Annotated in this window: 49 protein-coding genes and 1 tRNA gene (1 of these 50 only partly in view); 17 read left to right on the forward strand and 33 right to left on the reverse strand. The window is 66.3% G+C overall.

Going from position 1 to position 56,076, the window contains the following annotated elements:
- Positions 1 to 85 (reverse strand) — tRNA-Leu (locus ACK4HJ_RS14910).
- Positions 86 to 125: 40 nt separating this feature from the next.
- Between ACK4HJ_RS14910 and cysM the strand changes: the two genes are divergently transcribed.
- The 3 genes from cysM (at position 126) to ACK4HJ_RS14925 (ending at position 1,930) form a co-directional block, all read left to right on the forward strand.
- Positions 126 to 1,028: a cysteine synthase CysM gene (cysM, locus tag ACK4HJ_RS14915; RefSeq protein WP_409833002.1), complete on the forward strand. Its 903-nt coding sequence runs from the start codon at positions 126 to 128 to the stop codon at positions 1,026 to 1,028.
- A 96-nt stretch (positions 1,029 to 1,124) separates the two neighbouring features.
- Positions 1,125 to 1,697, forward strand: coding sequence for an NUDIX hydrolase (locus ACK4HJ_RS14920; RefSeq protein ID WP_409833004.1), 573 nt, complete (start codon positions 1,125 to 1,127; stop codon positions 1,695 to 1,697).
- Between the two features lie 5 nt (positions 1,698 to 1,702).
- On the forward strand, positions 1,703 to 1,930 hold the full coding sequence (locus ACK4HJ_RS14925; protein ID WP_409833007.1) for a sulfurtransferase TusA family protein: 228 nt from the start codon (positions 1,703 to 1,705) through the stop codon (positions 1,928 to 1,930).
- A gap of 170 nt (positions 1,931 to 2,100) precedes the next feature.
- Here the strand turns inward: ACK4HJ_RS14925 and galU are convergent, their stop codons facing one another.
- Both galU and ACK4HJ_RS14935 read right to left on the reverse strand, forming a co-directional pair.
- Positions 2,101 to 2,988 carry a UTP--glucose-1-phosphate uridylyltransferase GalU gene (gene galU, locus ACK4HJ_RS14930; protein ID WP_409833010.1) on the reverse strand — a complete coding sequence of 296 codons (888 nt, stop codon included), beginning with the start codon at positions 2,986 to 2,988 and terminating at the stop codon, positions 2,101 to 2,103.
- Between the two features lie 80 nt (positions 2,989 to 3,068).
- Entirely contained in the window at positions 3,069 to 6,149 is a 3,081-nt protein-coding gene (locus tag ACK4HJ_RS14935) for a valine--tRNA ligase (RefSeq protein ID WP_409833013.1), read from the reverse strand.
- Positions 6,150 to 6,512: 363 nt separating this feature from the next.
- On the opposite strand from ACK4HJ_RS14935, the gene ACK4HJ_RS14940 reads away from it, so the two are divergent.
- Entirely contained in the window at positions 6,513 to 8,378 is a 1,866-nt protein-coding gene (locus ACK4HJ_RS14940) for a M48 family metallopeptidase (RefSeq protein ID WP_409833015.1), read from the forward strand.
- Between the two features lie 109 nt (positions 8,379 to 8,487).
- Here the strand turns inward: ACK4HJ_RS14940 and ACK4HJ_RS14945 are convergent, their stop codons facing one another.
- Both ACK4HJ_RS14945 and ACK4HJ_RS14950 read right to left on the reverse strand, forming a co-directional pair.
- The gene (locus tag ACK4HJ_RS14945) at positions 8,488 to 9,939 is read right to left on the reverse strand and encodes a hypothetical protein (protein ID WP_409833018.1); all 1,452 of its coding nucleotides are present in this window, start codon (positions 9,937 to 9,939) and stop codon (positions 8,488 to 8,490) included.
- 91 nt (positions 9,940 to 10,030) lie between these two features.
- Complete coding sequence (locus ACK4HJ_RS14950) at positions 10,031 to 10,657, reverse strand: VOC family protein (RefSeq protein ID WP_409833021.1); 627 nt, start codon at positions 10,655 to 10,657, stop codon at positions 10,031 to 10,033.
- A gap of 356 nt (positions 10,658 to 11,013) precedes the next feature.
- Between ACK4HJ_RS14950 and ACK4HJ_RS14955 the strand changes: the two genes are divergently transcribed.
- On the forward strand, positions 11,014 to 12,627 hold the full coding sequence (locus ACK4HJ_RS14955) for an ATP-binding cassette domain-containing protein (RefSeq protein ID WP_409833023.1): 1,614 nt from the start codon (positions 11,014 to 11,016) through the stop codon (positions 12,625 to 12,627).
- A gap of 126 nt (positions 12,628 to 12,753) precedes the next feature.
- On the opposite strand, the gene ACK4HJ_RS14960 is transcribed toward ACK4HJ_RS14955, so the two are convergent.
- The 7 genes from ACK4HJ_RS14960 to hemC all read right to left on the reverse strand — a co-directional run bounded on the left by ACK4HJ_RS14960 (position 12,754) and on the right by hemC (position 19,395).
- Positions 12,754 to 13,332 carry a YceI family protein gene (locus ACK4HJ_RS14960; RefSeq protein ID WP_409833026.1) on the reverse strand — a complete coding sequence of 193 codons (579 nt, stop codon included), beginning with the start codon at positions 13,330 to 13,332 and terminating at the stop codon, positions 12,754 to 12,756.
- A gap of 102 nt (positions 13,333 to 13,434) precedes the next feature.
- A complete protein-coding gene (locus tag ACK4HJ_RS14965) occupies positions 13,435 to 14,010 on the reverse strand; it encodes a YceI family protein (RefSeq protein WP_409833029.1) in 576 nt (191 codons plus the stop codon).
- A gap of 85 nt (positions 14,011 to 14,095) precedes the next feature.
- The gene (locus ACK4HJ_RS14970; RefSeq protein ID WP_409833031.1) at positions 14,096 to 14,668 is read right to left on the reverse strand and encodes a cytochrome b; all 573 of its coding nucleotides are present in this window, start codon (positions 14,666 to 14,668) and stop codon (positions 14,096 to 14,098) included.
- A 288-nt stretch (positions 14,669 to 14,956) separates the two neighbouring features.
- Positions 14,957 to 16,234, reverse strand: a complete 1,278-nt coding sequence (locus ACK4HJ_RS14975; protein WP_409833034.1) for a heme biosynthesis HemY N-terminal domain-containing protein — start codon at positions 16,232 to 16,234, stop codon at positions 14,957 to 14,959.
- Positions 16,235 to 16,501: 267 nt separating this feature from the next.
- Complete coding sequence (locus tag ACK4HJ_RS14980) at positions 16,502 to 17,635, reverse strand: uroporphyrinogen-III C-methyltransferase (RefSeq protein ID WP_409833036.1); 1,134 nt, start codon at positions 17,633 to 17,635, stop codon at positions 16,502 to 16,504.
- Positions 17,632 to 18,438, reverse strand: a complete 807-nt coding sequence (locus tag ACK4HJ_RS14985; protein WP_409833038.1) for a uroporphyrinogen-III synthase — start codon at positions 18,436 to 18,438, stop codon at positions 17,632 to 17,634. The genes ACK4HJ_RS14980 and ACK4HJ_RS14985 overlap by 4 nt, the downstream gene beginning before the upstream one ends.
- Positions 18,439 to 18,447: 9 nt before the next feature.
- Positions 18,448 to 19,395, reverse strand: coding sequence for a hydroxymethylbilane synthase (hemC, locus tag ACK4HJ_RS14990; protein ID WP_409833041.1), 948 nt, complete (start codon positions 19,393 to 19,395; stop codon positions 18,448 to 18,450).
- 138 nt (positions 19,396 to 19,533) lie between these two features.
- Here hemC and ppc point away from each other — a divergent pair, with 138 nt between their 5' ends.
- A complete protein-coding gene (gene ppc, locus ACK4HJ_RS14995) occupies positions 19,534 to 22,323 on the forward strand; it encodes a phosphoenolpyruvate carboxylase (protein WP_409833043.1) in 2,790 nt (929 codons plus the stop codon).
- 188 nt (positions 22,324 to 22,511) lie between these two features.
- Here the strand turns inward: ppc and ACK4HJ_RS15000 are convergent, their stop codons facing one another.
- Both ACK4HJ_RS15000 and ACK4HJ_RS15005 read right to left on the reverse strand, forming a co-directional pair.
- Positions 22,512 to 22,805 carry a DUF4148 domain-containing protein gene (locus tag ACK4HJ_RS15000; protein WP_409833046.1) on the reverse strand — a complete coding sequence of 98 codons (294 nt, stop codon included), beginning with the start codon at positions 22,803 to 22,805 and terminating at the stop codon, positions 22,512 to 22,514.
- Between the two features lie 236 nt (positions 22,806 to 23,041).
- Positions 23,042 to 24,319 (reverse strand): AI-2E family transporter, encoded by a 1,278-nt coding sequence (locus ACK4HJ_RS15005; protein ID WP_409833048.1) that lies wholly within the window; start codon positions 24,317 to 24,319, stop codon positions 23,042 to 23,044.
- Between the two features lie 138 nt (positions 24,320 to 24,457).
- Between ACK4HJ_RS15005 and ACK4HJ_RS15010 the strand changes: the two genes are divergently transcribed.
- Both ACK4HJ_RS15010 and ACK4HJ_RS15015 read left to right on the forward strand, forming a co-directional pair.
- Positions 24,458 to 25,402 carry a hypothetical protein gene (locus ACK4HJ_RS15010; protein WP_409833050.1) on the forward strand — a complete coding sequence of 315 codons (945 nt, stop codon included), beginning with the start codon at positions 24,458 to 24,460 and terminating at the stop codon, positions 25,400 to 25,402.
- Positions 25,396 to 25,971, forward strand: coding sequence for a FlgO family outer membrane protein (locus tag ACK4HJ_RS15015; protein ID WP_409833052.1), 576 nt, complete (start codon positions 25,396 to 25,398; stop codon positions 25,969 to 25,971). The genes ACK4HJ_RS15010 and ACK4HJ_RS15015 overlap by 7 nt, the downstream gene beginning before the upstream one ends.
- Before the next feature lie 157 nt (positions 25,972 to 26,128).
- Here ACK4HJ_RS15015 and flhC read toward each other — a convergent pair whose 3' ends face one another.
- The 5 genes from flhC to ACK4HJ_RS15040 form a co-directional block, all read right to left on the reverse strand.
- On the reverse strand, positions 26,129 to 26,686 hold the full coding sequence (gene flhC / locus ACK4HJ_RS15020) for a flagellar transcriptional regulator FlhC (protein ID WP_409833054.1): 558 nt from the start codon (positions 26,684 to 26,686) through the stop codon (positions 26,129 to 26,131).
- 65 nt (positions 26,687 to 26,751) lie between these two features.
- The gene (gene flhD, locus ACK4HJ_RS15025; protein WP_409833056.1) at positions 26,752 to 27,078 is read right to left on the reverse strand and encodes a flagellar transcriptional regulator FlhD; all 327 of its coding nucleotides are present in this window, start codon (positions 27,076 to 27,078) and stop codon (positions 26,752 to 26,754) included.
- A 486-nt stretch (positions 27,079 to 27,564) separates the two neighbouring features.
- Positions 27,565 to 28,461, reverse strand: a complete 897-nt coding sequence (locus ACK4HJ_RS15030; protein WP_409833057.1) for a sulfurtransferase — start codon at positions 28,459 to 28,461, stop codon at positions 27,565 to 27,567.
- A gap of 114 nt (positions 28,462 to 28,575) precedes the next feature.
- A complete protein-coding gene (locus ACK4HJ_RS15035; RefSeq protein WP_409833059.1) occupies positions 28,576 to 29,487 on the reverse strand; it encodes a DMT family transporter in 912 nt (303 codons plus the stop codon).
- Positions 29,488 to 29,627: 140 nt separating this feature from the next.
- Positions 29,628 to 30,782 (reverse strand): aromatic ring-hydroxylating oxygenase subunit alpha, encoded by a 1,155-nt coding sequence (locus ACK4HJ_RS15040; protein ID WP_409833061.1) that lies wholly within the window; start codon positions 30,780 to 30,782, stop codon positions 29,628 to 29,630.
- A gap of 246 nt (positions 30,783 to 31,028) precedes the next feature.
- Here ACK4HJ_RS15040 and xseB point away from each other — a divergent pair, with 246 nt between their 5' ends.
- From xseB to ACK4HJ_RS15060, 4 genes are all read left to right on the forward strand, one after another.
- On the forward strand, positions 31,029 to 31,271 hold the full coding sequence (gene xseB, locus ACK4HJ_RS15045) for an exodeoxyribonuclease VII small subunit (RefSeq protein ID WP_409833063.1): 243 nt from the start codon (positions 31,029 to 31,031) through the stop codon (positions 31,269 to 31,271).
- Positions 31,268 to 32,218, forward strand: a complete 951-nt coding sequence (locus ACK4HJ_RS15050; RefSeq protein WP_409833065.1) for a polyprenyl synthetase family protein — start codon at positions 31,268 to 31,270, stop codon at positions 32,216 to 32,218. Before xseB ends, ACK4HJ_RS15050 begins: the two co-directional genes overlap by 4 nt.
- 135 nt (positions 32,219 to 32,353) lie before the next feature.
- On the forward strand, positions 32,354 to 34,261 hold the full coding sequence (gene dxs / locus ACK4HJ_RS15055) for a 1-deoxy-D-xylulose-5-phosphate synthase (RefSeq protein ID WP_409833067.1): 1,908 nt from the start codon (positions 32,354 to 32,356) through the stop codon (positions 34,259 to 34,261).
- Between the two features lie 318 nt (positions 34,262 to 34,579).
- Entirely contained in the window at positions 34,580 to 35,662 is a 1,083-nt protein-coding gene (locus ACK4HJ_RS15060) for a TRAP transporter substrate-binding protein (RefSeq protein ID WP_409833069.1), read from the forward strand.
- 520 nt (positions 35,663 to 36,182) lie between these two features.
- Here the strand turns inward: ACK4HJ_RS15060 and ACK4HJ_RS15065 are convergent.
- The 3 genes from ACK4HJ_RS15065 to ACK4HJ_RS15075 all read right to left on the reverse strand — a co-directional run bounded on the left by ACK4HJ_RS15065 (position 36,183) and on the right by ACK4HJ_RS15075 (position 39,993).
- Positions 36,183 to 37,970, reverse strand: a complete 1,788-nt coding sequence (locus ACK4HJ_RS15065; RefSeq protein ID WP_409833071.1) for a TRAP transporter large permease subunit — start codon at positions 37,968 to 37,970, stop codon at positions 36,183 to 36,185.
- 3 nt (positions 37,971 to 37,973) lie between these two features.
- Positions 37,974 to 38,594, reverse strand: coding sequence for a TRAP transporter small permease subunit (locus ACK4HJ_RS15070; protein WP_409833073.1), 621 nt, complete (start codon positions 38,592 to 38,594; stop codon positions 37,974 to 37,976).
- 274 nt (positions 38,595 to 38,868) lie between these two features.
- Positions 38,869 to 39,993, reverse strand: a complete 1,125-nt coding sequence (locus tag ACK4HJ_RS15075; RefSeq protein WP_409833075.1) for a substrate-binding domain-containing protein — start codon at positions 39,991 to 39,993, stop codon at positions 38,869 to 38,871.
- Positions 39,994 to 40,083: 90 nt separating this feature from the next.
- Here ACK4HJ_RS15075 and ACK4HJ_RS15080 point away from each other — a divergent pair, with 90 nt between their 5' ends.
- The 3 genes from ACK4HJ_RS15080 to ACK4HJ_RS15090 are packed head-to-tail and all read left to right on the forward strand — an operon-like array spanning position 40,084 to position 42,388.
- A complete protein-coding gene (locus ACK4HJ_RS15080) occupies positions 40,084 to 40,821 on the forward strand; it encodes an ABC transporter permease (RefSeq protein ID WP_409833077.1) in 738 nt (245 codons plus the stop codon).
- On the forward strand, positions 40,818 to 41,552 hold the full coding sequence (locus tag ACK4HJ_RS15085) for a phosphate ABC transporter ATP-binding protein (protein ID WP_409833079.1): 735 nt from the start codon (positions 40,818 to 40,820) through the stop codon (positions 41,550 to 41,552). Before ACK4HJ_RS15080 ends, ACK4HJ_RS15085 begins: the two co-directional genes overlap by 4 nt.
- A 5-nt stretch (positions 41,553 to 41,557) precedes the next feature.
- Positions 41,558 to 42,388 (forward strand): extracellular solute-binding protein, encoded by an 831-nt coding sequence (locus ACK4HJ_RS15090; RefSeq protein ID WP_409833203.1) that lies wholly within the window; start codon positions 41,558 to 41,560, stop codon positions 42,386 to 42,388.
- Positions 42,389 to 42,557: 169 nt separating this feature from the next.
- Here the strand turns inward: ACK4HJ_RS15090 and ACK4HJ_RS15095 are convergent, their stop codons facing one another.
- From ACK4HJ_RS15095 to ACK4HJ_RS15135, 9 genes are all read right to left on the reverse strand, one after another.
- A complete protein-coding gene (locus ACK4HJ_RS15095; RefSeq protein ID WP_409833081.1) occupies positions 42,558 to 44,255 on the reverse strand; it encodes an ABC1 kinase family protein in 1,698 nt (565 codons plus the stop codon).
- Between the two features lie 67 nt (positions 44,256 to 44,322).
- The gene (locus tag ACK4HJ_RS15100; RefSeq protein ID WP_409833083.1) at positions 44,323 to 46,017 is read right to left on the reverse strand and encodes an EAL domain-containing protein; all 1,695 of its coding nucleotides are present in this window, start codon (positions 46,015 to 46,017) and stop codon (positions 44,323 to 44,325) included.
- 68 nt (positions 46,018 to 46,085) lie between these two features.
- A complete protein-coding gene (locus ACK4HJ_RS15105; protein ID WP_409833085.1) occupies positions 46,086 to 48,059 on the reverse strand; it encodes a diguanylate cyclase in 1,974 nt (657 codons plus the stop codon).
- A 92-nt stretch (positions 48,060 to 48,151) separates the two neighbouring features.
- Positions 48,152 to 49,240, reverse strand: coding sequence for a molybdenum ABC transporter ATP-binding protein (gene modC / locus ACK4HJ_RS15110; RefSeq protein ID WP_409833087.1), 1,089 nt, complete (start codon positions 49,238 to 49,240; stop codon positions 48,152 to 48,154).
- A gap of 3 nt (positions 49,241 to 49,243) precedes the next feature.
- A complete protein-coding gene (gene modB / locus ACK4HJ_RS15115) occupies positions 49,244 to 49,927 on the reverse strand; it encodes a molybdate ABC transporter permease subunit (protein WP_409833089.1) in 684 nt (227 codons plus the stop codon).
- A gap of 102 nt (positions 49,928 to 50,029) precedes the next feature.
- Positions 50,030 to 50,764 (reverse strand): molybdate ABC transporter substrate-binding protein, encoded by a 735-nt coding sequence (gene modA / locus ACK4HJ_RS15120; RefSeq protein ID WP_409833091.1) that lies wholly within the window; start codon positions 50,762 to 50,764, stop codon positions 50,030 to 50,032.
- Between the two features lie 123 nt (positions 50,765 to 50,887).
- Positions 50,888 to 51,139: a DUF2798 domain-containing protein gene (locus tag ACK4HJ_RS15125; RefSeq protein ID WP_409833092.1), complete on the reverse strand. Its 252-nt coding sequence runs from the start codon at positions 51,137 to 51,139 to the stop codon at positions 50,888 to 50,890.
- On the reverse strand, positions 51,136 to 51,735 hold the full coding sequence (locus ACK4HJ_RS15130; protein WP_409833094.1) for a flavodoxin family protein: 600 nt from the start codon (positions 51,733 to 51,735) through the stop codon (positions 51,136 to 51,138). Before ACK4HJ_RS15130 ends, ACK4HJ_RS15125 begins: the two co-directional genes overlap by 4 nt.
- Positions 51,736 to 51,782: 47 nt before the next feature.
- A complete protein-coding gene (locus tag ACK4HJ_RS15135) occupies positions 51,783 to 52,295 on the reverse strand; it encodes a DUF2938 domain-containing protein (protein WP_409833096.1) in 513 nt (170 codons plus the stop codon).
- 94 nt (positions 52,296 to 52,389) lie between these two features.
- Here ACK4HJ_RS15135 and ACK4HJ_RS15140 point away from each other — a divergent pair, with 94 nt between their 5' ends.
- Both ACK4HJ_RS15140 and ACK4HJ_RS15145 read left to right on the forward strand, forming a co-directional pair.
- A complete protein-coding gene (locus ACK4HJ_RS15140) occupies positions 52,390 to 52,833 on the forward strand; it encodes a helix-turn-helix domain-containing protein (protein ID WP_409833098.1) in 444 nt (147 codons plus the stop codon).
- 39 nt (positions 52,834 to 52,872) lie between these two features.
- A complete protein-coding gene (locus ACK4HJ_RS15145; protein ID WP_409833100.1) occupies positions 52,873 to 53,676 on the forward strand; it encodes a TOBE domain-containing protein in 804 nt (267 codons plus the stop codon).
- A gap of 192 nt (positions 53,677 to 53,868) precedes the next feature.
- Here the strand turns inward: ACK4HJ_RS15145 and ACK4HJ_RS15150 are convergent, their stop codons facing one another.
- Together ACK4HJ_RS15150 and ACK4HJ_RS15155 are read right to left on the reverse strand one after the other, a co-directional pair.
- Positions 53,869 to 55,434, reverse strand: a complete 1,566-nt coding sequence (locus ACK4HJ_RS15150; RefSeq protein ID WP_409833102.1) for an IPTL-CTERM sorting domain-containing protein — start codon at positions 55,432 to 55,434, stop codon at positions 53,869 to 53,871.
- Positions 55,435 to 55,659: 225 nt separating this feature from the next.
- A protein-coding gene (locus tag ACK4HJ_RS15155) for a helix-turn-helix domain-containing protein (RefSeq protein WP_409833104.1) crosses the window boundary here: on the reverse strand, positions 55,660 to 56,076 show its end. It continues 777 nt past the right edge of the window; the window shows 417 of its 1,194 coding nt (coding positions 778-1,194); its start codon lies off the right edge, out of view; it ends in the stop codon at positions 55,660 to 55,662.

Genomic DNA, 56,076 nt, shown 5'->3' on the forward strand with positions numbered 1-56,076 from the left:
TGGTGCCCGGGGCCGGAATCGAACCGGCACGCCTTGCGGCGGGGGATTTTGAGTCCCCTGCGTCTACCAATTTCACCACCCGGGCTGGAATTCGTGAAGCCCCAAATTATGGCACAGTAGGGCGCATGAAATATCCGACGATTGAAGATGCGGTGGGCAACACTCCGCTGGTGGCGCTGCAGCGCATCGGCGCGAAAGACAACGCGGCGCGGGGCAATGTGGTGCTGGGCAAGCTCGAGGGCAACAATCCGGCCGGGTCCGTCAAAGACCGGCCCGCGCTGTCGATGATCCGCCGCGCGGAGCAGCGGGGCGACATCCGCCCGGGTGACACGCTGATCGAGGCCACGTCGGGCAACACGGGCATTGCGCTGGCCATGGCGGCGGCCATCAAGGGCTATCGCATGGTGCTGGTGATGCCCGAGGACCTGTCGATTGAGCGTGCGCAGACCATGAAGGCTTTTGGCGCCGAACTGGTGCTCACCCCCAAGAGCGGCGGTATGGAACACGCGCGCGACCTGGCCGAGGCCATGCAAAAGCGCGGCGAGGGCAAGGTGCTGGACCAGTTCGCCAATGCAGACAACCCGCGCGTCCACTACGAGACCACGGGCCCGGAGATCTGGGAGCAGACCGGTGGGCGCATCACGCACTTTGTGAGCGCCATGGGCACCACGGGCACGATCACGGGCGTATCGCGGTTCCTCAAGGAGAAGAACCCCGCCATCCAGATCGTTGGCGCGCAGCCGCAAGAGGGCTCGCGCATTCCCGGCATTCGCAAATGGCCGCAGGAATACCTGCCCAAGATCTACGACGCCAGCACAGTGGACGAGCTGGTGTACGTGAGTCAGGACGATGCCGAAGAAATGTGCCGCCGCCTGGCGCGTGAAGAGGGCATCTTTGCCGGCATCTCTGCAGCAGGTGCCTGTTGGGTGGCGCAGCAGATTGCGGCGCGCGACAGCAATGCCACCATCGTTTTTGTGGTGTGTGACCGGGGCGACCGGTACTTGTCCACCGGCGTGTTCCCCGCGTGAGCGGGTGCGGCGAGGCGTTGTGCCAAAAATTCAAGCCAAATAGGCCTCTAGCGCTTGCTGTATAAGCGCTAGAAGCTATCAAAATAATAGTAAGTCATGCACTACGAAGTTCGCTACTGCTCGCACTGTGGCACCGGGTTGCAGCCCATCACGCTGGCCGAAGACGGCGGCGACAAGGAGCGGCTGCGCTGCCCCGCCTGCGGCTGGACGCACTGGAACAACCCGACGCCTGTGCTGGCCGCCATCGTGGAGGTGGAAGGCAAAGTGCTGCTGGCGCGCAATGCGGCGTGGCCGGGCAAGATGTTTGCGCTGATCACTGGCTTCATGGAGGCGGGCGAGTCGCCACAGGAAGGCATTGCGCGCGAGGTGAAGGAAGAAACCAACCTGGACGTGCAGGCCACCACGCTGGTGGGCGCCTACGAGTTCCTGCGCATGAACCAGATCATCATTGCCTACCACGTGGTCGCCACGGGGCAGGTGAAACTGTCGCCCGAGCTGGTGGACTACCGCCTGTACGATCTGCCCGACCTGAAATGCTGGCCTGCCGGCACGGGCTATGCGCTGGCCGATTGGCTGCGCACCCGCGGGCATGAGCCGGTGTTCTTCACGGCAGAGGAAAATGCGGAGCGGCGCCGGGGGCTGGACCAGCCTGAGCCGCCCAAGGACTGATCACCATGGACATTCACAAAGAAATCGACACCCGGGGCCTGAACTGCCCCTTGCCCATCCTCAAGGCCAAGAAGGCGCTGTCGGACATGGCCAGCGGCCAGCTGCTGAAGGTGGTGGCCACCGACAGCGGCTCGCTGCGAGACTTTCAGGCGTTTGCCAAGCAGACGGGGAATGAGCTGGTGGAGCAGCAGACGGTGGGCGAGGAGTTCATCCACATCCTGCGCCGCCGTTGATCCGGAGGAGTGAGGGGGTTGTTGCCCCTTGCCTGACCCGTGTCTGACCTGCTTCTGACACGCGTCTGACCCGCTTGTTACGCGCGGCAGGTCCATCCTCCGACGTACGTGCAGCGGTGGTACTTACCGCCGCAACGCCAGCGCGGGCGCTGGCCGGCGGATACAGTGGACTACAGGCTCAGGCCTTTGAGGTATTCACGGAAGTGGTCGCCCACCTGCGCGTGCTGCAGCGCCAGTTCCACAGTCGCTTCCAGAAAGCCTTCCTTGCTGCCACAGTCGTAGCGCTTGCCTTCGTATTCAAACGCGTAAACGGTCTCGTGCTGCATCAGGCGCGCGATGGCGTCGGTGAGCTGGATCTCGCCACCCACGCCGCGCGGCTGGTTGCGGATCTCGGCAAAGATGCGCGGCGTGAGCACGTAGCGCCCGGCCACGCCCATGCGCGAGGGGGCCTTTTCAGGCGCAGGCTTCTCCACGATTTCGTCAATGCGGATCAGGCCGTCACTCGCGCTTTCGCCCTTGACGATGCCGTAGCGGCGCGTATGCTCTTGCGGCACTTCTTGCACGGCCAGCAGTGACCGGCCCTGCTTGGCAAAGGCCGCGGTCATTTGCGCCATGACGCCGGGGCCGCCGTTTTTGCCCACCATCAGGTCGTCGGCCAGCAGTACGGCAAAGGGCTCGTTGCCCACCAGCGGCTCGGCGCACAGCACGGCGTGGCCTAGTCCCAGGCTGCGCGGCTGGCGCACAAACAGGCAGTTCATGTCGTCAGGCGCAATGCCGCGCACCAGCGCCAGCATCTCTTGCTTGCCGGCATTTTCCAACTCGTTCTCCAACTCGTAAGCGGTGTCGAAATGGTCTTCGATGGCGCGCTTGCTGCGGCCGGTGACAAACACCATGTCGCGGATGCCCGCTTCGTAGGCTTCTTCCACGGCGTACTGGATCAGGGGCTTGTCCACCACGGGCAGCATTTCCTTGGGAGATGCCTTGGTGGCGGGCAGAAAGCGGGTGCCCAGGCCGGCAACGGGGAAGACGGCTTTGCGAACAGTGGTGGCGACAGTCATGGGGCTCCTTCAGGAAGGTCAGAACACGGGGCGAGCGGCCAAAGGCCCACCCGCAAGTGCCCAAAAGTATGGCGGCAGATTCAGCCCAGCCGTGTCAGCTGATCGCGCAATCTGCCGAGGGTGGCGCCGAAATCGGCCACGCGTTTTTTCTCCTGGTCCAGCACGGCAGCCGGGGCCTTGGCCACAAAGGCCTCGTTGGACAGCTTGGCCGTAGCCTTGGCGATCTCGGCTTCTATGCGTGCGATTTCCTTGCGAAGACGTGCCTTTTCGGCCACCACGTCGATCTCCATGAACAGGCACATGCGCGCCTCGCCCACCACTGCGACGGGCGCGGCCTGCGCGGCAGCGGCCCACGCAGCCTCGTCGTCAAACACCTTCACCTCACTGAGCTTGGCCAGTGCTTGCAATACCGGTGCCACGCCGCGCATGAAGTCGGCATCGCCCACCACATACAGCGGCAAGCGGGTGGAGGGCGAGACATTCATCTCGCCCCGCAGCGCACGGCAGGTGTCCACCAAGCCTTTGACGCGGCCCATGTGGGCAATGGCGGATTCGTCGATCTTTTCGGGTTGCGCCTGCGGGTAGCGCGCGATGCTGACCGACTCGCCCTGGATGCCCGCCACGGGCGCCACCACCTGCCACAGGGCTTCGGTGATGAACGGGATGATGGGGTGGGCCAGGCGCAGGATGGCTTCCAGCGTGCGGATCAGCGTGCGGCGCGTGGCGCGTTGCTGCGCCAGACCCACTTGTGGGTCTTCATGGTTCATGCCCTGCTGGATCTGCACCTTGGCGATCTCCAGGTACCAGTCGCAGTACTCGTTCCACACGAAGTCGTAGATCGCGTTGGCCACGTTGTCCAGGCGGTACTCTTCAAAGCCCTTGGCGACCTCGGCCTCGGTCTTGTGCAGCAGCGAGCTGATCCAGCGGTCGGCCTGGCTGAACTGCATGTAGCCGTGCATGGCGCCGCCGGGCTGGCATTCTTCCTTGGTGTGCTCCTTCAGGCCGCAGTCCTGGCCTTCGCAGTTCATCAGCACGAAGCGGCTGGCGTTCCAGAGCTTGTTGCAGAAGTTCCGGTAGCCCTCGCAGCGCTTGCTGTCGAAGTTGATGCTGCGGCCCAGCGATGCGAGCGCGGCAAACGTGAAGCGCAGCGCATCGGCGCCGTAGGCCGGAATGCCTTCAGGGAATTCCTTCTGCGTGTTCTTGCGCACGGTGGGCGCGGTCTCGGGCTTGCGCAGGCCGGTGGTGCGTTTTTCCAGCAGCGGTTCGAGCGCAATGCCGTCGATCAGGTCCACCGGGTCGAGCACGTTGCCTTCGGACTTGGACATCTTCTTGCCCTGCGCGTCGCGCACCAGGCCGTGGATGTACACGTGCTTGAACGGCACGCGGCCGGTGAAGTGCGTGGTCATCATGATCATCCGGGCGACCCAGAAGAAGATGATGTCGTAGCCCGTCACCAACACGCTGCTGGGCAGGTACAGGTTGAAGTCGTCGGTGGGTGCGTCGCCCTGGTTCGGCCAGCCCATGGTGCTGAAGGGCACGAGGGCGGACGAATACCAGGTGTCGAGCACGTCCTCGTCGCGGCGCAGCGTTTTGCCCGGCGCCTTGGCCTGGGCTTCGGCTTCGGTGCGGGCGACGATCACGTTGCCGTCTTCGTCGTACCACGCCGGGATCTGGTGGCCCCACCAGAGTTGGCGGCTGATGCACCAGTCCTGGATGTTGTTCATCCACTGGTTGTAGGTGTTCACCCAGTTCTCGGGCACAAAGGTCACTTCGCCGCTGGCCACCGCATCGATGGCCTTTTGCGCAATGCTCTTGCCGGTGGCGTCGCCTTCGCCCACCTTGCTCATGGCCACGAACCACTGGTCCGTCAGCATGGGCTCGATCACCTGGCCGGTGCGGGTGCAGATGGGCACCATGAGCTTGTGCTTCTTCACCTCGACCAGCGCGCCGATGGCTTCGAGGTCCGCCACCACGGCCTTGCGAGCGACGAAGCGGTCCATGCCCCGATATTTCTCTGGCATCAACTCGCGGACGTTCTCGCCAATCCAGTTGTATAAGGAGCCGTGTTCGTCATGCGACTTGTATTTGTCATCCCCGCCCTGACTCCACAAGCTACCGTTTGGCATGTAGAACTTGGTGCCGACAGGCATTGACAGGAGCGGAGCCTTAGACATCGTGGCGTCAAGCTCCAATACCGTCACTAACGGAAGCTTGTGCCGCTGCCCCACGGCGTAGTCATTCTGGTCGTGTGCAGGCGTCACTTTCACCACGCCCGTGCCAAACTCTTTGTCCACGTAGTCGTCCGCGATGATGGGAATCTTGCGGCCAACCAGCGGCAGGATGACCTCCGCTTTTGCTTCAACGAGATGCTTGTAGCGCGCATCCTCAGGGTGCACCATCAGCGCCACGTCGCCCAGCATGGTTTCAGGCCGCGTGGTGGCCACCGTGAGGCTGCCGGAGCCGTCGGCCAGCGGGTAGGCGATGTGCCACAGCGAGCCGTCCTTTTCCTCGCTCTCGACTTCCAGGTCGGACACGGCGGACTGCAGCTTGGGGTCCCAGTTCACCAGACGCTTGCCACGGTAGATCAGGCCCTGCTCGTACAGCTTCACGAAGGTGTCGGTCACCACGGCGCTCAGCTTGTCGTCCATGGTGAAGTATTCGCGGCTCCAGTCCACGCTGTCGCCCATGCGGCGCATCTGCGTGGTGATGGTGTTGCCGGACTTTTCCTTCCACTCCCACACCTTGCTCACGAAGTTCTTGCGCGCCTCGGGCGGGGTGGGGCCCATGTCGTAGCGGCTGATGCCCTGCTCCTGCAGCTGGCGCTCCACCACGATCTGCGTGGCGATGCCGGCGTGGTCGGTGCCGGGCACCCAGACGGTGTTGAAACCGCGCATGCGGTGGTAGCGCGTGAGGCTGTCCATGATCGTCTGGTTGAACGCATGCCCCATGTGCAGCGTGCCCGTCACGTTGGGGGGGGGCAACTGGATGGAGAAGTTCTTCCCCTCTGCCGCAGCCTCGGCACTGGGGCTTGAGGTGCCACGGTGGCCTGCAACGCCGTATCCGCGCTTTTCCCATTCGGGGCCCCAGTGGGCTTCCAGCGCAGCGGGTTCAAAGGACTTGGACAGGCTTTCGAGGCCGGGTTGTGGTTGGGGCGTGCTCATGGGGTGTGGCAGTGAGGAGGTAGCCGCTGGGGCGCCTCGACGGACAAGAGAGTGAACCGCGCATTTTAAGGGAGCGCCGCTGCGCGGCCCTGGGCGCCAGCCTGGTGGCGCTGCTATCCATTTGTTACCTTGATGCGGGCTGCGCCGCTGCCAGCGTCCCGATAATCGCCGCCCATGGAGCGGGAGGGTGGGCGCACAACGCGCACCGGGCTCCATGCTTGCCTGCCGGATCAACACACAACACAACAGGGCGGCGCAGCACCACAACAGTCACCAGACGAAGCAAGCGGCCGCGCACCCGTGCCCGGCCGCGCGGGGCTGGACTGACGACAGCGGTGTCCGCGCGCTCGATACGTCCGAACCATGACGATTCAATCTGCACTCAAAGTGGGCCTGGCCAAGGTCTTTGTTTATGCACTGCTGGCGCTGTTCCTGATACCTGCCATCACCTTCGTCTTCACCGGCTACGTACAGCGGGACCAGGATGCCCGCTTTGTGGCCGGCGTCAGCCAGCGGATCGATGCCGAGCGGGCCATGCCCGCTGCCGAAAAGCAGGCACGCAAGGACTACTACCGCGCCAATCCGCCGTCCACCATCTGCACCAGCACCGACCCCGAGGCCCAGGACTACCGCGCCGCTATGTGCGAGCGCTATGGCGATGTATGGCAGTTCCACATGGCGCGCAAGGCGTCCCTATGGGCCCTGGTGGCCGGCGCGGCGCTGCTGGTGGCGGTGCTGGGGTTGGGGGCCCTGGCCTTTGTGGACCGCAAGATGCAGTACACCAGCTTTGTGACGGGCTGGCACCTGACGACCTGGGCCAGCGCGGCGGCGCTGGTGGTGCAGGGTGCGATGGCGGTGTGGCTGTCGTTCTGGGTCACGGCCTTCTTCTTTCACAAGTACTCGCCCAAGCTCATCATCATCGTGGGCCTGGCCGTCGCGGTGGGCGTGTTTGTGGCGGTGGCGGGCATCTTCAAGCGGGTGCACTCGGGCAGCCACGCGGTGGGCGAGCTGGTGTCCGAAGAAGACGCCCCTCTGCTGTGGAAGCGCATTCGCCACATGGCCCAGCGCCTCAAGACCGAGCCGCCTCAGCACATCGTGGCGGGCATCGATGCCAACTTCTTCGTGACCGAAGCACCGCTCACGGTGGGCGATAAAACCCTGACCGGCCGCACGCTGTTTGTCAGCCTGCCCCTGCTGCGCGTGCTGGACCAGGCCGAGGCCGATGCCGTGTTCGGCCACGAACTGGCCCACCTGCGCGGTGGTGACACGCAAAGCAGCGCCCGCCTGGGCCCCAAGCTGGTGCAGTTTGACCACTACCGGGATGCCATTCGCACCGGCGGGCTGTCGGCCGTGGTGTCGCCCCTGCTTGACCTGTACCGCACCATCTTCGAGATCGCCCTGGCACGCGACAGCCGCGAGCGCGAGTTCAAGGCCGACCGCATTGCCGCCAAGCTGGTCACGCCCGCCGCCATTGCCCAGTCGCTCGTCAAGATCGCGGCTTATGCGCAATACCGCTTCAAGATCGAGGACGAACTGTTTGACCGCAACGAGCGGCACGGCCCGCAGACGCTGGGCATTGCAGGCTTCGTGGCGCAGGGCTTGGCACCGTATGCTTCGTCCGACGATTTTGTGGATGCCATGAAGACCGCCAACGTGCCCCATCCGTTCGACTCGCACCCCGCCATGCCCGAACGGCTGCGCAATGTGGGCATGCCGCTGAAGGAGCAGGACTACGGCGCCATCGCGGTGCGCAAACCCGCCAGCACCTGGGTCCAGGAGATTTTGACTGCCGACGCCATCGAGCAGCGGCTGTGGAGCGACTACGAAAAGCAGTTTGCGCAAGACCACGAACGCAGCCTGGCCTACCGCTATGAGCCTGCCAACGACGAAGAACGCGCCCTGGTGCTGCAGTACTTTCCACCCGTGGTGTTCGCGCTCAAGGGCAACGACACGGTGGAAGTGAGCATCGACGGCATCCACACCTCGGCCGACGGCGTGACCGTGCGCTGGGATGCGGTGAAGGCGCTGGAGTACAAGGAAAGCAGCTTCGGCAACGCGCTCATCGTCTCGCACCCCGAGAAGAACGCCATGGGCCTCGGCGCCAAGACCACCAAGATCAGGCTGCCGGGGCTGAAGAAGGAAAAGGACTACTTCAACGCCGTGGTCGCCGATTACTGGCAGCGCCACCAGATCATGAGGGCGCAGCAGCAGGCGGAGTTGGTGGATTGAATGCTATATGTTTGATAGCTGCTAGCGCTTGATGGTAAAGCGCTAGAGGCTCATTAGGCTGAATATTTTGCATTGGCGATGCGGTGAGCCGAGTGGGCGTGGCCTGCTGCTATGGGTTGCGTGCAGATGTACCGGCTGTGCGCTCGATTTTCAGCACGGCATTGCCCGCTGCGTCCCACGCGGTGCTCGCTGCCAGCCACCGGCCGGCTCCATCCGTCAGTGCAGCAAGCGGTTCCGCATCGGCCACGGCCTGGACGGTCACACCCTGCGCACCGAAGCGTGTGTCCGGGCTGCCATCAGCGTTCAGTCCTGCCCAAACCGCACGGTAGCGCGAGCCGGGCCCGCTGGGAACGGGGTCTTCAGCGGCCGCGCCAAAGGTCACCATGGCCCCGTCGGGCTGGGTGAAGAATGATTTGAGCGAGTACTGGGCTGGCACGGCCACGCGCGCGATGCCCTTGTCGCCAAACGAGGGGTTCACCGTGCCATCGGCGCGGAACCGGGCGATGCTGAGACGGCAGATGTCCGCGCCACAGGTTCGTGCTGCAATGGCAAAGCCGCCATCCGCATGCGGCTGGAGCTGGTACTCCTTCAGCGTTTCGCCAAACGAGAACCAGCCGCCGAATGTCTGCGCCTGCGTACCGCCAGCGTGCACGGCGATGCACAAGCCAGGGTCTGCGGTGGGCGTCTCGTACACGCGGCTGCCGAGCGCGCCGGCCGTGATGATGCTTCCGGTCGGCAAGGGCAGGATGGCGTGGCCGCTGGCGGCGCAGGGCGGCGCGGTCTGCTCCACATGTTCCTGATTGAAGGCCACATCGGGTGAGCCATCAGCCGAGAGGCGGCGCACCCGGCGGCCGAAAACCTGCATCGAGACCAAGTCGCTGGAGGTGAGCAGCACCGGTTTCTGATCAGCCTGGAGCGCCATGGACAGCGGGTACATCAGCGGTACGCGAAAACCTTCTGCAATCCCTTGCGCGCCAAAGCTGCTGTCCAGCACTCCCGCCGGGGTCAGCCCTGCCACCGTGTAGTGCCATGTATCCGTGGCCCCCGATGCGGTCAGGCACTGTTCTTGGAAAGAACGGATGGTGCAGGGCTCATGCGCCATGACTACCATCAGAATTCTTCCATTGGCCTGGGGCTGGACGCTCACAGCGCTGTCCGACCCCTTCACGGTAAAACGCGCTTCACCGTTCTGACCGAAAGCTCGGTCGATGCCGCCGTCGGTGCTCAGCCGCGTGATGACGGGCTGTTGTGTGGGCAGGCCCCCAGCATTGGGTGACGGGATGGGCGCAATCACCCTGGTGTGGGCCACCAGCACCTTGCCATCAGGCTGTATGCCCAGGGTGGCTGACCAGGGCGTACCTAGCGGCAGGGTGGCTGTGCCCGATGCGCCGTAGGTCGTGTCCACCTTGAGGGGGTCGGCCCCCGCATCACCTGCGCCGCCCGCATTGCTGCCCCCTCCGCAGGCGGTAAGCGCTACCCCCGCTGTCGCCATCGCGGCTGCCAGGGCCGCAGTGCGGCTGCGTAAAAGAACAACGGTGGGGCGGGTTCCGGCTGGCGGCATGGCTCGTGCTCCTGATCTGGGTTGCAAAGATCAGGCATTGTGCAGACGCCTCCCCGCACCGAGCCAGGTTGTCCCGCCTTGATGGTGACAATCAGTTAACGGTCTTGACAAACTCCGGCCGGTCGTTCTGCTGCGGCTTGAGCGGGGCCGCCACCTTGCCTTCGGCGCGTTCCTTGCGCCACTGTTCCTTGCGGGCCGTCCATTCCTTCAGGCGTGCATGTGCAATGGTGCTGTCTTTTTCCATCTGCTCCTCGTTGGCCAGCTGCGCCGACAGTTCCAGGCGGATGCCGTTGGGGTCGAAGAAATAGATGCTCTTGAAGATGTGGTGGTCGGTCACGCCCAGCACTTCGATACCGTGGGCCTCCAGGCGCTTCTTGGTGGCTTTCAGCTCTTGCACCGTGTTCACGCGGAAGGCGATGTGGTTGACCCACAGCGGCGTGTTCGGCGATGGCTCGGCCTTCACGTCGTCGCCCAGGTCAAAAAAGGCGATGAACGAGCCGTCCTGCAGGCGAAAGAAGAAGTGGGTGTAAGGGCAGTATTCGCCCGTGCTGGGCACGTAGTCGCTCTGGATGATGTGGTACAGCGGCAGGCCCAGGATATCTTCGTAGAAGTGGCGCGTTTCCTCCGCGTCGCGCGCCTTGTAGGCGTAATGGTGCAGCTGCTGAATCTTGGCAGGTGCGGGCAGGGAGGCCAGGTCGGGCTTGAGGAAGGCGTTCATGCAGTGTCTCCTTGAGTGATTTTGTGATTCTACTATTCGTAATTGATTTACGTTAAGTTAATTTTTTGGCTGCAGTTTGCAGTACATTCCGCACTTGTACTTTTTGCCCTGAGGTATTCGTCCGATGCGCCTGTAAGCCCTCCAAGTCTTTCTCTCCTTCTGGCCCCTTTGGCGCCAGGCGGTTGTTTGTCTTGTCTGGAGTGCTTTGCATGGCGACACCATCACCTTGGGGCGATCCCGCCCATCCCCGCAGCGCTGCCGCTGCTTCGGCGGAGGCCTTCTCTTCCCCCCTTTTTGTGCCAGCCGCGTGCGGCGCGGAGCTGGTCGCGGGACGATCCGTTCTGCAGTTCTGCGACGTGACCTGGACCCTGCCCAGCGGGCGCGCGCTGTGGACGAAGCCATTGAACCTGGCTGTGGGGCCAGGGGTAACTGGCCTGGTGGGGGCCAACGGCAGCGGCAAGAGCGCTTTTTTGCAGCTTGCGCAGGGCGCGTTGCCTCCTGCGAGCGGCACGGTGCTGGGCCATCCGGTCCGGCATGCCGTGGCGCAGGAGGTGGCGGCTGCGCCGGCGACCACCGTAGCTGATATTGCTGGACTGGGTGCGGTGCTGAGGGCCATGGCGCGTTTGGACTCGGGCCTGGGTACGGCCGATGACCTGGTGCTTGCCGACGGGCGGTGGGACTTGCCATCGCGGTGGCAGCAGGCGCTGGCCTCTCTGGGGCTGGGCCACCTTCGGCCGGGCCACCCGGCGCAGCAACTCAGCGGCGGCGAGCGCGTGCGCGTGGCGCTGGCGGGTGCTTTCCTGTCAGGCTCCGAACTGCTGTTGCTGGACGAACCCACCAACCATCTGGACCGCCCCGGTCGGCGTTGGTTGATGGACGCCCTCGCACGTTGGCCCGGAGCCGTGCTTGTGGCCAGCCATGACCGCGAATTGCTGGGCAGAGCGCACAACATCGTTGCGTTGTCGGAATCGGGGCTGCAGCGCTACGGCGGGAACTGGGTCCTGTACCAGGCGCAGCGCCAGGCCGAGGAGCTTGCTGCCCACGCTGCGCTGGCCCACGTTCGCACCGAGCGCGAACGGGGCATGCGGGCGCTGCGGCGCGAGCACGATGCCCAGCAGAGCCGCGCCGCGCGTGGGCGCGAAGCGGGACGCATCACCAACCAGGCATCGGTCCTGCTGGACCGCAAGAAGAACAGTGCTCAGAACCATGCCGGCCGGGAGCATGAGCGCCAGCAACAAGAGCGCCAGCGTTTGAACGACGCAGTGCGCGAGGCAGCGCAGCGTGTTCAAGCGGTGGCGGCCACGGCGCTGGTGCTGCCCCAAAGCGCCGTGCCAGCAGGAAAGCGGGTGTTGGCGTTCGAGCGGGTCCTTGCGCCACACGCTACGCCTGGGTTTCCGGCGCTCGACGGGGTGTGGAGCGGGCCTATCCGCATTGCCATCACGGGGCCCAACGGGTGTGGAAAAACCAGTTTGTTGCGCACCATCGCAGACCCTGCGCTGGCTGCCGCTGGGCGGGTATCGCGGGGTGTGCATGCGGCCTGGCTGGACCAGCACAACGCCGACCTGCGCCCGCCGCAGTACGGTGTGCTGGACCGCCTGCAGGCGCTGGGAACACCCCTGCCCGAAGCGGTGCTGCGCACGCACCTCGCGCAGCTGGGCTTGGGCGCGGACAAGGTGCAACGGCCTGTGGGCGTGCTCAGTGGCGGCGAGCGCATCAAGGCGGCGCTGGCCTGTGCCCTGTGGTCAGGCGCGCCTGCACAAATGCTGCTGCTGGACGAGCCGACCAACCACCTGGATGTGGATGCCATTGAAGCGCTGCAGACTGCTTTGAATGCTTTCACGGGCGCACTGGTCGTGGTGTCGCACGACTACGCCTTTCTGCGCGCGCTGCGGCTGGATGTGGTGTGGGCCTGGCAGCCCCATGGCTGGGACCTGGATGCCGCGCTGGAGCCCGCACCCGGCCCGGCCTGACGCCTTTGAACGCCACATGGCACCCACAAAAAAGCCACCCGCTGCACCGCTGCAGAGGTGGCCCGTGAGCTGACCGCGCCGCTGTCGCCTTGTGGGGGTGGCGGCGCGCGTGCCTGTGACCGTCGATTACTGCTTCACGGCCTCGATCTGCACCACCAGGCGCACATTCTTGGGGAAGCCCCATTCCACGCCGTAGTTCATGCCCCACTGGGTGCGGTCGATGGTGGTTTCAAAGTCGCCGCCGCACACTTCGCGCTTGAGCATGGGGCTGTCGTAGCAGTTGAACTGCGTGGCCTTCAAGGTGACGGGGGCGGTCTTGCCCAGCAGGGTGAGCTGGCCGCTCACTTCGCTGACCTTGTCGCCGTTGAAGCTGAACTTGTCGGAGACAAACTTGATGGTGGGGTGCTTGGCCGCGTCGAAGAGGTCGGGGCTTTGCAGGTGCTTGTCGAAGGCGGGCGTGCCGGTGTTCACAGAGGTGGTGTCGATGGTGATGTCCACTTTGCCGGTCTTGGCAGCGCGGTCAAATTCCACCGAGCCCTGCTTCTTGTCGAAGCGGCCGCGGTTGGTGGATGCGCCGAAGTGGCTGATCTCGAACGTCACAAAGGTGTGCGTGGGATCGATGGCGTAGGTGGCGGCCTGGGCGGCGCCTGCAGTCATCGCGGTGGCAGCAGCCACGGCCAGCAGGGAGAACAGGGACTTGCGCATGGATGAAAACTCCTGGAACGGTTGTGGAAAGACAAGGGGAAATAAATCAACGATCCGATTCGGCGCGGCACGCGGCGCAGCCGATCAGTGGGGTGTCCCGAATCAAATCTTGGCCACGCCAGTCAGTGCAAGCTTGAACTTCACGGTCACGTCGTCGGCCACCATGGAGGTGTCGGCCCACTCGTTCTCACCGATCTTGAACGCCAGGCGCTTGATGGGCAGGGTGCCGGTGGCCGTGGTGGTGGGGCCGTTCTGGGTCAGCGTGACGGGCACCACCACGTTTTGCGGCGTGCCCTTGATGGTGAGCTTGCCCGCCACTTCAAACTTGCCGCCGCCCAGTGCCTTGATGGCGGTGGACTCGAACTGGGCCTGCGGGAACTTGGGCACATTGAACCAGGTGGGCTTGGGCAGCTCGGCATCGGTCTCGCGCGAGCCCAGGGTGGCACTGCCCGTGTCCACGGTGAACTGGATCTTGCTGGTGTCCAGCTTTGCGGGGTCAAACGTCACCTTGGCGTCGAACTTCTTGAAGTGCCCCTCCAGCGGCACGCCCATCTGCCGCGCGGTGAACTGGACCTCGCTTTGGGCGGGCACCAGCTGTTGCTGGGCCATGGCAGCCTGCGCGCCCACGGCCAGCGCGGCGCCCAGCACGAGGCGGGACAGGGAGGGGGACAGATTCATGCAAAAACTCCGTTCAAAAGACAGTGGGTGAGGCGGTACCGGTATGCGTGGATCGGCGGGCAGTGCAGCGCGGGACCTCATGAGGTCATCGCAAAGGCAGCATGCGCGCCAGCAGGCCGTCGCGGTCGATGAACTGGTGCTTGAGCGCCGCTGCCACATGCAGCACCACCAGCCCCGCCATCGCGAACGCGGTGTACTGGTGCCAGGGCTTGATGGCTTCGGCCAGCTCCTTGCTGACAGGCACAAAGTCCGGCAGCTGCCACAGGCCCAGGAAGACGATGGGGAAACCTGCGGCCGAGCTGTAGGCCCAGCCGATCAGCGGCACTGCGAAGAACAGCGCGTAGAGCAGGCCATGGGTGCCGTGGTGGGCCAGCTTTTGCCAGCCGGGCATGCCCTGGGCGATGGCGCTGGGCAGGGCGGGCGGGCGGTGCGTGAGCCGCCAAAGCAGCCGCAGTGTGGACAGGGCCAGCAGCGTGACGCCGGCCCACTTGTGCCAGTTGTAGAGCTTGAGGCGCTGGGGTGAAAACGGCAGCCCCGTCATGTAGATGCCCACGCCGAACAGGCCGATGAGTGCCAGGCCCAGCACCCAGTGCAGCAGCATGGCGGTGCGGGTGTAGCGGCGGGGCGTGGTGGGCGTCGTAGCGGCAGGGGCGGTCATCAAGAAAAACGGCGGATGAAGGATCGGGCCGGGCCCGGGTGATGCGCAGTGTAGGAACGGCTGAACGGGCCGGCCTTCAGGCAGATTGACGCTTCAATTCAAAAAAACTGAACCGATCGGGCCTGAGCCATCAAAGTTCCCCAACGTTGGGAAATTTTTTTCGAAGGTTCAGAAGCGCTGCGCGGGCCGGTGCGCCGCTCCGCTGCTGCGAGGCGGCGGGATGCGCGGGGCAACGAGCGGAAAAATGAATCACACCCGGAGCAAGCGGGAGTGCATCGGTCGGCTGTGTCAGCGTCCGAGGGCGGCCTTCTTCCAGGCGTCTGCAGCGGCGGCTTCGTCGCCACGTTGCTCGGCCAGTTCGGCCAGGTGGCGCCATGCGCTCGCGCGCAGCGAGGTGTCGGCGATCTGCTGCGCCGCCTGGGTCAGCAGTTGCTGCGCCTTGCCCCACAGCTGACGCTTGAGGCAGGCCATGCCCGCCAAGTACTGCAGGCGGGCGTCGCGTGGGTTGGCCTGCTGCGCGGCTTCGATGCGAGCTAGCCACGGAGCGTCGACCGCGTCCAGGCCGGCCTCCAGGGCGCGCACCAGGCGCAGGGCGTGGTGTTCGGCCAGGGCGTCGGGCAGGTCCACCATGCGGTCCCACACCGGCAGCAGCCAGACGCGCACCTGTGTGGCCTCGCCACCCAGGGCGGCCAGCCGCTGAGCGGCGTGGATGGCCAGCTCGGGCATGTTGCGCTCGGCAGGCTCCAGTGACTGCCAGATCTGCTGCAGCTGGGCCGTGTCGTGTGCGCTGTTGATGAGCTCAATGGCCAGGCCGCGCACGATGCTTTGGGCTGCGGCTGGCGAGAACGCGCGGTGTTTGCCCAACAGCCGCGCAGTGTCCAGCGCGTCTTGCGTCTGCCGTGCCAGCCGCGTGGCCTTGAGCTTGATGCGCAGTGCCAGCGTGCGGCGGGCAGCGCCCTGCGGCAGCGCGGCCAGGCGGTCCAGTGCGGCGTTGGCGTCGCGGTCGTCCAGCGACCAGCGGGCGGCGCGCATCTGGGCACCCTCGCGCATTTCCTGCTCGTTCACTGTTCCGCGCGCGGGCGCTTCCTGCAGCGCATCGTTCAGGTGGCTTTCGCGCGTGGCGCTGTCCTGCAGCGCGTGAGAGGCCTCGGCGGCGATCATGTGCGCCAGCGCGCGCAACTGCCGACCATGCGGCACGGCCTCGTCGGCGGCGGCCAGTGCGTGTTCTTGCGCCAGTGCAGCCACGGCGGCCTTGCGGGAGCGGATGAAACGGCCGCCCAGCATGTGCGTCAGCGCGTCCAGCAGCGAGGCGTGCATGGCGCGCTCCTTTTGCTGCACACGCCAGCGCCGCGCCTGGCGCGGCAGCTCCAGCAGGGCGGCCAGCGCCCTAAGCGCGGCATACACGGTGACAAATCCGCCCACAAGCAACAGCACCACCATGTTCAGCGACAGGTCGATGCGGTAGGGCGGCCAATACAGGGTCACGGTGCCCTGGTTGTTACCCGCAAACAGCGCAGCCGCCACGGCCACGCCAAACAATGCCAAAAGCCAGAGTGCTGCGCGCATATCGTTTCAATTGTCCAGTGCGTTGCAAGCGGGACTTGGAGACTGGCGCGGCCGAGACCAGTGCACCCGCGCAAGGGCCGCCAAGCCGCACAAGCGGCGCTTTGCTTGCGTGCGCTGGGTGCGCTCCCCTCCCGCTTCGCGAAGCGAAACGAGAGGGGGGCTGAGTGCCGCGGCTCCGGGCCTGCCTGCGCAGGCCTGGACGGCAACGAAGAGCGGTCGTCTCTGGCGAACGCGCCGAGGCTGATAGCGACTCAAGGGGTGGTTCATCTATCGGCCGGCTGCGGCTGTGGCCAGTGCAGACAGCGTTTCGTCCAGCCGCGGCAGCTCAGCCGCCTTCATGCTGGCCTGTGCGGCCTGCAGGGTGCTGGCGGCGTTCTGCGTGCGGCGCGAGGCCGGGTCGAAGTACTTGTTGAGCGCGGTGGTCGCGGCGGCCAGGTCGGCGCGGGCCGATTCGTATTGGCGCGCCAGCACGCCCAGGCGGGCGTTCAGCAGCTTGAGCTTGAGGTTTTCGCGCAGGAAGAACGTCTGCTCGGGCGCCAGCAAGATCGCCTCGGGCTGGTCGATGCGGCTTACGCGCACCAGGGTGCGGGCTTCGTCACGCACTACTTCCCAGCTGCGCTGCAAAGCGGCCTGCCACCACGCCACGTCACCTTGCGCGGTGGGGGTGGATGATGATGAAGAAGGCAATTGTGCAGTAGAGGCCGCGCCGGCCAGGCGGCGCGTGGCGGCCGCTTGGGCCACGGCGTTCAGCACCGGCAGGTCGTCCACTTGGCGCACCAGTTCATCCAGGCGGGCCAGCAGGCCGGCGGTGTCGGCCACGGCAGTGCGTGTCAGCCGGTCCAGGTCGCGACCGATAGCGCGCTGCACAGGCGCCAGCCGGGGCTGGGCTGCCCGGCTGATGCGCTGGTCCGCGCTTTTGAGAGCGCCCACCAGCGGCTCCAGGCTGCCGGTGAGCTGCGCCTGCTGCTGTGCCAGGCGAATGGACGATTCAATGTCCACCACCAGGTTTTCATCACGCGAGCGTGACAGGCTTTGCATGAGCTCTTCGAGCTGGCTGCGCTGCAGCGCCACTTCGCTCACGCGTGCTTCGGTCACCGACAGGCGCGCTGCGGTCTCGCGCACCTGCTCTTCGGCTTGGCGGGCCATGGTGCGGGCTTCGATCGCCAGGGCACCTGAATCGGCCGACTGGCGGGCCAACTGCTCTTGAATGCTGCTGAGTTTTTGCCACAGCAGGCCGCAGCCCACCAGGGCCGCCACCGACACTGCTGCCAGCACCACGGTGACCACGCCTCCGCGCGCCGTCGCACTGGAGGCGGAAGCCGCCACCGGTGCAGCCTGCGGAGTCGGCGCCGGTACCGCAGTGGCTGCAAGGAACGGGTCGTTGGGGGGCACGGAACTCATACGGCCGATTCTATCGAGGCGACCACGTCGGCCAGTGCCGGGCGGCATTCCCGCACAGTGCCAAAGCCCGCTGCGCGCGCTGCTTCGGCAATGCGCGGGTGGGTGGCCAATGCACGTGCTGAGCGCCAGTCCCACCCGGGCAGCGCCTGGGCCAGGTGGGCGACGGCCTCCGAGCTGCTCAGCAGCCAGGTGGACCCGTCACTGGCCGCCTGTTGCGCCAGCGCCACTTCGGCGGGGCCGAAGCGGGGCGCACCCCGCTCGTAGGCCACCACAAAGTCCACAGCACCGCCGGCAGCCTCGATCTGCCGTGCCAGCCAGTCCCGACCCGAGCCCGCACCGCTGTCGTGCACGCCGCCCGACCGGCCTCGCACGATCAGTACCCGGTCGCCGGGCTGGATCTGCTGGCCCACCTGCTGCCACAGCGCCTCGGAATCGAACTGCGCGACATCTGCGGCGGGCCCGTCGATGAACTGGCGCGGCACGCCGGCATGCTCCAGCGCGCGCGCCGTGCCGGGGCCTGGAGCCCATGCTCTTGTTTTGATAGCTTCTAGCGCTTTTCCATCAAGCGCTAGAGGCCATTTTTGTTCAAAAAAATAGGTTGCGGCGTTGCCGCTGACGAACATCACGGCGCGGTACTGCGGCCAGCGGCTGCGGGCCTGCTGCAGGGCCTGCTGGGCGCCCGGCGCCGTGGCGGGGCCGATGGCGATGAGGGGCAGGGCGGCAGCCTGAATGCCGTGGGCCTGCAGCTCCTGCACCCAATGCGCCGCCTCGCGGGCGGGCCGCGTGACGATGACCCGGCGCATGGTGGGCTGCTACCCCGCCGTGGTCGCGGGCTCGGCGCCGCGCGCACCGCCCGCGCGCAGGCGCTGGGCAATGGCCTCGCCCAGCGCTTCGGCCTGGGCCAGCGTGGCAACAGGCGCCTGGGCATCGGCGCGCACCAGCGGTGCCTGACCTTCCGGGTCGCCCCAGGCCGCGTCGAGCTGCAGCACGCCGCCCGTGAAGGTGCCGTGTGCTGCCAGCGGCATCGAGCAGCTGCCGCCCATGGCGCGGCTCACGGCGCGCTCGGCCGCCACCGTCAGCCAGGTGGGCTGGTGCGCCAGCGGCGCCAGTGCGTCGATGAGCTCTTGCCGGTCGCTGCGGACTTCAATGCCCAGGGCTCCCTGGCCTGCGGCGGGCAGCATGGCAGCGGGCGCGAAGGTGGCGCGGATGCGGGATTCCAGCCCCAGGCGCTTCAGGCCCGCAGCCGCCAGCACGATGGCGTCGTACTGGCCTTCGTCCAGCTTGCGCAGGCGGGTGTCCAGGTTGCCGCGCAGCGGCTCGATCTTGAGGTCGGGCCGCAGCGCCTGCAGCAGCACCTGCCGGCGCAGGCTGGACGTGCCGACCACCGCACCCTGGGGCAGAGCGTCGATGTTGGGGTAGTTGGGCGAGACAAACGCATCGCGCGGGTCTTCGCGCTCCATCACGCAAGCCAGGGCGAAGCCCTCGGGCAGCTCCATGGGCACGTCCTTGAGCGAGTGCACCGCAATGTGCGCGCGGCCTTCTTCCAATGCCACTTCCAGCTCTTTCACAAACAGGCCCTTGCCACCCACTTTGCTCAGCGACCGGTCCAGGATTTGGTCGCCCTTGGTGGTCATGCCCAGCAGTTCCACCGCGTGGCCGCGGGCCTGCAGCAGCGCCTTCACATGCTCGGCCTGCCACAGTGCAAGGCGGCTTTCGCGGGTGGCGATGACGATGGAAAGGGGGTTCTGGACAGGGCTCAAGTTCGTAACCTGTTTGTAATCATTCAGGGGCGGGCGATGCTAGCATGCGCCCGCACTGGGGCTGGTGCGCCCCGGAGGGACACAAGGGGGGGCGCGTGGCGCCGGGCCACTTTATCCATCTCCGGAGATTGACGCACCATGAAACGATCCGACAAGGACCAGCCCCTGATCGACGACATCCGCCTGCTTGGACGCATCCTGGGTGACGTGATCCGCGAACAGGAGGGCGTGGCCGCTTACGAGCTGGTGGAGCAGGTGCGCAAACTCTCCGTGGCCTTCCGCCGCGACGCCGACCAGGAAGCCGACCGCGCCCTCAAGAAGCTGCTCAAGTCCCTGTCGGGCGACCAGACGGTGAGTGTGATCCGCGCCTTTACCTACTTCAGCCACTTGGCCAACCTGGCCGAAGACCGCCACCACATCCGCCGCCGCGCCGTCCACGAGCGCGCGGGCGACACGCAAGAGGGCAGCATTGAGGTCGCCCTGTCGCGCCTGCGCTGGGCCGGCATTGCGCCCAAGACCATCTCGCAGACGCTGGCAGGCAGCTACGTGGCCCCCGTGCTCACGGCCCACCCCACCGAGGTGCAGCGCAAGAGCATCCTGGATGCCGAGCGCGACATCGCCCAACTGCTGGCCGCGCGCGACGACATCCAGGTGCGCGCCCAGCTCTACAACAGCGCCAAGGACGCGCTCACCCCTCGCGAGCTGGCTGCCAATGAAGCGCAATTGCGTGCCCGCGTGGCCCAGCTGTGGCAAACGCGCCTGTTGCGCTACAGCAAGCTCACCGTGGCCGACGAGATCGAGAACGCGCTGTCGTACTACGAAGCCACCTTCCTGCGCGAGATCCCCAAGATCTATTGCGACCTGGAAACCGAGCTGGGCCAGTACCCCGTGCACAGCTTTCTGCGCATGGGCCAGTGGATCGGCGGTGACCGCGACGGCAACCCCAACGTCACTGCGCAGACGCTGCGCTACGCCTTGGGCCGCCAGGCCGAGGTGGCCCTGCGCCACTACCTGACGGAAGTGCACTACCTGGGCGGCGAGCTGTCGCTGTCCGCCCGCCTCGTGCAGGTCTCGGCCGAGATGGAGGCCCTGGCCCAGCGCTCGCCCGACACTAGCGAACACCGTGTGGATGAGCCTTATCGCCGCGCACTCACGGGTATCTACGCCCGCCTGGCCGCATCGCTCAAAGAGCTGACGGGGGGCGAAGCCGCCCGCCACGCCGTGGCGCCGCAGAACCCCTATGCCAGCGCGGAAGAATTCCTGGCCGACCTGCGTGTGATCGAAGCCTCGCTGAAGTCGCACCACGGCCAAGCGCTGGCGCAAGAGCGCCTGCACCCGCTGATCCGTGCCGTGCAGGTGTTCGGCTTCCACCTGGCCACGGTGGACCTGCGCCAAAGCTCCGACAAGCACGAGGAAGTCGTGGCCGAGCTGCTGGCCAAGGCGCGCATTGAACCCAACTACGCCAGCCTGCAAGAGGCTGCCAAGCGCGCGCTGCTGATCAAGCTGCTCAACGACGCGCGCCCATTGCGCGTGGTGGGTGCCGAGTACTCCGCCCACACGCAGGGCGAGCTGGCCATCTTCGAAACCGCCCGCGTGATGCGCGAGCGCTTCGGCCACGAGGCCATCCGCCACTACATCATCAGCCACACCGAAACGGTGAGCGATTTGCTGGAAGTGCTGCTGCTTCAAAAGGAAGTGGGCCTGATGAGCGGCACGCTGGACGCCGAATCGAAGAACCACCTCATCGTGGTGCCGCTTTTCGAGACTATCGAAGACCTGCGCAACGCTGCGCCCATCATGCGCGAGTTCTACAGCCTGCCCGGCGTGGCCTCACTCGTGCAGCGCAGCGGTGGCGAGCAGGACATCATGCTCGGCTACAGCGACAGCAACAAGGACGGCGGCATCTTCACCAGCAACTGGGAGCTGTACCGCGCCGAGATCGCCCTCGTCGAACTCTTCGACGAACTCGCCACCACCCACGGCATCCAGCTGCGCATGTTCCACGGCAGGGGCGGCACCGTGGGCCGGGGCGGCGGCCCCAGCTACCAGGCCATCCTGGCGCAGCCCCCTGGCACCGTCCGCGGCCAGATTCGCCTGACCGAGCAGGGCGAGGTCATCGCCTCCAAATACGCCAACCCCGAAATCGGCCGCCGCAACCTGGAGACGCTGGTGGCTGCCACGCTCGAAGCCACGCTGCTGCAGCCTACCAAGCCCGCGACCAAGGCCTTCCTCGACGCCGCCGCGCAGCTCTCGCTGGCCAGCATGGGGGCCTACCGCGCGCTGGTGTACGAGACGCCCGGGTTCACCGACTACTTCTTCAACTCAACCCCCATCCGCGAGATCGCCGAGCTGAACATCGGCTCGCGCCCCGCCAGCCGCAAGGCCAGCCAGAAGATCGAAGACCTGCGCGCCATCCCCTGGGGCTTCAGCTGGGGCCAGTGCCGCCTCACGCTGCCCGGCTGGTTCGGCTTTGGGGCGGCCGTGGACGCGTTCATCAATGCCGAGGGCAAAGACCCCAAGGCCCAGCTCGCCCTGCTGCAAAAGATGTACCGCCAATGGCCGTTCTTCCGCACCCTGCTGTCCAACATGGACATGGTGCTGGCCAAGAGCGACCTGGCCCTGGCCTCACGCTACAGCGAACTGGTGACGGACGCCCGCCTGCGCAAAAAGGTCTTCACCGCCATCGAAGCCGAATGGCACCGCACGGCTGATGCGCTCACCCGCATCACGGGCGACAAACAGCGCCTGACGCACAACACGGCCCTGGCCCGCTCCATCAAGCACCGCTTTCCGTACATCGACCCGCTGCACCACCTGCAGGTGGAGCTGGTACGCCGCTGGCGCGCGGGGCAGGGAGATGAGCGCGTGCAGACGGGTATCCACATCTCCATCAACGGGATTGCGGCAGGCTTGCGCAACACGGGTTGAGCGGGCCGCCGCGCTGCGAGGGCAAAAAAAACGGGCTCCCGAGGGAGCCCGTTGGCGTTTGCAGTCACGGATGCCTTCAAAACACCTCCCATGGCAGCAGCCCCCGCACCGCGCGAGGTGCCGCCGCCATGGGAAGTCCCGCAACTGCATTCGGTCGTCCGCTGGCGAGCGGGCGAACCGGTCAACCATTACATGGCGCTGAATTCGCCGTGGGGGATCTGGCCTGTGCGCACGGCTTCGGCGGCCTGGGCGCGGACGGCGGCACGGTCAGCGGTGGACTGGTATGTCGCAACGCGCGAGCCTGCGGGTTCGGTGCTGTGGCTGCGGGCTTCCACCACGGCTTCAGCGGCCACTTCGGCGCGGGTGCGGTTGGTCTCGAACTGCAGGGCAAACTGCGAGCTGTCGGCTTCGTCGGCATGGGCACCCAGGGCGGTGAAAGCGGCAACGGCGGCAACGGAGAGGAAACGGGCGGTCTTGTTCATGATGGCAATCCTTTGAAGTGAAAAAAAGCGTCTCAAAAAACCGGCGCAAAAACCATTCTTGAGCCGGGTCGGTGAGTCGCCTTGCGGGTTCGGCTCATCGATGGGATGAACTGTACGCCGCTTGTGTTCAAAGAAAAACCACTCAGTCGCAAACTAACTGTTTCGGTATTGGGAACAATCGCCAAGACCTGCGGAGGAAAGGACCTCGGCACGGAATGACGGACGGCGCCGTGGTTTCAATCCCCCAGCAGTTCTCCCACCGCCTTCAAATCCTCGACCCGGTCGCACACGGCCTTCACGGCCATCATCACCGGTATGCCCAGCAGCAGGCCCCACAGGCCCCACAGCCAACCCCAGGCCAGCACGCTGACGAAGACGGCCACCGGGCTCATGCGGCTGGTGCGGCTGGTGAGCCAGGGGGTCAGCAGGTTGCCGATCAGCGTGTGGATCACCAGGGACGCGCCGCCGACCGCCAGCGCCATGTCTATGGTGCCGAACTGCAGAAAGGCGACCAGTGCTGACGCGCCCGTGACCAGGGCAGAGCCGATGTAGGGCGCCAAGTTGAGTACCCCTGCGGCCACGCCCCAGACGGCAGGGTTTTCCAAACCCAGAGCCCAGTAAGCAAACCCGGTGGCCAACCCCGTCAGCACGCTGGTGAACACCTGCACCAGCAAATATCGTTGGATGTTGTTGGTGATGTCTTCCAGCACATGGATGGTGATCTTGCGGCGCTCCAGCGTGGTGCCCGCGATGCGTAGCAGCTTGGTGCGAAACAGATTGCCCGAGGCCAGCGCGAAGTAGGTCAGGAACACCACCACGGTCATCTGGCCCAGCGCCGACATCAGGCCCATGGTGCCGCTCCACAGGTAGTCGCGGATGTTGAAAGGCGGGCGCTCGACGATGACGCGCTGGACGCCGCGGCGCGTGGGTGCCGCAGTGGTGTTGTCGCTGGCAGCCTGCTCGATGTGCGTTGCGGCCTGCTGCACGGTTTCCAGCGCGCTGGGTCCGCGGCTGCGGGCTTTAAGGTTGTCGCGCACCTTCTTGGCGGCCACGGGCAGCGAATCGACGAGCTCCGCAGCCCCGTCGCTGAGCGACCAGGCGGATGCGGCCAGTCCGCCGACGATGGAGATCAACAGTACGCCGGCGCCCACCCATCGGGGCACGTGCCAGCGCTTGAGCCCCTCCACAGCCGGGCGCAGCGCGATGGTGAGCAGCAGGCTGAGCATGATGGGAATGAACACCGCACTGGCCCAGTGCAGCAGCGCCACAGCGGCGAACAGCGCCAGCATGGCCAGCGAGACGCTGCGCACGTCCACCGGCATGTGCAGCATCAGCGGCCCGGCAAAGGGCGATGCGGTGAGGGCGGGATCTGCGGGGGCAGAAGATGTGGTGCCAGAAGCTGGCTCGGGCTCCGCGCTGACTGCAAACGGTTCCGGCGCCACCGGTTCTGCAGGGCGGGCGGGTGGGGCGGGGGGCAGGGGAGGGGCGGCGGGTTCGGGCGGCGGCGCAATCATGCGCGGATTGTGCGGCAGTGTGTGGGGGTATTTCTGTAGGCGGCCTGCCCGTGGGGCCTGCCCGTGCGCGCGAAGTGCGCTGCAAACCCGCCCCTGTTCGGCCGATGGCCCCGGCCCGCGCGGCATAGCATGTGGCCCATGCAATCTGATCCTGTAGCCCCCCGTTGCCCCGGCCGTGTGGGCGTTGCCCGCTGGCGTGCGGCGACAGCGGCGCCCCTGCTGGGCCTGGCGCTGCTGGGCGCGGGCTGCGCCGGGCTGGATGTGCCGGAGGACAGCCGCCATGCGCCTTCGTCGCAGAAAACCCTGCGGGCCGTGCACCACTGGGACGTGCTGGCCCAGGACATGGCCAGCCGCATCGCCGACAAGACGCGCGACTGGCCAGCGGGCCAGCATCCCATCTATGTCGCGTCCAAGGCCGACACGCGGTTCAACCACGGCTTTCGCAAACTGCTGATGGCGCGGCTGGCCGACTTGGGCGTGACGGTATCGACCGAACCTACCACTGCTGTGCACTTGGTGGTGGAAGCCCAGGTGGTGCAGCACCTGCAGCCGCAATCCAGCGTGCTGCACTGGGTGCCCCTGGCTTCGGGCGTCAGCGTGGCGCGCGATGGCGTGCATTTTCATGGGGCCCACTCTTTCAGCCCGCCGGGTCTTTCAGGCACTCTGGGTGCTGCCGCCCATGCCAACGGCGTGGCCACGCCGGCCGAAACGCAGGGGCCCGCCCAGCCTGCGGGCGAGCGTGAAGTGATCGTGGCGTCCGGCAGCGCGTTTGGCGCGGCGGTGGCGGCCATGGCCCCCGCTGCGACAACATCCACGTCGGCTTACGAGCCTGCTGCCTCCACCATCCGCCGCGCCCCTCCTGCGCCGGAGACCCCGGTGGTCTATCCGCAGCCGGGTGTGCCTGCGCGGTCCGAGTTGCTGGTGACGGCATCGCTGGAGAGCGGCGGGCGTTACCTCGCGGGCACGTCGGACGTGTATTCGCTGGCGCACGACGATGCGCTGCTGTATCTGGCCCCCGAACCCCGCCTGCCCGGCCCGCCGCCTGCGGCCCTCAAGACCTGGCGGGTGGTGAGCCCATGGTGACGCGTCTCAACACCCTGCGGTGGCTGGCCACCGCCGCCGTGGCTGCGTCCACGCTGCATCTGGCGGGCTGCGCGTCAAGCTACTACTACGGCGAAGCGGCTGGTGGTGGCGCCGCGGGCGCTGCGCCGCGCACTTCGGTCATCCACGCCAACCACCATGCGGCCGACATGCTGCTGCAAAACGCACCGCTGGACGGCCAGCACGCGGTGCTGGTAGCCACGTTGGTGAATGTGGATCGGCTGGGCGAGTCATCGCGCCTGGGTCGGATTTTTTCTGAGCAGATTGCCGGCCGGCTCGTGCAGCGCGGCCTGCCGGTGACCGAGCTCAAGCTGCGCGAGACGGTGATGATTCAGCGCGAACAGGGCGAGCTGCTGCTGTCACGTGAGCTGCGTGAGTTGAGCCGGTCTCACGATGCGCAGGCCGTGGTGGTGGGTACCTATGCTGCGTCGGCCACGGTGCTGTACGTGAGCATCAAGCTGGTGAAGCCCGAGGGCAATGTGGTGGTGGCAGCCCACAACTACGCGGTGCCCATGGATGACAACGTGCGGGCGCTTCTGGCCGGGCGGTAGGCGGTTGCTGCATTAGCAAAAAGAGACCGGGCATGCGGTCTCTTTTGCGGTCTGGCTATTCAAAAATGATAGCTGCCAGCGCTTGCTGATTAAGCGCTAGGCCCCGATTTTGCTTGAAATTGCTTGTTGGTGGGGCTGGCGGCGGCACGGTGCGGCATCAGTGCAGCATCAGTGCACCCGCCGACTTGCTCTTGCCAGCGCGTGCGGGCGGGTTGCACAGGCCGCAGGTGAAGTGGCGGTTTTCGTACAGCTCGGTGACGAACTGGCCGCTGCACTGGCTGCACTTCGTGCGCGTCAGCATGCCGGCGTCCACAAACTTCACCAGACGCCAGGCGCGGGTGAAGGACAGCAGCGGCTCGATCTCGGCGGTGGCCACCTGCTCGTTGTAGAGGCGGTAGGCCTTGGTCAGCAGTTCCACCGAATCCAGGTCCACGCCCTTGGACAGGTATTCGTAGATGTTCAGGAACAGCGAGCTGTGGATGTTCTCCTGCCAGGTCAGAAACCAGTCGGTCGAGAAGGGCAGCTGGCCCTTGGACGGCGACTTGCCAGCGATCTCCTTGTACAGCCGGATCAGGCGTTCATACGACAGCGTGGTCTCGGACTCCAGCACCTGCATGCGTGCGCCCATCTGGATCAGCATGGCGGCGCGTTCGATCTGCTTCGATTCGTTCAGAACGCTCTTGGCGGGGGCTTTGGCAGCGGAGGTGGTGGACATGGCGGGCTTTCAGGCGGCAGGGTGAAAACGAGGGCGGTACAGGCCGGTACAGGGCGGACCGAGGTTCAGAGCACTTCCGACACGCGGCTGGCCATCAGGATGTTTGCGTGCAGGGTGTTGGTGGCATCGTTGCCCACCTTCTTGGCCGAGTGGTTGGTCAGCAGACTCCACACCAGGTTGTCGTCCACACGGAAGCTGCACAGAAGCGTGTTGCGGGAGGCCAGCTTCATCACCTGCGCTGCAGACAGCGAGGCCAGGATGTCGGCAGATTCTTCGTTCATGCCCAGCCGGAACACGGCTTCCGCCTTGTCCTGGCGAATCAGGGTCTGGGCCAACATCAGGTACGTCAGGTTGGCTTCGCGGATTTCAGCGAGGAGTTGTTCGTTGGTCATGGCAGCTTCCTTTTTTCCAGTTCCGGGCCTGCGTTTCCTGCCGATTGCAGGTGTTGCGTGATCCGTTGAAATGGATTGTGAAACCGCCCCAATCAGAAATTAAGTCGGGGTTTGGCTGCGCAGTGTGTCTGGTTCTGCGGTGCGCCATGTAGGAATTTGCCTTACACGCGCATCAGGTGCCGGCCGGCATATCAGGCGGGCGGGCTTGCTGTGCCGCGCGGCGCAACCCGCCCGTTTCTGCTCATGGTTTTGATAGCACCCTCAAAACCATCTTTTTTGCGCTTTTGCCACTGGTGCGGGTGGTGTGGGTGTGTTTCCAGCCCTTTTTTCATCGCCGGGCCGCCCCAAAATGAAAAAACGGCCCCTCGGGGGGCAGCGACCACACGCAATGGGGAGCGTGGGGGCTATTTTTCATCGCCGGGCCGCCCCAAGATGAAAACGGCCCCCTCGGGGGGCAGCGACCACACGCAGTGGGGAGCATGGGGGCTATTTTTCAACCGGCCGGGCGGGGTCGCTGCACCACTCGCTCCAGCTGCCGGCAAACAACGCCGTGGGGCCCAAGCCGGCCACTTCCATGGCCAGCAGGTTGGGCACGGCGCTCACGCCGCTACCGCACTGATGCACGACGGTGGCCGGGTCGCGCCCGGCCAGCAGGGTTTCAAACTCGGCGCGCAGCTGCTCTGCGGGCTTGAAGCGGCCATCTGTGCCAATGTTCTCGGCAAATGGCCGGTTGAGCGCGCCGGGGATGTGCCCGGCCACCGGGTCGAGCGGCTCCACCTCGCCACGGTAGCGAGCGCCTGCACGTGCGTCGATCACTGTCTGGCCCGGTTGCTGCAGGTGAGCTAGCACGTCACCGGCCGTCGCCAGCCGACGCAAAGGCGCGCCCAGCTGGAAGTTGGACTGGAAGTGCGCGGGCTCGTCGCCACTGTTGACCGCGCCGCCGGCTGCCTGCCAGGCCTGCAGGCCGCCGTCCAGCACGGCCACGGCATCGTGGCCCGCCCACTTGAGCATCCACCACAGGCGCCCGCAGTAGTTGGCGCCCTGCCGGTCGTACACCACGGCCTGCATGTTGTTGGCAAAGCCCACGCTGGACAGCCACATCGCAAAACGCTCCCGGCTGGGCAGCGGGTGGCGGCCACCGGACGCGGGCTGGTCGGCCTCTTGCGCCGTCACAGTGCCGCCTGCGCCGGGGGCGCCGTGCTTGGCGCTCAGGTTGGTATCGAGGTGGGCATAGACCGCACCGGGAATGTGGGCCTGTGCGTACTGCTGCGCACCGGCTGCGGGCTGCATGAGTTCGAAGCTGCAGTCAAACACCATCAGCGGTGCGCCGCTAGCGATGAGGGACTGGAGCTCTGGGGCGGAAATGAGGGTGGTGTAGGTCATGGTGTGGCGGCGGCTGGAAGGCAAGCGCGATGAGAGGGGAGTCGCTGCATTGTGCGCATGAGCGGCGGCGGGTGTGAAGGCCCAGTGCTGTGTCTGCGCAGCGGACTTTGCATCTCAATGTTCCTCGGCCGGGGTACCGGGCGCCGCCCGCGCCCGGAGCACGGTGGCAACGATGCCGCTGCCCACGATGAGCACCATGCCCAGCCAGGCAATGGGCGGAAGCTGGTCGCCAAACAAAGCCACGCTGTAGATGGCCGCGAACACAATGCCTGAATACTGCAGGTTGGCCACCACCAGTGTGCCGCGCTGGCTCTTGGCGCTGGCATAGGCGCGCGTCATGCACAGCTGGCCGCCCGCAGCAAGCACACCGATGGGCAGCAGCCACAGCGCCTGCCAGCCCGGCCAGTCCGACACGCCGGTGAACACCATGGCACCACCACCGGCGACGGCGGACCCCACGGCAAAGTAGAAAACGGTGCGCGATTCGGGTTCGCCCAAGCGGGACAGGGCCACCACCTGCATGTACGCAAATGCAGCCGAGAGGCCGGACATGAGGCCGATCATCCCGGCGAAGGCCTGGTTTTGGTCCAGGCTGGGGCGCAGCATGAGAACCACACCCACAAAGCCGGTCAGCACCGTCAGTACCAGCGGCCCCTGCAGCGCGGGCCGCGGTGCGGCCGCCGAGGGCCTCCAGGCCAGCAACGTGCCGCCCACCAGGAAGGCGGCAATCCACACGCTGCTCATGTAGTTGAGCGTCATGGCCGTGGCCAGCGGCAGGTGGGCGATGGCGTAGAACCACGCACCCAGCGAAGCCACCCCCACCAGGCTGCGCCAAGCATGCATGCCGGGGTAGCGCGTGGCCAGCGTCACCTTCTGCGAACGCGCCAGCATCCACAGGATGCCCATGCCGATGATGCCGCGGTAGCACACCAGTTCGGCCGAGTTGAAGAAGTCCGAAGCGATCTTGACGCACACGCCCATGCTGGCAAACAGGAACGCGGCCAACACCATCCAGAGGGCTTGCATCGGGTTGTGATCTTTATGACATGCACCTGCGGTGCAGAAATGAAAATAGCCGGAGGCGCTTATTTTTTAAGCACTTCCAGCTATTGTAATGAGAGCAGGCTGAGGCATGCCTGCAGATTGGCGGGATTTTTCCGCCGTATTTAGCGCTTTGCTGCGTTGGTGCCCAATGCCTCACTACCCATGGCTTCCCGGTACCACTCGTGAAAGTGCTGCATGCCGTCTTCCATGGGGCTCTGGTAAGGGCCCACTTCGTTGTCGCCGCGCGCCAGCAGAGCCTTGCGGCCAGCGTCCATGCGTTCGCCGATCTCGTCGTCCTCGATGCAGGTTTCCATGTACGCGGCCTTCTGCGCCTCGACGAATTCGCGCTCGAAGGCGGCGATCTCCTCGGGGTAGTAGAACTCCACCATGTTCAGCGTCTTGGTCGGGCTGATGGGGTGCAGCGTGGACACGGTGAGCACATGCGGATACCACTCGATCATGATGTGCGGGTACAGCGTGAGCCAGATGGCGCCGTATTTCGGCGGCTTGCCTTCGCGGTAGTCCAGCAGCGCCTTGTGCCAGCGCTCGTACACCGGGCTGCCAGCCTTGCCAAGGCGGTTGGCCACGCCCACGGTCTGCACCGAGTAGTTCTTGCCGAACTCCCAGCGCAGGTCGTCACAGGTGACGAATTGCCCCAAGCCTGGGTGGAACGGGCCGACGTGGTAGTCCTCCAGATAGACCTCGATGAAGGTCTTCCAGTTGTAGTTGCACTCGTGCAACTCTACGTGGTCGAGCACGTAGCCGTCAAAGTCCAAGTCGGCGCGCGGCCCCATCTGGGCCAGGTCGGCGGCTACGTCGTAACCGTTGTCTTCGAACAGCAGACCGTTCCACTCGCGCAACTGGTAGTTGTTCAGGTTCAGGCACGGGTCGTGCGCAAAATGCGGTGCGCCCAGCAGCTCGCCCTGGGGGCTGTAGGTCCAGCGGTGCAGCGGGCACACAATGTTGCCGCCCGCATGCCCCTTGCCCTGGCCTTGCAGCGAGCCTTTGCCCTTGAGCATGACGGCCTGCCGGTGGCGGCAGACGTTGGATACCAGTTCAATCCCGCACTGGGCATTGCGCACCAGGGCGCGGCCCTCGCCCTCCTGGGGCAGCGCGTAGTAGTCGCCCGCATGGGGCACGGCCAATTGGTGCCCCACATAGCGGGGCCCGCGCTGGAAGATGGTCTCCAGCTCGCGCTGGAACAGCGCTTCGTCAAAGTAGCTTGAAACTGGTAGTTGGCTTGCAGCCTGCTGCAGTTGAAGACTTAAATCAGACATGGGTGACCTGACCTAAAGACTCCCCACAGGGAGGTGCGCCGGGGCGCATCTGGAAAAAGAAAACCGGCTAGGGTGGGTAGCCGGCTCGACGGGAATGGGATTATAGGCGGTGGGGTTATTCCCGCACCCCCGCTACGTGATTAGGCCGCGTGTGCCATTGCGGCTGGGGCGGGCCGGGGTCGGTGCAGGCACCTCGGTGCTGCGCCTAAAATCGGCGGTTTTTCATCCGCGCCCAGCGCCCTGCCCATGCCCAAGGCTCCCGCAACCCCCGCCTTACCCGCCCAACCTGCCAGCTATGAGGCGGCGCTGGAGGAGCTGGAGCAACTCGTGGCCCGCATCGAATCGGGCCAGTTGCCGCTGGACCAGATGCTGGCGGGCTACCAGCGCGGCGCCACGCTGCTCGCGTTCTGCCGCCAACGGCTCGAAGCCGTGCAGGACCAGATCAAGGTGCTGGATGAGGGCCAGCTGCAACCCTGGACACAGGAATGAGCGCCGTCCCCATGCATTTGAATTCCGCTTTTGACACCGGCCCCTGGAGCCGGAACCACCTTGCCCGCGTGGAGCAGGCCTTGTCGCAATGGGTGGGCGTGGACGCACCTGCCGGCCTGGGCGACGCCATGCGCTACGCCGTGCTGGACGGTGGCAAGCGGCTGCGCCCGCTGCTGGTGCTGGCGGCGCACGAGGCCGCCCGCAGCGCTGCCGAAAACGCGGATGCCGCAGCACAGCGCGCCATGGACGACGCCGCCTTGCGTGCGGCCTGTGCTGTGGAACTGATCCACGCGTATTCGCTGGTGCACGACGACATGCCCTGCATGGACAACGACGTTCTGCGCCGGGGCAAGCCCACGGTGCACGTCCAGTTTGGCGAGGCCGCGGCCCTGCTGGCTGGCGATGCGCTGCAAGCGTTTGCGTTCGAGCTGCTGACGCCCGGAGATTCGGACATCCCCGCAGCCGCGCAGGCCGCCTTGTGCCGCCTGCTGGCGCGTGCGGCCGGCTCGGCGGGCATGGCGGGCGGCCAGGCCATTGACCTGGCGAGCGTGGGCGTGGCGCTGACGGAAGACCAGCTGCGCCGGATGCATCTGCTCAAGACCGGGGCGCTGCTACAGGGCAGCGTGCTCATGGGGGCGGTCTGCGGCCAGGCATCGCCCACCGCCTACCAGGCCTTGTCGGACTACGGCGCGGCCATGGGTCTGGCCTTCCAGGTGGTGGACGACATCCTCGACGTGGTGGCCGACTCCGCCACCCTGGGCAAGACGGCCGGCAAGGACGCGGCGGCCGACAAGCCCACTTATGTATCCTTGCTGGGCCTGCAGCAGGCCCAGGCCTATGCGCAGGACCTGCTCACGCAGGCCCACGCAGCCCTCGCGCGCAGCGGCCTGCCCGACGCCCGCCCGCTGGCGGCCCTGGCGGACATGGTGGTGCAGCGGTCGTACTGATGCGATGCCGCTGCTTCGCACGAACGTCACCTTGCCCAGCCTGCGTGCAGTGGGGCGGTGTGCAATAAAAATGCAAGTAAAACTGGCCGCTAGCGCTTATCCAATAAGCGCTGACAGCTATTAAAAAGATAGTAAATGTCCACGACTTCCTACCCCCTGCTGCAGACCATCAACGATCCGGCCGACCTGCGACAGCTGTCGCGTGCGGACCTGAAAGTCCTGGCCGCCGAGCTGCGGGGGTTTGTGCTGGACAGTGTCTCGCAGACCGGCGGGCACTTGAGTTCCAACCTCGGCACGGTGGAATTGACCGTGGCCCTGCACCACGTCTTCAACACCCCCGAAGACCGCCTGGTGTGGGACGTGGGTCACCAGACCTACCCGCACAAAATACTGACCGGCCGCCGCGACCGCATGCACACGCTGCGCCAGTTGGGCGGCATCTCGGGCTTTCCGCAGCGGGCCGAGAGTATCTACGACACCTTCGGCACGGCGCACTCCAGCACCAGCATCTCGGCCGCGCTGGGCATGGCCCTGGCCGCCCAGCGCAAGGGTGAGAACCGCCATGCGGTGGCCATCATCGGCGACGGCGCCATGACGGCCGGCATGGCCTTCGAGGCGCTGAACAACGCCGGTGTGGCCGACTGCAACCTGCTGGTCGTGCTCAACGACAACGACATGAGCATCAGCCCGCCGGTGGGCGCGCTGAACCGCTACCTGGCGCAGCTGATGAGCGGGCAGTTCTACGCCAAGGCGCGCGACGTGGGCAAGAGCGTGCTCAAGAACGCGCCGCCGCTGCTGGAGCTGGCCAAGCGCTTTGAGCAGCAGGCCAAGGGCATGGTGGTGCCAGCAACCCTGTTCGAGAAATTCGGCTTCAACTACATCGGCCCCATCGACGGGCACGACCTCGACTCGCTGATCCCCACGCTGGAAAACATCAAGGGTCTCAAGGGCCCGCAGTTCCTGCATGTGGTCACCAAAAAAGGCCAGGGCTACAAGCTGGCCGAGGCCGACCCGATTGCCTACCACGGACCCGGCAAGTTCGACCCCAGCGTGGGCCTCACCAAGCCCGCCACGCCGCCCAAGCAGACCTTTACGCAGGTGTTCGGCCAGTGGCTGTGCGACATGGCCGCGCACGATGCGCGCCTGGTGGGCATCACGCCTGCCATGCGCGAAGGATCGGGCATGGTGGAGTTTGAAAAGCGCTTTCCAGACCGTTACTACGACGTGGGCATTGCCGAGCAGCATGCCGTCACGTTTGCCGCGGGCATGGCCTGCGAAGGCGTCAAGCCCGTGGTGGCCATCTATTCCACCTTCCTGCAGCGTGGCTACGACCAGCTGATCCACGACGTGGCGCTGCAGAACCTGCCCGTGGTGTTTGCGCTGGACCGCGCAGGCCTGGTGGGGGCCGACGGAGCGACGCACGCAGGCGCATACGACATTCCCTTCGTGCGCTGCGTCCCCAACATGAGCATGGCCTGCCCTGCTGACGAGCGCGAGTGCCGCCAGCTGCTGTCCACCGCCTTCGCGCAGAACCACCCGGTCGCCGTGCGCTACCCGCGTGGCAGTGGCGCGGGCGTGGCGCCGCTCGCCGGGCTGGACGCGCTGCCGTTCGGCAAGGGTGAGGTTCGCCGGGAGCGCCAGGGCACGGACACCAAGGCCCCGCGCGTCGCCATCCTGTCTTTCGGTAGCTTGCTATACCCCGCGCTGGAAGCAGCCGAATCGCTCGACGCAACGGTGGTCAACATGCGCTGGGCCAAGCCTGTGGACGAAGCCCTCCTGCGCGATGTGGCCGAGCGCCATGATGCGCTGGTGACGTTGGAAGACGGCGCGGTGATGGGCGGCGCAGGCAGCGCGGTGACCGAAGCGCTGAACGCTGCGGGCATCGTGCGCCCCGTACTGCAGCTGGGCCTGCCCGACGTGTTCATCGAGCATGGCGATCCTGCCAAGCTCATGGCCCTGCAAGGTCTGGATGCCAAGGGGATCCGTGCGTCCATCGAGGCGCGTTTTCTGTCGGCGGCGGCGCCGCAAGTGCGGGCCGCCTGAGGGGCTGGGTCCCCGCAGCGGCCGGGCAGGGCCAGGCCAACCGAGTTGCAATCACTGCACCAACCAGGCGCAGTCGTTCAGCGGTATTGGGTGTGGCGCGGGGGACTCTTACAGGCCCGCTCAATGCCCCGGTACGCACTGTCGCGCAGATGCTTGCAGAAGCCTGAAGTCTTGTAGAAGACGCGGATTTTTCGCGGGAAAACCCCCAAAAGTCCGCTGGGGCATGTTTCTACAATGAACCCGGCTGAAACAGTCCTTGGCCCGCCGTGCACAACGCGTGCGCCCAAGTTTTCCAATCAATATATCGGAGAGAACCTCATGGATCGTCGTTCAATCATCAAGCACGCTGGCATCGCTGGCGTGCTGGCTGCAGGCGCTGCGCCCGCTGTCCACGCGCAGGCCGCCGTTCGTTGGCGCCTGGCCTCCAGCTTCCCCAAGTCGCTGGACACCATCTATGGCGGCGCTGAGGTTTTCGCTAAGGCCGTGAAGGCCATGTCTGGCGGCAAGTTCGAAATCTCCGTGCATGCTGGCGGCGAACTGATGCCTCCCTTCGGCGTGGTGGACGGCGTGCAAGCCGGCACCGTGGAAATGGCCCATACCGTGCCGTACTACTTCTACGGCAAGAACCCCGCCTTCGCGCTGGGCTCGGCCATTCCCTTCGGCTTCAATGCCCGCCAGATGAACGCGTGGATGATGCACGGCAACGGCCGCAAGCTCATGAACGAGTTCTACAACGGCTACAACATGACCAGCTACGCTGGTGGCAACACCGGCACGCAGATGGGTGGCTGGTTCCGCAAGGAAATCAAGACCGCTGCCGATTTCAAGGGCCTGAAGATGCGCCTGGGCGGCGGCCTGATCGGCGAAGTGATGCAGAAGCTGGGCGCCGTGCCCCAGAGCATCCCCGGCGGCGAGGTGTACCAGTCGCTCGAAAAGGGCACCCTGGACGCAGCCGAGTGGGTGGGTCCGTACGACGACCAGAAGCTGGGCTTCAACAAGGTCGCTCCGTTCTACTACTACCCCGGCTGGTGGGAAGGCGGTCCTGAAGTGGACTTCTTCATCAACAACAAGGCGCTGGAGTCCCTGTCTGCCGAGAACAAGGCCATCGTGGAAGCGGCTGCGGCCTTTGCCCACACCGACATGCTGGCCAAGTACGACGCCCTGAACCCCGGCGCGCTGAAGCAACTGGTGGCCGCCAAGACCAAGGTGCTGCCCTTCTCGCAAGCCGTCATGGACGCGTCCTTCAAGGCCTCCATGGAAGTCTTCGCCGAGAACGATGCCAAGAGCCCCGAGTGGAAGAAGATCTACGCCGACATGCGCACCTTCCAGCGCGACCAGATCCTCTGGTTCCGCTTTGCGGAAGCCCGCTACGACACCTTCATGTCGGCACAGAAGATCTAAACATCTTCCTTCAGCGCCAATGCAGCGGTCGCATGCTGCCTTGGCAGTGCGACAGAAAGCCCGCCCGGTTCGCCCGGCGGGCTTTTTTGCGTTTGAGCGTGGTGGTTGAAGAAGCGTGTAGTGTGCGTGCCGCGGTCAGGGCGCACTGGGCCGTGTCAAGGCATGGGGGCTCTCCAAAGATCGTCTTAGGACCTTCGCGCGGTACTGGTCAAGCATGGCCCGAACGCGTGTGCGGATTGCAGGGGCAATTTAGTGGCGTTGCGAGCCACCCTTTCCCGCTACGCAGGGTGATGCGCGGCAGCGCGCGGTGGCCTTTGCGGTCCCGCCAGTGGTGGGGCGTGCTTCATCCCAAATGGTCCTGCAGAGTACTGCGATCGCCCCAGGCCTGCCCTCCGCTCCCAAGTCCCCCCGCCCTTGGGTCAGACCCCATGTAAAAAGCCCCCGGGCAGGAGGCCTGCCAGGGGGCTTTGGGGGGTGGCGTATCGCGGCGTAAGCCGCCGTCGCTTGCCTTGGCTCCGTTCTAGTTCTTCTTCTCGCCCGCCATCGAGTCCTGCAGCGCCTTCAGCGGGTCCACTTCTTCGGAGGCGGCCGGGGCATCCATATCGGCAGCGGGGTCGCTGGCCGCGTCAAGCGACGGGTCGGGCGGAGGCGTCAGGTCGCCGCCCATGCTGTTCAGGCGCTGCAGCACGTCTTCCTCGCTCATGGCCTCGCCGTGGTCGATGTTGCCGGTCACCAAGCCCGGGTTGGCCATGATGATGCCCACCATCGCCAACTGGATGAAGATGAACGCGATGGAGCCCTTGTAGATCTCGGTGGTGCTCACCGCGCGTATGGGCGCCCCGGTCACCCGGTCCTTGTAGTCCTTGCGCGGCGCTACGCTGCGCAGGTAGAACAGCGCAAACCCGAACGGAGGCGTGAGGAAGGACGTCTGCAGGTTCATGGCGATGATCACGCCGAACCAGATCATGTCGATGCCCATTTTCTCGGCCACGGGCACCAGCAGGGGCACCACGATGAACGCGATCTCGAAGAAGTCGATGAACATGCCCAGGATGAAGATCAGCAGGTTGACCACCAGCAGGAAGCCGATCTGGCCGCCGGGCACCTTGTCGAACAGGTGTTCCACCCAGAAGTGGCCGTCGGCCGCGTTGAAGGTGAAGCTGAACACGGTGGACCCGATCAGGATGAACAGCACGAACGACGCCAAGCGGGCCGTGTTGTCCATGGCTTCCTGCATCAGCGTCCAGCTCAGGCGCTTCTTGATCATGGCCAGCACCAGGGCGCCCACCGCACCCATGGCACCGCCTTCGGTGGGTGTGGCCACGCCCAGGAAGATCGTCCCCAGCACCAGGAAGATCAGGATGAGCGGGGGCATCAGCACAAAGGTCACCTGCTCGGCCAGGCGCGACAGCAGGCCCAGGCGCGCGATGCGGTTCAGGATGGAAAGCACCAGCGCGGTCAGCGAGGCCAGCGTCATCGACAGGATCACGATCTCGTCGCGTGGCGAAGGCATGCTGCGCTCCAGCCAGCGGGTCATCAGTGTGTCGTGCACCTGCGCCCAGCCAAAACCCACGGCCGCGCAGATCAGCAGCAGCACCAGCAGCGACTTGTGACCGGAGTTGCCATTGGGCTCGCGGTAGATGCGGGCTTCCGGCGGCAGTGCGGGGGCCCACTTGGGCAGGAAGATGGCAATCGCCACCACGAACAGGATGTACAAGCCCACCAGCATGAAGCCAGGCAGCAGTGCGCCGGCATACAGGTCGCCCACCGAGCGGCCGAGCTGGTCGGCCAGCACGATCAGCACCAGCGACGGCGGAATGGCCTGGGCCAGCGTGCCCGAGGCCGTGATGGCGCCCGTGGCCAGCACCCGGCTGTAGCCGTAGCGCAGCATGATCGGCAGCGAGATCAGGCCCATGGAGATCACCGCCGCGGCCACCACGCCTGTGGTGGCGGCCAGCAGCGCGCCCACCAGTATCACGGCAATCGCCACGCCGCCGCGCACGGGGCCGAAGATCTGGCCCACGGTCTCCAGCAGGTCTTCGGCCATGCCGGACTTCTGCAGGATGATGCCCATGAAGGTGAAGAACGGGATGGCCAGCAGCGTATCGTTCTGCATGATCCCGAAGATGCGCAGCGGCAGTGCCTGGAACAGCACGGAAGGGAACAAGCCCAGTTCAATGCCCAGCCAGCCAAAGCCCATTCCGGCTGCAGCCAGCGCAAAGGCCACCGGAAAGCCGGTGAGCAGCAGCAGCAGCAGGCCGCCGAACAACAGCGGAACGAAGTTTTGGGTCAGAAAGGTCGCGAGCATGGCTTAGCCTGCCTTGGGAGATGGGATGGTGTTCTTGGCATCGGCTTCGAGCTGCGCGGCCATGGCTGCGGCCAGCTTTTCTTCTTCCGACGGCTCGTTATCGTGCGACAGCGCGTCCGGCCCCTGGCCGCGCAGGAAGGCCACGCGCTTGATCAGCTCGGACACGCCTTGCAGCATCAACAGCGCAAAGCCCAGCGGGATGAGGCCGTAGGCGGGCCAGCGCACCAGGCCGCCCGCGCTTTGCGACATTTCGCCCGATTCCCAGGCCCGCACGAACAGCGGCCAGCCCAGGTCGATACAGATCCAGCAAAACGGAAACAGCACCACCAGAATGCCCACGATGTCGATCCAGTTGCGCGTGCGTGCCGACAGGCGGGACGCGATGAAGTCGATGCGGACGTGGGCGTTCTTGAGCAGGCAGTAACCCGCGCCCAGCATGAATACGGCGGCAAACAGATACCACTGCACTTCGAGCAGTGCGTTGGAGCTGGTGTTGAATGCCTTGCGCACGACGGCATTGCCGGCGCTGATGAGGGTGGTGGCCAGGATCAGCCACATGCTGAGCTTGCCGATGCCAGAGCTCAGCCAGTCAACGGCCCTGGAAAATTTGAGTAATGCCTGCATGGTGTCTCCAATGGAAAGGCGTGCCGGGGGTGTGCGGTGCGGCCCGCGGATCTGCGCAGGCCGCCCAACCAACTTTTTCAAGGGCGCGATTCTACGGAGCAGTCTAGGCAGAGCCTGACGGCAGCGTGACGGGGCTATCCCTAGGCTGATGCTGAACTTATTGCTCCTGATATAGGAGCAATAAGGGTTTCTTCCTAGACCATTTTTGGTGCGCTGCGACCGTTTTGCGCGGGCACGGAGGCCGTGGCTCTGGTCTGTGGGTGACGCCCCCGTGTCAGCCTGCCCGGCCCGGCCGTTCGGGTTTGCGGCGTGCAAACTTCCACCAGGGCAGCACAGTGCTCATGGCCAGCACCTCGCCGCAGTGCAGCGGCGCATACCCTGGTACAGCGGCGAGCTGAGCTTGCCATTGCGTAGTGCGCAGCAGGGTGCGCAGCGCCAGCGTGGCGGGCTGGTCCAGGCTGGCCTTGAGGCACGCCAGGTGGTAGCGCTCCTGCACCAGGGGCACAAAGTCCAGCCCGCGCGCGCGGGCCGCCAACTCGATGCCCAGGCCTGCGTCCGCTGCCCCCGCTGCCACGGCCTGGGCCACGGCGGTGTGCGAGGGTTCATGGAGCCCGTAGCCCTGCACCGCATCGGCCGCAATGCCTGATTGCGCCAGCAGGTCGTCCAGCAACACACGCGTGCCGCTGCCCAGCGGCCGGTTCACAAACCGTGCGCCGGTGCGCACTACGTCGGCCAGCGTGCGCAGCCCCAGCGGGTTGCCATGCGCCACCATCAGGCCCTGCGTGCGTTGCGCAAAGCCGATGAGCTTGTGCAGGCCCGGCTGCAGCTGGGGTTTGTAGGTGTGGGCCGTCAGCGATTCGGCACCGGCGTGCTCGACCGTGTGGAACCCCGCCAGCGTGCACCGTCCCTCGTTGAGCGCGCGAATGGCGTCCACGCTGCCCACAAAGCGGATGTCCAGGTGCAGCGGGCTGGCACTGCCCGGCTGGGCTGCATGTGCGCGCAGTGTGGCCAGCGCGTCATCGTGGCTGGCGTAAAGCGTCAGCACGTGGGCATCGGGGTCAAAGGCCACGGCAAACGCGCGTTCCAGGTCGGCATGCAGCGCGGCAATCTGCGGAGCCAGCCGCGCCTGGGCCTGGCGTTCGGCCCACAGCAGCTTGGTGCCGAACTCGCTGAGCTGGGCCGACTGTCCCTTGCCCCACACGATGAGCTCGCCGCCCAGCTGTTCCTCCCACCGCTTGAGCGCGCCCCACACATGGCGGTAGGAAAGGTCCAGCCCGCGCGCTGCACCCGAGATGGAACCGCGTTCTGCCACGGCCTGCAGCAACTCGGGCAAAGGGTTGCGGATGAGGGCGTTGCCCGCATCGCGGCTGAGTGTGTAGTGGAGCTGGACCCTATGCACGAGATTACATATCGCTGGTTATTCAGTGGGTGCCTACGATAGCCCAAACCTGTGCGCCGCACGGGGCGTCACCTTGGTCTGTTTTCATCGATGTCCACCCTCTCCGAAAGCGCGAGCACAGCGCTGCAGCTCACCCTTTCGTCCGACCCTGTGCTCTGGAGCATCGTCGGCCGGTCTTTGTCCGTCAGCGCCACGGCCTGCCTGCTGGCCTGCGGGCTGGGCCTGGTGCTGGGCGCCTGGCTGGGCGTGGCGCGCTTTGCCGGGCGTGGCGCCGTGCTGGCGGTGCTCAACACCTTGCTGGCCGTGCCATCGGTAGTGATCGGGCTGCTGGTGTACCTGCTGTTGTCGCGCAGCGGCCCGCTGGGCGCGCTCGGCTGGCTGTTCAGCTTCAAGGCGATGGTGCTGGCGCAAGCGCTGCTGGTTTTGCCCGTGGTGACTGCGCTCACGCGCCAGGTGGTGGAGGATGCCGACCGCGCGCATGGCGAACAACTGCGGTCACTGGGCGCTGGGCCACTGCTGCGCAGCCTGCTGCTGGCGTGGGACGAGCGCTATGCGCTGCTCACCGTGCTGATCGCATCGTTCGGCCGCGCCATTTCGGAAGTGGGCGCGGTGATGATCGTGGGCGGCAACATTGACGGCTTCACGCGCGTGATGACTACCGCCATTGCGCTGGAGACCAGCAAGGGCGACCTGCCGCTGGCGCTGGCGCTGGGCCTGATTCTGCTGGCCGTCGTGCTGGCGCTGAACGTGCTGGTGGGCCTGCTGCGCCGCTGGCGCGAGAGGGTGGACGGTGCCGCCAGCAGCACGCCGGTGGGGGTCGCGGCATGAGGGCCCCTGGCACCGTGGTCGCCCCCTGGGCAATGCTGGACGGCGTCACCGTGCGCTATGGCCGCGTGCAGGCGCTGACGGACATCCACCTCATCATCCAGCCCGGCGAGCGCGTGGCCCTAGTAGGTGCCAACGGCAGCGGCAAGAGCACCCTGCTGCGCGTCCTGCATGGCTTGGCCGATGCACAAGGAGGCGGACTGCATTGCGACCCCAGCATGCGCCAGGCCATGCTGTTCCAGCGGCCCCACATGCTGCGCACCAGCGCGCAAAACAATGTGGCGCTGGCGTTGTGGCTGCGCGGCACCCGCTGGCGCGAGGCGCGGGCCCAGGCCCTGCCGGCCCTGGCACGCGTAGGCCTCGCAGACTTGGCTGCGCAGAACGCCCGCACGCTGTCGGGCGGCCAGCAGCAGCGCCTGGCCCTGGCGCGGGCCTGGGCCAGGCGGCCCGATGTGCTGCTGCTCGATGAGCCCACCGCCAGCCTCGACCCGCACGCCAAGCGCGAGGTCGAGGCGCTGATGGCCGACTTCGCCGCCAGCCACGGCAGCGCCGGCCCCGCGCACCCGGTGACCATGGTCTTCAGCAGCCACAACCTGGGCCAAGTCAAGCGCCTGGCCAGCCGCGTGATCTACCTGGAGCACGGCCGCCTGGTGGCCGACCTGCCAGTGCACGATTTTTTCAACGGCCCCTTGCCGGAGGCCGCCCGTTTGTTTGTCAAAGGAGAACTGGGATGACCACGATGAAGAAGAGTTTCAAGCCTTTTAGGGCTGTAGCGCTTGTCCAGAAAGCGCTGGCAGCTACTATTTTTGTAGTATGCGGTGCTGCGCACGCGCAGAACATCACCATGGCGTCCACCACGTCCACCGAGCAGTCGGGCCTGTTCGGCTACTTGATGCCCGAGTTCAAGAAGGCCAGCGGCCTGGACGTGAAGGTGGTGGCTTTGGGCACCGGTCAGGCCCTGGACATGGCGCGCCGCGGCGACGCCGACGTGCTGTTCGTGCACGACCAGGTGGCCGAAGAAAAGTTTGTGGCCGACGGCTGGGGCGTGAAGCGCTACCCCGTGATGTACAACGACTTCATCCTCATCGGCCCCAAGGACGATCCGGTGGGCACCAAGGGCAAAGACATCGTCGCCGCGCTGCAAAAGCTGGCCGCCGCCAACGCGAAATTCGTCTCTCGCGGAGATAAAAGCGGCACCCACGCGGCCGAGCTGCGCTACTGGAAGCTGGCCGGCGCCGACACCGCCAAGGGCAGTGGCTACAAGGAATGCGGCTGCGGCATGGGCCCGGCGCTCAACATTGCAGCATCCAGCGGCGCCTATGTGCTGGCCGACCGGGGCACCTGGCTCAACTTCAAGAACCGCGCCGACATGGCCGTGCTGGTGGAGGGCGATACCAAGCTCTTCAACCAATACGGCGTGATGGTGGTGAACCCTGCCAAACACCCGCATGTGAAAGCGCAGGACGCCCAGAAGTTTGTGGACTGGGTTGTGTCGCCCGCCGGCCAGCAGGCGATTGCGGGCTACAAGATTGGTGGCGAGCAGTTGTTCTTTCCTAACGCGCAGAGGTGACCGCGGGAGCCGGGGTATAGCGTCGGGTTACGCTGCGCTAACCCGACCTACATCTGCGCCAGTTGCAGCAGGTGGGTCGGGTTAGTGCGAAGGGCGCCACCCGACAACATCGCACTCGCCGCATCAAACACATCCCCCAGCAGCAGGCAGGTCGAGGCAGCAGCGCCTCTCAGTCATCATCCCGCCGGTGGCTGCTGCGCCAGATGGCGCGCACCAGCCACAGCCCGCACACCACGGCCCCCATGAATCCCAGAAAGCCGAAGGCCGGCAGCCCGAACAGGGTGGGCCCGCCCTTCACGGTCATCACGATGGACGAGCCGATGATGAGCGCCGCAATGACCAGCGCCATGGCCAGCCGGTTGGCCGAGCGGTCGATCTGGTCGCCCACGCGCTTGAGGTGTGCCAGCTCGATGCCCACCTGCAGCTTGCCGCGGCGCGCGTTGCGCAGCAGGCGCGCAATGTCGTCGGGCAGTTGCTCCGCCGTGCTCAGCGCGCGGCGCAGGGTGCGCCAGGCGCGGCCCGCCAGGGCCTGGGGCTGGTAGCGGTTCTGCGCCATCTGCCGCAGCAGTGGAAGGGTTTCGGTGGCCATGTGAAAGCCCGGGTCCAGGTTGCGGCCCATGCCCTCCAGTGAGATGAAGGCCTTGATGAGCAGCGCCAGGTCCGGCGGCAAGCCGAGGTGGTGCTCGCGCAGGATCGTGCTCACGTCGGCCAGCATCTGGCCCAGACTCAGCTGGGCCAGCGGCACGCCGTGGTACTGGTCCACAAAGGCTTCGATCTCGGTTTCAAGCTGGCCCACGTTCAGGCCCGGGCCGTCGCCCGTCCACCCCAGCAGCACATCCACCACCGCCTGGGGCTGGTGCTGCACCAGGCCCAGCAGCAGGTGCAGCAGGTCGTCGCGGCGGCGCTCCGACAGGCGGCCCACCATGCCGAAATCGATGAACGCAATGCGGTTGCCCGGCAGATAGAACACGTTGCCCGGGTGCGGGTCGGCGTGGAAGATGCCGTCCTCCAGGATCATCTTGAGCATGGCCTGCGTGCCGCGCCGCGCCAGCAGGGCGCGGTCGAAGCCCGCGGCGGGCGTGAGCGCGTGCAGCGCGTGGCCGGGCACGCCGCAGATGAAGTCCTGTACGTTGATGCGCTCGCCCGTGTGCTCCCAGTGCACGCGCGCGATCACGATGTGCGGCAGCCCTGCCAGGTTGGTGGCTATGCGCTCCGCCTGGCGACATTCGCCCGCCAGGTCCAGCTCGCGCCGCAGCGAGCGCGCAAACTCGCGCACCAGCGCCTGTGGCTGGTAGGGCTTGAGGGCGGGCAGTTCGGCCTCGGCCAGCGCGGCCAGCCGCTGCAGCAGCCGCAGGTCGGCCTCGATGGTGTCGGCAATGCCGGGGCGGCGGATCTTCACGATCACCTCGGTGCCGTCGTGCAGGCGCGCGCGGTGCACCTGGGCGATGGACGCGGCGGCCAGCGGTGTGGTGTCGAAGCGGGCGAACACCGCTTCGGGCTCGCCGCCCAGGTCCTCGCGCAGCTGCGGGCGCAGCACGTCGATGGGCAGGGCTGGCACCTGGCTGTGGAGCTTTTCAAACTCCATGATCCATTCGGGACCAAACAGGTCGGCCCGGCCCGCCAGGATCTGGCCAAACTTGACGAAGGTGGGCCCCAGCTCTTCCAGTGCCATGCGCACCTGCGCTGGGGGCTCCACACGGGCCAGTTCGGCCGCCTGGGGCCAGTGCAGCGCCTGGCCTGCGCGCTCTAGCCGGTCGGCCAGACCCATGCGGCGCACTGTGTCGCCAAAGCCATGGCGCACCATCACACCCAGAATTTCTTTCAGGCGACCGAGGTCGCGCGCGGTGTCCAGCGTCTCGATGAGCATGATGGGCGGATCATAGTGCGCCGAACCTGCGCTGCCTGTGTGCGAGGTCCAGTGGCGGCATGGCGCATCAGCCGCGCGGCGCCCATGGCACGGGCGCCAATGCCGGGACGGGATCGTGGGGCAGGGGCGCGCGCGGCGCCAGCAGGGCTGCCTGCAGCGCGGCGCGCTGCGTAGGCATCTGGGTTTGGACCCAGGCAGGAATCTCGGCCGCCGGGAGGGGCTTACTGTAGACATAGCCCTGGATGCAGTGCAGCCCCAGCGCGGCCAGCGCCTGCAGCTCCTGCACAGTCTCTACCCCCTCCACCACCACCGTGAGGCCAAACTCCTGCGCCAACGCGGCCAGGTGCCGCAGCAGCGACTGGCGTCGCCTGTCCTGCGCTAGGCGGCGCACAAACAGGCGCTCGCACTTGATGCCCGCGATGGGCAGGTCGGCCAGCATGCCCAGCGACGAGTAGCCCGCGCCGAAATCGTCCATCAGCACCGCCACGCCCCGGCGACCGAGGTCGTCGATGGCGGCCACCATCTGTGAGCCCAGGGCGATGATGGCGTGTTCGGTCATCTCCAGCTTCAGCACCTGGGGGGAGAGGGCGCGCGCAGCCAGCTCGCCCTCCAGCCAGGGCGCAAAGCCAACGTCCAGCAGCGTGATGGGCGCCACGTTCACGCTGATGGAGGCGCCCTGCACGCCCGTCTGCTGCCAGGCCTGCACACAGTCGAGCGCGTTGCGCAGGATCATGCGGTCCACCTCGGCCGTCTTGCCCTGCAGCTCGCATACCAGCAAAAAGGTCTCGGGGTGGATGGTGCCCAGCACCGGGTCCGTCATGCGCAGCAGCGCCTCGAACTGGATGCCGCGCTGCTGCATATCCACAATGGGCTGGAAGTGCAGGGCCAGCCGCTCGGGTCGCAACAGGGTGGACAGGTGGTCGGCAATCAGCGAAAGCTCCATGTCGCGCGCCGCGTTCTGCGCCATGTTGGACACGCGCATCAGCGACAACCCCCTGCGCAGCAACTGCTGGCGGCCAGCGTCCCAGCGCATGTTGCTCATCTGCTCCACAGCCACCGCGATGGCAAACAACAGCAGGATCACCAGCAGTGCGATGCCGTCCGAGTCGCCAGCCGGGTCGCCAAGCTGCAGCGGAAACGTGTTGATCAGCAGCCAGTGCAGCAGCAGGATGGCGCCGCCGCACAGCAGCTTGTCCTGCCAGGTCTGTTGCCGAAAGTGGGGCGTGAGCACGCTCATCTTGGCCGAGCGGTGTCGCACCGAGGTGTAGGTGGCCAGGCCCACGGCCGTGACCATGGACAGCACGATGGCCAGCCAGTTCACCTGCGCAAAACTGTGCACATGCCCGCGCGTGATGGTGAAGTGCGCCGCCAGCATGCCCGCCGCCAGCCACACGCCGGCCACCACGATGCGCCGCTTGCTGGCGCTGGTGCTGAGGGTGGGAATGGTCAGCCTTGCGCTGACGGCCATGATGAGCAAGCCGCTGAGCGCGGGCAGCAGCTCCAGCACATGGTGAGCCAGCTCCGCATACATGAACAACCCCACCACATCCAGTGCCCAGACCACGCAACCCACACACAGCGCCGCGTGCGACGCACTGATGCGGCGGCTGGAAGGGTCTACCGAATACGCGGTGTGTTCCACCAGCCGCTGGCACACATGCACCACCAGCGTGGCAAAGCCCCAGAACAGAATGCTTTCAAGCAGCGGCGGAAACGCCACCGCAAACCCCTGGGTGACGTGATGCCAGATTGATGAACCCATGTATGCGCACTCCCGCCCTTGTGTGGGCGGTGATGATACGGGTCCAAATTGCAGAGAACCTTACACACCTATCCTTCAGTGCAGACACGGTTGCGCCCGGTGGCCTTGGCGCGGTACAGGGCGGTGTCGGCCCGCTTCAGTGTGGCGTCGATGTCCGCGTCGTCGGCGTGCCACTGGGCCACGCCTACCGACACGGTGACCTGGGTCGCGCGGCCATCGCGCAAGGTCACGGGCGCGGCCTGCAAGGCGGCGCGGATGCGGTCGGCGGCATGGGCCGCCTCCGGCAGCGGCGTTCCGGGCATGAGCACGGCAAACTCTTCGCCGCCCAGCCGCGCGGGAACATCCACGGTGCGCAGCTGCGCAGCCAGCAGCCGGGCCAGTTGGCGCAGCACGTCGTCGCCCCCGGCGTGGCCGTACTCGTCATTCACCTTCTTGAAGAAGTCCACGTCCAGCATGAGTACGCAGAAGGGCTGGCCGCTGCGCAGGCTGCGCGCGATTTCGTACTCCGCCTTTTCGTAGAAGTCGCGGCGGTTGCTCAGCTCGGTCAGCGCATCGCGGCGGGCCATGCGCTCCAGCTGCGCCTGCACGCGCTTTTTCTCGGTGTGGTCGAACACGGTGGAGCGGCTGGCAATGAACTGGCCCGACGCGTCGTGGATGGCCGTGGCGCTCAACAGGATGGGCATAGCGCCGCCCGCAGCGGTCTGCAGCTCCATCTCCAGGTCCTTGATGTGCCCGTCCCGCATGAACTGCGGAAAGCGGTCCTGAAAGATCAGGCGGCTGGCCGGCGTCAGAAAGTCTGTGTACGAGCGGCCCTGCACCTTGGCCAGAGGCAGTCCCAGCCACTGCAGCTCGGTCTGGTTCATGCGCAGCACGCGGCCTTCGCGGTCCAGCGAGTGGTAGCCGCAGGGGGCGCGGTCGTACAGGTCCTGCACCTGTTCGCGCGCGGTCACGGCCACGTCGCGGTCGCCGCGCATGGCGGCCTCGCTGCGTTGGGTGGCGAGGAACTGCTGGGCGATGTCGGCCAACTCGGCGACCCGCAGCGTGACGGGACGGCGCTGCGCGCTGTGGCTGCCGTGCACGGTGCGGGCTACGGCCTCCATCTGGCGCAGCAGGTATTGCGAGAACGCCAACGCTGCCACCAGCGACAGGCCCAGCCACAGCAGGCCCAAGCCCGCCATATGCCACAGCATGGCTGTGACCGGGGCGTGCAAAATGGTTTGCGGCACGGCCATGCCCAGGTACCAGTCAAAGCCGAACACCGGCCGCACGCGGTTGATGGTGGGAATGCCTTCCAGCGATGCACCCAGAAACGCCCGGGCCGTACCCTCGTTCATGCCCTGGCGGAAGGACGCGCTGACGGGGTGCCCCACGTACCGGGCGGGGTCGCGGCTGCGGGCGACCACCATGCCCTCGGCGTCACCAATGCTGGCGATCCAGCCTTCCGGCAGGCGCGCTGGTGACACCAGCCGGTTGAGCGATTCCACAGTCACGATGCCGCGCAGCGCGTGCGTGGCTGCGCCGCCGCGCACCAGGGGCACCGTCAGCGCAACCACCTGCCCGGTGCCCTCCGGCGAGGTGAAGGGACCGGAGACGCCGGGGCTTTGTGTGCGCAACGCCGGTTCCAGGCCGCGCGGGGCGTTCAGCGGCATGCCGGAATGACCCAGCGACTCAGTGGTCTGAAACAGAAGCAGGTCCTGCGTGACCAGCGTGATTGCGTGGATGCCCGAGCCGCCTTGCACCACACGCTGCGCGTGTGCGTACAAACCGGGCACATCCAGCGCCAGGGCAGCGTCCGATGCGGCCAGCGTGTTGAGTGCGCCCAGCGTTCCCTGCAGCTGCTCGGCCACGGCATGGGCCAGCTCGTCGCTGCGCCGCTCCAGTTGCTCCACCAGGGCCCGCTGCTGGAATTCCTTGTACTCCCGCACCACCAACAGGGCAAACACCAGCAGCGGCAGGGTGGTCAGCAAACACAGGCCCAGCAGCCACGTGCGCAGGCTCAGGCGCAGAGCAGGCAACTGCGGTGGCGACGGTGGCGGGGGCATGGGCGACAGCGTAGCCGCTTTTCACGGCCGTCGGAATCTGCGTGTGTGCGCCATTGCATACGCCCTGCGGCGGGGTGTGCGGCAGCGGTGTTTCAGCCCAACACTGCGATGCCCTTGACTTGGGCAAACACCCGCAAACCGGGTGCCAGCCCCAAGGCCTGGGCCGAGCGCTGTGTGACCCGGGCGAGCAGGCGCGTGGGCCCCACGTCCAGCGCCACCATGCACTGCCCCGGGCTGTCGGGGCTGATCTCCACCACGCTGGCGGCCACGATGTTGAGGATGCTCGTGTCGCCCGGCGCGGCCAGCGCCAGGCTCACGTCGCGGGCCTGCACGCGCAGACGCACGGGCTGGCCGGGCGCGCGCGGTGCGGGGCTTGCCAGCAGCAGCTGCCCGCCGGCAAAGGACACCGTGAGGATGTGGTCGTGCGGGTCGTGGTGCAGCACCGTGCCGTCGATCACCGTGGCGGCAGCATCACCGTGGGCCAGGGGCAGGTCCAGCCGCGCGATCAGCTCGGGCGTGGCGCCTTGGGCGTGCACGCGGCCGTCCTGCATCAGCACCAGGTGCTCCGCCAGCCGCGCGATCTCGTCGATGGAATGGCTCACGTACAGCACGGGAATGTCGAGCGTCTGGTGCAGCCGCTCCAGGTAGGGCAGCAGCTCGGCCTTGCGCTGGGCGTCCAGCGCGGCCAGGGGCTCGTCCATGAGCAGCAGGCGCGGGCTGGTGGCCAGCGCGCGGGCCATGGCCACGCGCTGACGCTCGCCGCCCGACAGCGCATGCGGCTTGCGGTCCATGAGGTGGGCAATGCCGAGCAGGTCCACCGCCTGGTCGATAGCGACCGAGCGCCGCGCGGCAGGCGTGCGGCGGAGGCCATAGTCGATGTTGCCGCGCACGCTCAGGTGGTCGAACAGGCTCGCTTCCTGAAAGACATAACCCAGCGCGCGCTGGTGGGTAGGCCGCCACAGGCGCTCTGCATCGTCCTGCCACACCTCGCCGTTCACCACCACGCGGGCCGGCTGCGCGCGGGTGAGGCCGGCGATGCTCCGCAGTACCGTGGTCTTGCCACATCCCGAGGGGCCGAACAGCGCCGTCACGCCGCGCCCGGGAAGATGGAGCTGGACATCCAGCGCGAAGCCGGGGCGCGCCAGATGCAGGCGTGCGTCGATGCCGGAGGGTGCACGCATCCGTCAGCCCACCATGGACGGCGCCCTGCGCCGCGTGAGGTTCAGGCCCAGCAGCACTACAAAGGCAAACACCACCATGCCGCCCGCCAGCCAGTGGGCCTGGGCGTACTCCAGCGCCTCCACGTGGTCGTAGATCTGCACCGACACCACGCGCGTCACGCCCGGGATGTTGCCGCCCAGCATGAGCACCACGCCAAACTCGCCCACCGTGTGCGCGAAACTCAGGATGGCCGAGGTGATGAAACCCGTGCGGGTCAGCGGCACGGCCACGGTGAAGAACCGGTTTAGCGGGCCCGCGCCCAGCGTGGCGGCGGCCTCCAGCGGGCGGGTGCCCATGCCCTCGAATGCGCTTTGCAGCGGCTGAACCGCAAACGGCAGCGAGTAGATGAGCGAGCCCACCACCAGCCCGCCAAAGGTGAACGGCAGCGTGCCCAGTCCCAACCACTGCGTGAACTGCCCAAGCGGTCCCTGCGGCCCCAGCGTGACCAGCAGGTAGAACCCGATCACCGTGGGCGGCAGCACCAGCGGCAGCGCCACGACCGCGCCCACCGGCCCGCGCCAGCGCGAGCGCGTGTGCGCCAGCCACCATGCCAGCGGCGTGCCCAGCACCAGCAGCAGCACGGTGGTGACGCTGGCGAGCTTGAGGGTGAGGTGGATGGCCGCCCAGTCGGCGGGGCTGAGGTTCATGCTATTGAAAAGTGAGCTGGTGGCGCTTGGTGGCGAATGGGTTTAATGCCATACAAGGCTGAAAGGCTTATATATCAAGCGCTGCCAGCTATCAAAAGTGAATTAGAACGAATAGCCATAGGCCTTGATGACCGCGCGCGCCTTGTCGCCGCGCAGGTACTGCAGCAACGCCGCCGCGGCCGGGTTGCCCTGGCCGGCCTTGAGCAGCACGGCATCCTGCCGTATGGGGGCATGCAGGTGCGCGGGCACCTGCCAGGCCGAGCCCTTGTCGATGCGTCCGTCCATCATCACCTGCGACAGCGCCACAAAGCCAAGTTGCGCATTGCCGCTGCTGACGAACTGGAAGGTCTGCGCAATGTTCTCGCCCTGCACGAAACGCGGCTGCAAGCGGCTGGTGACGCCCAGCTTGTCCATGACCTGCAGGGCCGCAGCGCCATAGGGTGCGACCTTGGGGTTGGCCAGGGCGATGTGCTTGAAGTCGCCGGTCTTGAGCACGGCGCCCTGCGCGTCCACCACGCCAGCCTGCGCGCTCCACAGCACGAGCGTGCCGATGGCATAGGCAAAGCGCGTGTCGGCCAAGGCGTGGCCCTCGGCCGCAAGGCGCGCGGGCGTAGTGTCGTCGGCCGACAGCAGCACCTGGAAGGGCGCCCCGTGGGTGATCTGCGCGTAGAACTTGCCGGTAGAACCAAATGACAGCGTGGCTTTGTGGCCCGTGTCGGCCTCGAAGGCGGCTGCGATCTTCTGCATGGGCGCCGTGAAGTTGGCGGCCACGGCGACGGAGACGGTTTCCGCCCGCGCCCCGTGCGTGCAAACGAGGGCGGAGACGATCAACCCCATGAATATGCGAAGAGCAAGGGCTGGCAGGCGGCGCATGGCGAGGAAGGCGATGGGCGCTATTCAATTTCGGAATAGCGAGTATAGGCAGCTGCGCGCTTGGCGGGGACTTGGCAGGTTTGCAGCCTAGTCCGCTGCCTGTCTATCTGGCGCAGGTGATGTGGTGACCGAGGCAACGGCCCAGCGTGCCAGGGGGGCCGCGAGCATCACGGCTGGGAAGGCAAACAGCCATCCGACCAGCCAGGTGCTCATCCACACGTCCGCAAACTGCAGGTGCGGCGGCAGCGTACGGTATGTGGAAATACCCGACAGCAACAGCGACATGGTGCCCGACAGGATCCAGCTGAAGAGCACCGGCGCAAAGCGGGCCGGGATCATGCCGCAACCTCCTCATGGGCCGGGTGTGCGGCTGCCGTGCCCAGGCGCTGCAAGGTCTGCGCAAAATGCCGGCCAAACATCCGGGCCGTTTTCACATCGCCCGGGGCAAAGGCATCGGCGGGGGACCCGTGGCCTGCCTGCGCCATCAGGCCCGACCACGAGCCCAGCCGGTTGGCGGCCTCGTCGTACGGTACACCGGCATGCTGCTCGGGCAGGATGGGGTTGCCCACCCACACCATGCCGTGCTGCATGGCAAACACAAACATCGACAGCAGCGTGGACTGCTTGTCGCCCGCAGGCAACGACGACACGGTGAAGCCCGCTGCGAGCCGGTTCTTGAGCTGCTGCGTCTTCCATAGCCGGCCCGTGGCATCCATGAAGGTCTTGAACGGCCCGGACACCCCGCCCAGGTAGGTCGGCGAGCCGAGGATGACGCCGTCGTAGCGCAGCAGGCCATCGGGCTCCTGTGCCAGATCTTCGGCCCGGATCAGCTCGGCGTGGATGCCAGGCAGCCCTTGGGTGCCCTGGCAGACCTGCTGCGCGATGTGCGCGGTGTCCCCGTGGGCACTGTGATAAATGATGGCGATGTGATGCATGGTGTGGATTCCGATGGAGTGATTTCTGGGGAAAGGCGTGGGAGAGGTCATCGTGAAATCAGTGCGATGGCCAGCGCGGACAGGTACAGACCGAAGCCAAACACGGTGTGGTTGGCCAGGCTGCGCAGGCAGTTCTTGAGCGGCGTGGGCGTGCGCGATGCGGCAAAGCCAGACCCCATGGCCGGCTGCATCACCAGCAGCGGCGCAGCGACGGTGCCAACACCCAGGGCCAGTGCGGGCACCAGGCTGGGGCTGTGCACCCAGTCCATGCCCTTGATGGCCACCAGCGCGGTGGCGAAGCCAGCCCCTGTGGCGTAGTGCGTGAGCCAGCCCCATGCACGCTCGCCGGGGATGGGTGGGGCCTTGGCGATGGCCGTGTGGGCGAATTGGCCGCGCAGGAGGAGGTGGCCCATCCAGCGGCCAATGAAGGCGAAATTGAGGGTGGGAACGCCCAGGCGTTTGAGCAGCAAAAGCCAGGCGTCCATGACGGCGGTGGCGCCCACACCGATCGAGAGGACCTGGGGGATGTCTTGCCATTGAAAACCCATAGAGAAAGCCATGAAAAGCTCCTTGAAAGATTGACGGGAGAGCGGTATGAATTCACTATAGAAGTTCAAGTCAACTTGAAGTCAAGGGCTTGTGAAGGAGTTTTGGATGGACATTGCAGAAGTTGCCAAACGCTCGGGCCTGCGGGCATCGACGCTGCGCTACTACGAGGAAAAGGGGCTGGTGCAATCGGTGGGGCAGCCCGGTGAGCGACGCCGCTTCGCACCTGGCGTGCTGGACCAGCTGGCGCTGATTGCACTGGGGCAGTCGGCGGGGTTTTCGCTGGACGAGATCCGCTCGATGTTCCTGCCCAGCGGCGAGCCCAGCATCGACCGGCAGCTGCTCTCGGCAAAGGCCGACGAGCTCGATGCGATGGTCAAACGCCTTAAAGCCATGAGCAATGGCCTGCGCCACGCAGCGGCCTGCCCGGCGGAGAGCCATGCGCAATGCCCGTCCTTCCAGCGGCTGCTGAAAGCTGCGGCGGATGGTGCGCTGGCGCGCCAGCAAAAGTTGGCGAAGACGGTCACGGGGCTGCGCCCCAAGGCGGCCTGAAGGCCCTGCGCCAAGTCCCCGCTGAGGCATCATCAGGCCATGCCTGTTTCACTCTCCCTCACCGACGCGCTGGGCCATGCGCTGACCGACAAACGCATCGACATCCTGCGCCAGATTGGCGCCTGTGGCTCCATCTCGCAGGCGGCGCGCGCCGTAGGCGTGAGCTACAAGGCCGCGTGGCAGGCGGTGGACACACTCACCAACCTGGCAGGCACACCCCTGGTGGCCCGCGCTGTGGGTGGTGCGGGCGGCGGCGGTGCGCTGCTGACCGAGGCAGGCCACCAGCTGCTCGCCGCCGCCGACGCGATGGCGCAAGCGCGCGGCGCTGTGCTGGCGCGCTGGCAGGCCACACCCCACGCGGGCCCGGCGCTGGCGCGACTGGCGGTGCGCACCAGCATGCGCAACCAGTTGCCTTGTGTGGTGGATCGGCTTGCAGTGCAGGGACAGATCGTGTGTGTGCACCTGCGGCTGGAGGGTGATGGGCCGGTGGCAGTGGGTGATGCTGCGGGCGCAGCCGTGCTGGCCTCGCGCATTACGCTGGAGAGCGCGGAGCTGCTGGGGCTGCAGCCGGGGCTGGCCGTGCTGGCCCTTTGCAAAGCCACCGCTGTGCGGGTGGAGCGCATGGCCTCCGGCGCAGGCGCCGCTCCGGGCACTTGCCGACTGGAAGCGCGCGCGGTGCGCGTGGTCCGCGGAGCCTCGGGTGACGAAGTCACGGCCCAGTTTCTGACTGGTGGTGTGCAAATGGTGGGTTTTGCACCACCCGACAGCGGCCTGCGCGCGGGCAGCCGCGTGGCCCTGGTGCTGGACGACCACGCCGTGGTGCTGGCGTTGGCCGAGGGGTAGGAACGCTGCATCCGCGCATTGCCGGGGGGAGAGGCCGTCACATGGCGCGCTGCTCGAGGCGCGGATTGTTGAGTCCGTGCCGTTGAACTTCAAGTATCCGTTCGGTCCTGTTTAAGGCTCAATTGGTGGTCCGCAAGCTCTGCGTGGGCGACGCCGAGCGAGTCGCGGTCGAACTATGGGCGTGCTCTCCAGTTACTGACGCTTCCTCAGGAGGGCTGCAGGTAGCATCAGTGTCGCAAGCAGCAGCAACATCCAATCAGAAAGCGTCGGGATCGCGGTCGCGGTCGTCGGCAGGGCCAATGCGTTCACCCGCACCAGCGCGGTCGAACCCACCCCAGTCAGGCCGATCTCAGCGTCCAGCCCCGCGCCGTCGCGGAGCGTGCCTCCGCTCGGGACGATATTGCCAAGCGCGATCCCGTCCAGGTCCTGGTCTGTTGCGATCACCGTGTATGAGAACGTGTGAATCGATGTGCCGCTTCCTGAGGTGTAGCTCACGGTGCGTAGGGTGCCGCCGATGTCGATTTCGAGTTGGGGCGTGCCAGTGACGGTCACGTTCTCCGACCAATGGACCTGAAACTCCAGCGCCTGGCCTGTGAGGTAATTGCCGGCGGCAGGAACGGCGACGGAGGTGACCGTAGCGAGGGCGAACGCCGCGAGCCGGAGGCTGGTCGCGGTAGCGTCGTGGTAGGAGACCACGGGCATGCCGTTGGCGCCAAGGGCCAGGGACGTATCGAAGCCGGTGTTACCCGTATCGACGGTAGAGACCGTGACGGCCGCGCACGTGGGGTCGTGGCATACCGCGAGCCTCAGGCTTGAGCCACTGCCGCGGAAGCTGACGATGGGATTGCCCGTGGGTCCCAGGTGCAGCGAGGAGAACTGCCCACCACCGGTGCTGAGGATCCGGATCGCCACCGCCCCGCATGCGGGATTCGCGCAGGCTGCCAGCTTCAGTTGGTCACTCGACTGATCGTAGTAGCTGATCACCGGATTGCTCCCGTTCAGCTGAATCGACGTGTGCAGCCCGACGGTGCCAGAGGCATCCAGCGTCGAACGCGTGACGCCTGAGCAGGCGGCATCAGTGCAGCGGGCGAGCCTGAGGTCGCCGTTGAAGTCGTCGTAATAGCTGATTACCGGAATGTCACCATCCAGAGCGAGCGACGCGTAGCTGCCGGTCAAAGTCGCCGGGTCATCGATGACGACGGGCGGATGGACGGTGGAGCACGTTGTGGTTTGGCACCTGACCAGCTTGAGTTGTCCGCCCGCGTTCAGGTCGGCGTACGCGACCACTGGCACGCCCGTCGGCGACAACCGGAGCGAGGTGAAGCGGCCAATCGGCAGGAAGCCGGTGTTGTCGAGCAGGACGATCGTGGACGTCAGGCAGCCGGGGTCGCCACAGACGGCGATCTTGAGGTTGGGGTCGAACCCGTTCGCATCGTAGTAGCTGATCACCGGATTGCCCGCCGCAGTCAGTTGCAGCGAGCTGTACTGGCCGACGTCGGTAGGCCCGTCGAGGGTGACCGGGGTGGCGCTGGTGCAGGTCGCGTCCGAGCACCGCACGAGCTTGAGATCGCCGTTGCCCCTGTCGTAATAGGAGATAACGGGGCGCCCCGACGCGTCGACCTTGAGAGAGGAATACTCGCCGACGTTGACTGAGTCCAAAGTCCGCAGCGTCGGCGCAGCCGAGGCAGACAGCGAAACCAGGAACGCGCAAAGCGCGGCAATGTGTGCCGCGAACGCGGATAGTGCCTTCCAACGCATGGTGAAGCTCCCTGAGGCGAGACGTCAGGAGCCTTCGCCGGGCGCCTGACTACCTGAATGTCGTTTTTGCCGTGGGCATCGGAAGAAACCCCGGTTGCGCCGGGATGATAGCGTGCGCCTGGAGAAAAGGGAGCGGACCTTTGCGGAGGGCCTGGCCATTGGCCCGCCAAACCGACCGCATGCCCTGGGCAGTCCAGGTCAAAGACAGGCTGGAGAATCCATGATTCATTCAACTTTCTGCTTTGGCGAGCCGCCCAGCTTGCGGTACACCGTAGCTCGGCTGATGCCCAACACGCGCGCAGCTTCGGCCACGTTGCCCCGGGCGTCCTGCACGGCCTGGCGGATCAGGGCAGTCTCGGCTTCGCGCAGCGGCGCGGCCACCGGCGATGGTGAGTTGACCAAGGGCCCGGTCCCGCTGTGGCGGAAGGGGCCGAATGTGCTCGGGGTGCCAACGCCGCCATGGCCGCTGCGGCTGGATTGGGAGGGCCACTGGGCCAGGGCCTGCAGGCGCAGGCCCGACCACAGGGGCAGGTCCAGCGGCTGTGTGGGATGGTGCCGGGCTGCGTCAAACAGCATGGTCCAGGGCATGGCCAGCAGGTCACTGCTGTGCGTAGGGGTGCCGGGCGCCCGCAGGGGCTGGGG

It is taken from the genome of Acidovorax sp. (assembly GCF_046294525.1).
Lineage (GTDB): Bacteria > Pseudomonadota > Gammaproteobacteria > Burkholderiales > Burkholderiaceae_C > Acidovorax.

Coding starts and splice junctions, on each gene's coding strand:
- cysM (WP_409833002.1), top strand. CDS start 126: ATGAAATATCCGACGATTGAAGATGCGGTGGGCAACACTCCGCTGGTG.
- ACK4HJ_RS14920 (WP_409833004.1), top strand. CDS start 1,125: ATGCACTACGAAGTTCGCTACTGCTCGCACTGTGGCACCGGGTTGCAG.
- ACK4HJ_RS14925 (WP_409833007.1), top strand. CDS start 1,703: ATGGACATTCACAAAGAAATCGACACCCGGGGCCTGAACTGCCCCTTG.
- galU (WP_409833010.1), bottom strand. CDS start 2,988: ATGACTGTCGCCACCACTGTTCGCAAAGCCGTCTTCCCCGTTGCCGGC.
- ACK4HJ_RS14935 (WP_409833013.1), bottom strand. CDS start 6,149: ATGAGCACGCCCCAACCACAACCCGGCCTCGAAAGCCTGTCCAAGTCC.
- ACK4HJ_RS14940 (WP_409833015.1), top strand. CDS start 6,513: ATGACGATTCAATCTGCACTCAAAGTGGGCCTGGCCAAGGTCTTTGTT.
- ACK4HJ_RS14945 (WP_409833018.1), bottom strand. CDS start 9,939: ATGCCGCCAGCCGGAACCCGCCCCACCGTTGTTCTTTTACGCAGCCGC.
- ACK4HJ_RS14950 (WP_409833021.1), bottom strand. CDS start 10,657: ATGAACGCCTTCCTCAAGCCCGACCTGGCCTCCCTGCCCGCACCTGCC.
- ACK4HJ_RS14960 (WP_409833026.1), bottom strand. CDS start 13,332: ATGCGCAAGTCCCTGTTCTCCCTGCTGGCCGTGGCTGCTGCCACCGCG.
- ACK4HJ_RS14965 (WP_409833029.1), bottom strand. CDS start 14,010: ATGAATCTGTCCCCCTCCCTGTCCCGCCTCGTGCTGGGCGCCGCGCTG.
- ACK4HJ_RS14970 (WP_409833031.1), bottom strand. CDS start 14,668: ATGACCGCCCCTGCCGCTACGACGCCCACCACGCCCCGCCGCTACACC.
- ACK4HJ_RS14975 (WP_409833034.1), bottom strand. CDS start 16,234: ATGCGCGCAGCACTCTGGCTTTTGGCATTGTTTGGCGTGGCCGTGGCG.
- ACK4HJ_RS14980 (WP_409833036.1), bottom strand. CDS start 17,635: ATGAGTTCCGTGCCCCCCAACGACCCGTTCCTTGCAGCCACTGCGGTA.
- ACK4HJ_RS14985 (WP_409833038.1), bottom strand. CDS start 18,438: ATGCGCCGGGTCATCGTCACGCGGCCCGCCCGCGAGGCGGCGCATTGG.
- ppc (WP_409833043.1), top strand. CDS start 19,534: ATGAAACGATCCGACAAGGACCAGCCCCTGATCGACGACATCCGCCTG.
- ACK4HJ_RS15000 (WP_409833046.1), bottom strand. CDS start 22,805: ATGAACAAGACCGCCCGTTTCCTCTCCGTTGCCGCCGTTGCCGCTTTC.
- ACK4HJ_RS15005 (WP_409833048.1), bottom strand. CDS start 24,319: ATGATTGCGCCGCCGCCCGAACCCGCCGCCCCTCCCCTGCCCCCCGCC.
- ACK4HJ_RS15010 (WP_409833050.1), top strand. CDS start 24,458: ATGCAATCTGATCCTGTAGCCCCCCGTTGCCCCGGCCGTGTGGGCGTT.
- ACK4HJ_RS15015 (WP_409833052.1), top strand. CDS start 25,396: ATGGTGACGCGTCTCAACACCCTGCGGTGGCTGGCCACCGCCGCCGTG.
- flhC (WP_409833054.1), bottom strand. CDS start 26,686: ATGTCCACCACCTCCGCTGCCAAAGCCCCCGCCAAGAGCGTTCTGAAC.
- flhD (WP_409833056.1), bottom strand. CDS start 27,078: ATGACCAACGAACAACTCCTCGCTGAAATCCGCGAAGCCAACCTGACG.
- ACK4HJ_RS15030 (WP_409833057.1), bottom strand. CDS start 28,461: ATGACCTACACCACCCTCATTTCCGCCCCAGAGCTCCAGTCCCTCATC.
- ACK4HJ_RS15035 (WP_409833059.1), bottom strand. CDS start 29,487: ATGCAAGCCCTCTGGATGGTGTTGGCCGCGTTCCTGTTTGCCAGCATG.
- ACK4HJ_RS15040 (WP_409833061.1), bottom strand. CDS start 30,782: ATGTCTGATTTAAGTCTTCAACTGCAGCAGGCTGCAAGCCAACTACCA.
- xseB (WP_409833063.1), top strand. CDS start 31,029: ATGCCCAAGGCTCCCGCAACCCCCGCCTTACCCGCCCAACCTGCCAGC.
- ACK4HJ_RS15050 (WP_409833065.1), top strand. CDS start 31,268: ATGAGCGCCGTCCCCATGCATTTGAATTCCGCTTTTGACACCGGCCCC.
- dxs (WP_409833067.1), top strand. CDS start 32,354: ATGTCCACGACTTCCTACCCCCTGCTGCAGACCATCAACGATCCGGCC.
- ACK4HJ_RS15060 (WP_409833069.1), top strand. CDS start 34,580: ATGGATCGTCGTTCAATCATCAAGCACGCTGGCATCGCTGGCGTGCTG.
- ACK4HJ_RS15065 (WP_409833071.1), bottom strand. CDS start 37,970: ATGCTCGCGACCTTTCTGACCCAAAACTTCGTTCCGCTGTTGTTCGGC.
- ACK4HJ_RS15070 (WP_409833073.1), bottom strand. CDS start 38,594: ATGCAGGCATTACTCAAATTTTCCAGGGCCGTTGACTGGCTGAGCTCT.
- ACK4HJ_RS15080 (WP_409833077.1), top strand. CDS start 40,084: ATGTCCACCCTCTCCGAAAGCGCGAGCACAGCGCTGCAGCTCACCCTT.
- ACK4HJ_RS15085 (WP_409833079.1), top strand. CDS start 40,818: ATGAGGGCCCCTGGCACCGTGGTCGCCCCCTGGGCAATGCTGGACGGC.
- ACK4HJ_RS15090 (WP_409833203.1), top strand. CDS start 41,558: ATGAAGAAGAGTTTCAAGCCTTTTAGGGCTGTAGCGCTTGTCCAGAAA.
- ACK4HJ_RS15095 (WP_409833081.1), bottom strand. CDS start 44,255: ATGCTCATCGAGACGCTGGACACCGCGCGCGACCTCGGTCGCCTGAAA.
- ACK4HJ_RS15100 (WP_409833083.1), bottom strand. CDS start 46,017: ATGGGTTCATCAATCTGGCATCACGTCACCCAGGGGTTTGCGGTGGCG.
- ACK4HJ_RS15105 (WP_409833085.1), bottom strand. CDS start 48,059: ATGCCCCCGCCACCGTCGCCACCGCAGTTGCCTGCTCTGCGCCTGAGC.
- modC (WP_409833087.1), bottom strand. CDS start 49,240: ATGCGTGCACCCTCCGGCATCGACGCACGCCTGCATCTGGCGCGCCCC.
- modB (WP_409833089.1), bottom strand. CDS start 49,927: ATGAACCTCAGCCCCGCCGACTGGGCGGCCATCCACCTCACCCTCAAG.
- modA (WP_409833091.1), bottom strand. CDS start 50,764: ATGGGGTTGATCGTCTCCGCCCTCGTTTGCACGCACGGGGCGCGGGCG.
- ACK4HJ_RS15125 (WP_409833092.1), bottom strand. CDS start 51,139: ATGATCCCGGCCCGCTTTGCGCCGGTGCTCTTCAGCTGGATCCTGTCG.
- ACK4HJ_RS15130 (WP_409833094.1), bottom strand. CDS start 51,735: ATGCATCACATCGCCATCATTTATCACAGTGCCCACGGGGACACCGCG.
- ACK4HJ_RS15135 (WP_409833096.1), bottom strand. CDS start 52,295: ATGGCTTTCTCTATGGGTTTTCAATGGCAAGACATCCCCCAGGTCCTC.
- ACK4HJ_RS15140 (WP_409833098.1), top strand. CDS start 52,390: ATGGACATTGCAGAAGTTGCCAAACGCTCGGGCCTGCGGGCATCGACG.
- ACK4HJ_RS15145 (WP_409833100.1), top strand. CDS start 52,873: ATGCCTGTTTCACTCTCCCTCACCGACGCGCTGGGCCATGCGCTGACC.
- ACK4HJ_RS15150 (WP_409833102.1), bottom strand. CDS start 55,434: ATGCGTTGGAAGGCACTATCCGCGTTCGCGGCACACATTGCCGCGCTT.